Source organism: Nonomuraea sp. NPDC005650 (assembly GCF_040605375.1).
Taxonomy (GTDB): domain Bacteria; phylum Actinomycetota; class Actinomycetes; order Streptosporangiales; family Streptosporangiaceae; genus Nonomuraea.
In genome coordinates this window covers 1-54,888 of sequence record NZ_JBEXCR010000032.1, presented here as the reverse complement: position 1 = coordinate 54,888, position 54,888 = coordinate 1, and the positions used below count along the sequence as shown (strand labels likewise).

Here is a 54,888-nt window from a genome sequence, read left to right as displayed (position 1 = left end):
GACCCGCGATCAGCCTCTGGCGAAAGGTGCCACACTCATGACGACCACCCGCCGTACGCTTCTTGCCGGATCGGCCGCGGTCACCGCCGGTTCCCTGCTCGGCGCGCCCGCGGCGCGGGCGCACGCCCGGCCGGAGGGCAGATCCAAGCCGACCGTCGTGCTGGTGCACGGCGCGTTCGCCGACGCCTCCGGCTGGAACGGTGTCGCCGGCCGGCTCCTCCGCGACGGCTATCCGGTCCTCGCTCCGGCGAATCCGCTGCGTGGCGTGGCCGCCGACTCCGCCTACCTGGCCGGCATTCTCGCCACGCTCAGCGGCCCGTTGGTGCTCGTCGCGCACTCGTACGGCGGGATGGTCATCACGAACGCCGCGACCGGCAACGCCAACGTGAAGGCGCTGGTCTACGTCGCCGCGTTCGCCCCCGGCGAGGGGGACACGTTGCTGGGCCTGCAGACGAAGTACCCCGGGAGCAAGCTGGGGGAGACGGCGCTGGACTTCCGTCCCTACGGTGAGGGCCTCGTCGACGGGTACGTCAAGCACGCGGTCTTCCGCGAGGTGTTCGCCGGCGACCTGCCCAGAGCGACCACCGAGCTGATGTGGGCCGGTCAGCGGCCGAGTGACGTGCGCGCGCTGCAGGAGCCGTCCGGCGCCCCGGCGTGGAAGGAGATCCCGTCCTGGTATCTGGTGGCCCGGGACGACAAGGTGCTTCCGGCCGCGGCGCAGCGGTTCATGGCGCAGCGGGCCGGCGCGCGTACCGCCGAGGTCAACGCCTCGCACGTCGCGATGATCTCGCAGCCTGCCGTGACGGCCGACCTCGTCAAGCGCGCGGCACGCTGAGGCCGGCCATGTTCGAGCGATGGGGACGGACGATGATCGGCCGCTGGTGGCCCGGCCGCGATGACGGATCCTCCGGCGTTCCAGCGGGCCGGAACCACATGAACGACGGCGCGGCGCAGCGCGAGCCGGTCCTGGACGACGAGCAGTTCCGCCGGCTCGCCGAGTACGGCCAGGTGGAGCACCTCGAGGCCGGCCGGGTTCTCTACGCCTCCGGCGACGACTCCTACGACTTCTTCCTGCTCCTGACCGCGACCGTGGACATCGTCCGGGACGCGACGGCGATCGAGCCGGAGCGGCTGATCTACCAAGGTGGCCCCGGTGACTACCTCGGCGAGCTGAACCTGCTGACCGGCCAGAATGTCTACCTGACCGCTCGCGTGGTGACCGCCGGGACGGCCGTGCGGATCGGCGCGGCGAGGTTGCGCCGGGTCCTCGCCGAGCAGACCGACATCGCCGACCTCCTGCTTGAGGCGTTCCGGGAGCGGCGCGAGTTCATCCGCTCGGTGGCCGGCAATGCCCTGGAGATCGTCGGCCGGCCGGACGCCGCGGAGACGCTCGAACTGCGTACCTATGTGACGCAACTCCTCCTGCCGCATTCCTGGCTCGACGCGACCTCGCCCCCCGGGCGCTCGCTGATGACCTCGGTCGGGCTCGCGGAGGACGAACTCCCGGCGGCGATCGTCGGCGGTGCGGTGCTGCGGCACGCGACGCCCGGCACGATCGCGAAGGCGCTCGGCCTCACCTACCGGCCCGGCGGACGTCCCGTCGACCTCGTCGTGGTCGGTGCCGGCCCGGCGGGGCTGGCCGCCGCCGTGTACGGGGCCTCCGAGGGCCTGGTCACCGTGTTGCTGGACCGCGGTGGGCTCGGCGGCCAGGCCGCCAAGAGCTCCCGGATCGAGAACTACCTGGGCTTCCCGGAGGGAGTCAGCGGCGCGAGCCTCACCCGGCTGGCGATGGTCCAGGCGCTCAAGTTCGGCGTGCGGATCCACTCGCCCTGTGCGGTGGCGGGCCTCGACATCTCCGATGACCGGCAGCCCGCCGTCCTGCTGGAGGACGGCTCACGCATCGAGTGCCGGGCGGTGATCGCCGCCACCGGGGCGCACTACCGGCGCCTCGACATCCCGCAATGGGCGACCTTCGAGAAGTCGGGCTGCATCCGGTACGCGGCGACCGAGCTGGACATCCGGGGGTATGAGAATCAGCCGGTGACGGTCGTCGGGGGCGCCAACTCCGCCGGGCAGGCGGCGCTCTCCCTTGCCGCCCACGGCGCGACGGTGAACCTGATCATCCGCGGCGCCGATCTCGGGGCTCGGATGTCGTCCTACCTGACCGACCGGATCCGGGCGCATTCCCGGATCGAGGTCCACACCGGCAGCATGGTCCGCGAACTGACCGGCGACGACACCCTCGGATCGATCGTCGTCGAGAGGCCGGGTGGCCGCCGAGACCGGCTGGCCTGCCGCGCGTTGTTCTGCTTCATCGGCGCCGACCCGGTGTCGAGCTGGCTGGCAGGCGTGGCCAAGGACGACGACGGCTTCGTCCTCACGGACAGCCGGCTACCCGCCGGAACGTCTGATCCGCCGTTGCCGTTCCAGACGAGCGCGCCCCGGGTCTTCGCGGTCGGCGACCTCCGCTCAGGCTCGACGAAACGAGTGGCCACCGCTGTCGGCGACGGTGCGAGCGCGGTGTCGTCCGTCCACGCGGCGCTCGCGATCGACTGACGCGTCCGGCCGATTCCGGGTGGCGCAAGCGCGCGTGCAGGGCTGTCACTGCCGGTAGAGCACGAGGTGTTCATGGAAGAGAACGCCGTCTCGGACGTCGCCGGTGGCGGTGAAGCCGATGTCGTCGACGTAGTCGATGTGGTCGCCGGTGACCGTGTAGCGGCCGGTGTAGGCCCGTTTGCGGCCGTCCCTCTCCTCCTCATAGCGGCCGTCGGGCAGGAGTTCCTGCCGGATGCGGCCGTCGGCGGTGACCCACATGCCGACGTGGGGATGGTCCGCGCCGTTGCCGGTCGACGCCTTGCCGGGCCCCATGTTCGAGCACGCGGCGGTCAGCACGGTGAACAGGCCGAGCCCGAGGAACAGGCTTGTCTTCATGGTCGTGACCTTCCTGGTCGGTGAACGGAGTGCCCTGGGTGGCCGTCAGCGGCGGGTGAACCGGTAGCCGGGCCGGGATGCCGCGCTCGGGCGCGGCCGGCACGACTCGGCGGAAAGGGGCGTTCAGCGGCCGGCGGCGCGCAGGACGCGATCGCGGGACTCGCGCACGTCCTGACGCAGCTCGGCCAGGTCGACGCCGAGGACGGTGCCGGCCCACTTGCGCACTCGGCCCGCGATGAAGACGGCCTGGATGTTGCGCGGGTCGGAGCCGAGAACGAGGGTGCCGATCGGGTCGTTCAGCGGCATGTTGTTGAGGTCCTCGGCTCCGACGATGAGGAAGTCGGCCTGCTTGCCGGGGGTGAGCGAGCCGGTGACGTCGCCGAGGCCGACGGTCTTGGCGCCCTGCAGGGTCGCGAAGTCCAGGACGTCGGCCACGCCGATCCGAGCAGGGGTGGCGGCGCTGCCGTAGGCGGCATTGACAGCGCGCATCCGCTGGATCGCGTGCAGCGCGCGCATCTGCGTGAACATGTCGCTGGCCAGCGCCACTTCAACATCGATGCTCAGACCGGGGCGGATGCCGGCCGCGAGCGCCTCGTCGATGGCCGGGACCGCGGTCTCCAGGCCGATCTGCGCCTCGGAGGTGGGGGCGAGCGCCACCGTGGTACCCGAGTCACCCATGGCCCGCCAGGCGTTGGGGGTCAGGCCGGTGCTGTGGATGAGCGTCACGTTCGGGCCGAGCAGCCCATCGGCCGACCAGCGCAAAATGGCCTGGGAGGAGGGGAGGCCGAAGACGGCGTCGACGCTGACGCCGATGCCGAGCTCGCGGGCGACGCGGGCGAGCTCGCTCCCGTAGGCGAGATCGGGGCCGGCGATCTCATCGGTGGCCAGGGTGGCCAGGCGCAGAGTGAGCAACTGGTCGCCGGAGGCGAAGTACCTGTCCTGCAGCCGGGTCAGGTCGGCCGGCCACTGGCCGTCCCAGTCGCCGAAGTGCGGCCGCATGGAGGCGTGCACGCCTCGGATGCCGGTGTCGATCAGGGCCTCGATGGCGCTGTCGGAGTGGGCGGTGGTGCGCGAGTTGTGGGAGAAGTCGAGCATCGTGGTGATGCCGCCGTCGATGGCGGTCAGGGCGGCGAGCTTCGTCCCGATGTACATGTCCTGCGGCTGGTACGCGGGAGCGATGCCGGCCAGGGTGGACATGACGTACTCGCCGAGGTCGTTCACGTCGGGCATGATCCGGCGCAGCTGCGCCTCCCAGGCATGTCGGTGGGTGTCGACGAAGCCGGGCGCCAGGATGGAGCCGGTGGCGTCGATGACGACCGCGCCCGCGGCGGCGCCGGCGGTGCGCAGGTCAGGGGCTACGGCGGCGATGGCGCTGCCCTGGATGAGCAGATCCCCCTTGGGCAGAACGCCGAGATCGGGATCCATGGTGACGATCGTGGCACCGGTCAGCAGAACGCGGCGGTCGCGATCGGTGTCCTGGCGGCGCAGCTGGTCGAGGGTCGGGTCGGCGTTCATGGGGCCTTCTCTCCGTCGGTCGCGGCGGGGTTCCACCGCTGACGGATCCGAGTCTGTCCACGTCGCCCAGGGCGAGGAAGGCCGCTGATTTCCTGGGAGTGCCGCACCCAGGATGGAAGACGTGCGTTCACGCTGTTGTGACGACGGGCGGTTACGAGGACGGGCCGTACTCGCCGAGATCCGGCGCGGCCAGGGACTCCAGGAGCGCCGGACTTCCGCTCCGCCCACAAGCGCCGGAACAGCGGGTTCTTGATCGACAGCTCGGTCAGGCCTCGCTCGTCGGGCGCCATGAGCGCGATCTCGCACAGCTCGGCCACGGCCAGATCGTCCAGCCGCAGAGCCTGCGCCAGGGCGGCTGCCGTCCGCCGCGAAGGGTGTCCGCCATGTTGTGACTCATCGGCATATGTCACCTAGCCTGGTCAAATGAGCCAAAGCACACCCTTGGGGGAGTTCCTGCGAGCTCGTCGCGAGGCTCTCAAACCGCAGGACGTCGGCCTGCCGGAGTATGGGCGGCGCCGGGTGAAGGGTCTGCGCCGCGAGGAAGTGGCGATGCTGGCGGGCATGAGCAGCGACTACTACGTACGACTCGAACAGGGCCGGGAGACGAGCCCCTCGCCGCAGGTGGCCGAGGCCGTGGCGCGCGCCCTGAGCCTGGATGAGGAGGCCACCGAGCACCTTCACCGCTTGATCCGGCCGCCTGCTCGGCGCCGAGCCGTCGCCAGCGACCACGTCAGCCCGCAACTGCTGCAGCTGATGGACAGTTGGTCCACCTCACCGGCGTTCGTGCTGGGCCCCGCCCTGGACATCCTGGCCGCCAACACGATGGCCACTGCCCTGTACGAAGGGTTCGCCGCCGCCGACAACCAGGCCCGCATGATGTTCACCGACCCCGCGGGGCGGGAGTTCTACCAGGACTGGGAGCGGGCCGCGCACTCCTGCGTGGCCGAGCTGCGGGCCGCCTACGGCCACGACCCGGAGTCCGCGCGCATCAACCAGATCGTCGACGAGCTCTGCTCGGCCAGCCCCGCGTTCGCCGAGCTGTGGGCCCGCCACGAGGTGAAGTCGAAGACGCAGGAGGGCAAGCACCTGCGGCACCCACGCGTCGGCGACCTGAACATCCAGTTCTCCACCTTCACCGTCAACGGCGCCCCGCACCAGCAACTCGTCGTCTACCAGGCCCAGCCCGCCTCGGCGAGCGCGGCCGCGTTCGAGCGACTGCGCTCCTCAACGGCAAGGATGCTGCACAAAACGACGTGACCTGAGACGACGTCGTGGCTACCTGGTTCGTCACCGGTGCTTCCCGCGGCCTCGGCGCCGAGATCGCCTGAATCCGCACTCAAAGGGACACGTGGTCGTCGCGGTCCGCAACCCCGGACAGGCTCCCCGGCGACCTACAGACCTCCGACCAGGTCCTCGCCGTCGCCCTGGACGTCACCGACCGCGGTGCGTGTGTTTCCGGAAGCTGCTCCGGCCGGTTCCGTGATCTCTGAGGGCTTGTTTCCGGACGTCACCCACTCGGCCTGATAGTGTCGAAAACACCGAGGTCATTTCGAGCGTTGGCATTCAGGTCTGCGTCGCCCCCGGCGAACCACTCACCGTGGCCCTCCCCTTGGGGCCTGGACAGGTCAGACGACCATGACGCCGACACTTGTCTCTCAACCCGCGCCGGTCAGCGCCGCCTCGTCCGCGATGCCTCGGGTCGATCCGGCGCTACGGCTCAGTCTCCACCCGGTGCTGGAACGGCGAGCCGTGGTGAACGGGGCCTGGTGGCCCCACTCCCGCGACGCGGCCGCCGAACTACCCGATCTCATCGCCGCCGTCGATCAGCGGCTGCGGCGGATCACGCTGCTGGTAGGCGTGCACCGGGACTCGTGGCGGCGCATCCCGCGCCGGATCCCGGCACGTGGACGGACGGTCCGCATCGGTGGGTTCGGGCATGGCGACCCTCCCGTGATCGTTCTGTTCTCCGCCTCCGACGAGCCGGTCGCCCTGCTGATCATTCCGCCGGACACCGCCGTCGGCCCCGCCGAGGCCGCGCTCAAGCTCACCGCCAAGAACACCGCCGACCTGACTGACGATGCCATCTTCGCCCTCGCGCACCTGCCGTCCGATCCCGCTCTGCGCGCCACAGCCGACAGCGTCGCCCGCTGGGAGAGCGAGGTCAGTGGACAGGAGGCGCGGCACTCCATCAGACGGCCATCAGCCTCGGCGTAACCCACGTACCGTCCGCCGACCTGATCGAGCCGGTTCAGCCACGGCGGCGGGCCGGCTTTCCAGCCGGAGGGCTCATTTCAGCTTCTCCAAAGGGAGACCCTCATGACCGCCATCGACACCGCGCCACTCGGCGGGGTCGCCCCGCCGACCACCGTCCACCTGTCGGGCGAGATCGACATCTTCACCAGTCCAGCGCTTCGCCGGCAACTGATGAGCACGCTGCACCACAGCACTAGCCTGCTCATCCTCGACCTGTCGCAGGTGTCGTTCTGCGACGCCGGCGGCTTGGCCGTCCTGGTCGGCATCCAGCGCCGCGCCCGGTCGATGGGCATCACCATGGCCCTGACCGCGCCCCGCCCGTTCGTGTCCCGGCTGCTGCGCATCACCGGCCTGGGCCGCGGCCTGCGGATGGTGGCGTCGCCATCCAGGCAAGACGAACGACGAGGACGATAGACCTTCAAGGGGCGACCGGTGGTGAGGCTCGACGGCAGGGACTTCACGGTCCCGGATCATGGTCGCAGCGATGGCGGTGCGGCGGCCGTGAGACGGGTGCCGAGCGTGCGGACGTGTTCGGCCAGTTCGGGTGGCTCATGCACCGTGAACGGCGCCCCTATCAGCGCCACCCACAGCGCCAGTTCGTCGAGCGAGTTGGAGCCGCAGAGCAGCGTGCAGGTCCCTTCGTCGACGGGCTCGACCGCGCCTGTCGTGGGGGAGACGCGCTCGGCCACAGTCGCCGCGGAGGCGTAGACGGTGAAGCGACCCTGGTAGCGATACGGGGCGCTGGAGATCGCGTGTGAGGCGTATTCCGCGAGGTCAGCGGCAGGCAGATCGCGGGGGGCGAAGCGCGGGCCGTTCGGCGAGCGCAGGCTGAGCCGGTCGAGGCGGAAGGTACGCCAGTCCGCACGTTCGGTGTCGTAGGCGACCAAGTACCAGCGGCGGCCGGTGGTCACCAGGCGGTACGGTTCCGCCGAGCGCCTGCTGTGGACGCCGTCATGGGCGCGGTAGTCGAAGCGCAGGATCTCATGATCGCGGCAGGCCGCTGCGATCCTGGTCAAGGAGTCCGGGTCGACCGCGGACCCGTCGGCAGTCATGGGGACCGTCATCGACTGCAGCGCGCGGACGCGGTGCCGCAGCCGGGACGGCAGCATCCGCTCCAGCTTGGCCAGCGCCCGCATCGAACTCTCCTCGATTCCGGCCACGGTGCCGCCCGCGGCGGTGCGCAACCCGACGGCGACCGCCACCGCCTCCTCATCGTCCAGCAGCAGCGGCGGCACGTCGGACCCGGCACCCAGCCGGTATCCGGACACCCCGGCGACGGCGTGCACGCTGTAGCCGAGTTCGCGCAGCCGCCCGACGTCGCGGCGGACGGTCCGCGCCGTCACGCCGAGTCGCTCCGCCAGTTCCACGCCCGACCACTCCCGGTGGGTCTGCAGGAGCGAGAGCAACCTGAGCAACCGGGCCGATGTCTCCAACATGTTCCCCAGAGTGCCTCATCCCTAGGACCGATCCTGTCCTAACCTGTCCCTAGCGTTCTCTCCATGACGCCCACCACGCAGATCAGCCCGTTCCATATCGACATCCCGCAGCCCGCGCTCGACGACCTGCACGAGCGGCTGGCGCGCACCCTCTGGCCCGACGAACTGCCCGGCGTCGGCTGGTCGTACGGCATCCCGGTCTCGTACGTGCGGCGGCTGGCCGAGTACTGGCGCACTGGATACGACTGGCGAAAGCACGAGGCGGCGCTCAACGAGTACCCGCAGTTCACCACCGAGATCGACGGCCAGAACATCCATCTCCTGCACGTGCGCTCCCCCGAGCCGGGCGCGCTGCCGCTGGTCCTCACCCACGGCTGGCCCGGCTCGATCGCCGAGTTCATGAAGGTCATCGGCCCGCTCACCGACCCCCGCGCCCACGGCGGCGACCCCGCCGACGCCTTCCACGTCGTCGCCCCGTCCATCCCCGGCTTCGGTTTCTCCGGCCCCACCCGCCAGACCGGCTGGGACCTGAGCCGGGTCGCCCGCGCGTGGGCCGAGCTGATGAGCCGCCTCGGCTACGAGCGTTACGGCGCCCAGGGCGGCGACAGCGGCTCGGTCATCTCGCCCGAGCTCGGCCGCGTCGCCCCCGACCGGGTGGCCGGCGTGCACGTCAACGGCGCGCTCGGCTTCCCGACCTTCGACCCGGCCGAGATGGAGGGCCTCACCGAGACCGAGCAGGCCCGCCTGCGGCAGTACGCCGACCAGGACGCCTCCGGCTACGCGATCATCCAGGCCACCCGGCCGCAGACCGTCGCCTTCGGCCTGCACGACTCTCCCGCCGCCCAGCTGGCCTGGATCGCGGAGAAGTTCAAGGAGTGGACCGACCCAGCGCACGACCTGCCCGAGGACGCGGTCGACCTCGACCAGTTGCTCACCAACGTGGCGATCTACTGGCTGACCCGCACCGCCGCCTCCTCCGCCCGGCTCTACAAGGAGGGCTCGGCACAGTGGGGGAGGCCGGTCGAGCGCTCGGAGGTCCCGCACGGGGTCGCGGTCTTCCCCGGCGACGGCGGGGTCCGGCGCATCGCCGAGCGCGAGCACAACGTGATCCACTGGTCGGAGTTCGACCGGGGCGGACACTTCGCCGCCATGGAGGCCCCCGACCTGCTGGTCAGCGACGTCCGGGCGTTCTTCCGGAAGGTTCGCTGAGCTTCACAGGGCGTGCGCGAGCAGCTCATCGGGACACCGCGTCGGAACTCCCGAACCACGTGGTGAGTAGCGGATCAGGCCCACTTCCGCGATCAGTTGCCGTGCAGAACACGGATGCGAAGTCGCGCCGGGCCGGTGGACCGGCAGCCGGCCGGAAATCGGTTGGCTTGCGGGGGACCCGGCGCGCGACCATTCGTCCCATGGAACTGATTGCCGAAGCGGTCGAGCTCACCCGCAACGCTACGCACGGCGGCGACCACGACCAGGCGTGGCAACTGGTGCTGAAGGCGGTGGAGGAACCGGCTGCCGTCCGCGAGCCGGCCTTCCTGATGGTGAGATCCGCCGACCCCGCCGAACGTAAGATCGGTTTCGACCTGGCCGGTTGCCTCGCGGAGATCGACGAGTCGATACGGGAACGCGTACTACTCGCTTGCCTGCGGGCGCTCAGGACGGAGACCGATGACGACGTCCACGTGGGCATCGCGCGGGCACTGGCCTGCACCGCAGACGAGCGTGCGCTGCCCGAGCTGCTGCGCCTGGCCGACCACCCCCACGAGGACGTGCGCTTCTTCGTCGCGTGGGGGCTGCCGATGGGCCGCGAGGACGACGACGCGGTCATCGACACGCTGATCCGGCTGAGCGCCGATCCGGAGGAGGACGTACGCGACTGGGCGACGTTCGTCCTGGGAACCCAGTGCCAGGCGGACAACACGAGGATCCGCGAGGCGCTGTGGGCACGCATCGGCGACGAGGACACCGACGCGCGTGAAGAGGCGGCCGCCGGGCTGGCCCGCCGCCGGGACCACCGCGTCGTGCCACACGTCATCCGCATCCTGGAGAGCGGCGCCGTCAGCGGCTCGATGCTGGCGGCGGTCGCCTGCCTGGGAGATCCGGAGCTGCTGCCCTACGTGGAGCTCTATGACGACGATGACGAGGAGCTGGTGGAGGCGATGCGCCAGTACGATCCGCAGACGCGCGCCTCTTTCACGCCCAACCCCCACGAGCTGGCGCAGGCGCTGCGTGAGTGCGATCCCGAGGCGCGCGCCGCGCGTGACGCCTTCGCCGCCGGCCTGGCCGAGGCCCTGCATGCCCGCCTGCCCGAGCTCGACTTCGGCGTGTACGGCGAGATCTGCGAGCCGGGTCTCACCCTGTCGGCGCGCCGCCAGACCCTTCACTGGTCGATCGAGTCCCTGTGTGATCGCGCCGGGGCGGATCCGGCCCTGGCCGCCGAAACGGTGGCCGCCGACCTCTCCTGACGCGGCCCCAGAGTTCGCCGCGGCGAGGCTTAGCCAGGCACGTGAGGACACAAGGTAGATTTCTTGACTATTCTCCGTGGCGTTGCCGGTGATCGTAGGATCGTTCGCGTGGATCTGGACACCGCCGCCGCCCGGCTCGGGGTACCCGTCGAGGATGTCGACCGCGTGCACCGGCTCGCCGGTGACCGGCCGTCGGCTCCGCTGCCCGCCAAGGCCGACGCGCCCGCGATCCTCGACCGGCTCGCGGTGCGGCCGGACGACGCCGCCGAGATCATGGCGGGCTGGCCCGACCCCGACTCTCCACTGTGGACTCCGGAGCTGCGCTGGCTGCTCGACCGCTCGATCGCCCTGGTCCGCGCCGATCTCGGGGGCAACGGCTGGTTGCCGCCCGGTCCGGAGCTGCCGCGCGAACGGGGCCCCGCCTGGCGGCATCTCTACGTGTACGCGTACCTGGCCCTGGTCGACGTCGTCACGAGGTACCACCGCGACCACGGCATCGCCGATGCCGTGACGTGGGTGACCCTCGCGGATCTGGGCCGCAACCTCGCGATCGACCGGCGGATGCACCGCGAGGGCTGGCCGGTCATGCAGAGCTGGCTGACGCTGCACTCGCGCGGCGGCATCTACGAGCTGGGCCGGCTGCAGCACCATCGCGGCGGCACCACGATCCACCTGCACATCCCCGAGTCGGGGCCGATGACCCCGGAGGCGGTTGAGGCTTCGCTCGACGAGGCCCGCGCGTTCTTCCCACGCCACTTTCCCGACGAGCGCTACACGGCGTTCTCCTGCGGTTCGTGGCTGCTCGACCCGCAACTACTGGAGTACCTGCCCGAGGACTCCAACATCGTCCGGTTCCAGCGGAGGTTCGAGCTGGAGCCCTACGAGGAGCCGGAAGGGCAGGACGCCGACGTCGAGGTGCTGCGGTTCGTGTTCCGTACCCTGACCACGCCGCTCGACCAGCTGCCGCGCCGCACCGTGCTCCAGCGCGCGATCGTCGACCATCTGAAGGCCGGCCGCCACTGGCGCATCCGCAGCGGCCACTTCCCGATCTAGACCCGACGGCGTCGTACTCGCTGGGAAGTCAAATAACCTCGCGAAGCCTTGGCCCTCCCGGCGGCTGTGGCTGCGGCTCAGAGCGAGCGCCGCAGTCTCCAGTCGCCGAACGATCTCGGGATGGAGTTGAAATCGCCAGGCCGGCTAGTGCATCGCCACGTGGCTAATTCCAGGCGCCGGGCACCTGGTAGGGCACCTTGCCTTCGAGTTGCTCCTGGTCGAGCACCTCGCCCTTCAGCGGCAGCGCGACGGTGACCTGCCGTCCCCAAGCGGAGTAGCTAGTGTCCGCCTCGACGCGGAGCACGGAACCCTTCCAGTGGTGCAGGACTCCCTTGGCCGTGACTCGCTCCACCAGCCCAGCCGTGCTCAGACGGAGGGTGTAGGAGATGGTGCTGACGGGCTTGCTCCAGGAGTAGCCGCGGAAGCGCGAGGCAAAGGAACCAGACACCTTGACCAGCTTGTCGGCCTTGATCGTGCCCTTCACCACCCCGCCCCGCCAGGACGTACGGTGGGCCAGCAGCGCCTTGAGCGTGGCGGGCTCCAGCGCCTCCAGCAGCGGATTACTGGCAGGCAGATCGGTATACGAGTAGCGCACCCATTTCGTGCCCTGCGGAAGTACGTCGGCGAATCGCGGGCCCGAGACGTAATCGTCGTAGCCTGACGAGATCACCCTCAGAGGCGTCTCTTCCGGGGCGGCGTCCTCCGCCATGGCCGCCTTGCTGAACTGCAGGCGCTGGGACGTATCAGAGGCGACCTCGCCTTGCGGCCCGAACCCCACCATGCCGTCCAGGCTCAAGGTGTAATACATGCCGCGACCGTGATCCACCTTCGAGGTGGACACGATGTTCACGCCCTTGCCGCGGATCAACGCCGCCCGGAGCGCCGCCACCGGGTCGGTCCCGGGCGCCGCCTGCGCGGGGGCGGCGACGAGCTGCGCCAGGCCCGCGATCAGGATTACCCCCACGACGGTCCGCTTCATCACGATCCCCTGGAAATCGGTCGGAGGAACGCAACAATCTTGTGCATACGAGATCAACTGTCAAGCCCAACCGCGATCATGGACGAACGTCGCACCAGCGAGGTAAGGGCGCGGGCGAGTCACCGTGCGCAATCTCGGCAGGCGCCGAAAGCAGCGACAGTTCACCAAGACGATGCCGGCCTGGGTCAACCGTAATCATCGGTCAGGTGACGGATCGCGCCACCAGGGCCGTGGCCTGCCGCATGGCGTTCCGTACCTCGTCGGGTCCGTCGCCGCGCTGCAGCGCGGTCAGCGCGGACGCGCTGACCGCGCCCACCATCGCGCCGACCAGGGCGGAAGCGGTGACGGTGTCGAGCCTGGAGGGGAAGGCCCGCTGCAGCGCCTGGGCCAGTACGGCCTGCGCGGTGAGGTACCGCTGCAGCAGCCGGGCCTGCAGCGCCGGTTCCGAGGCCGCCAGCCGCGCCCGAAGCGCCGCGAGCCCGCTGGACAGGTCGCGATCCCAGGCGTTGACGATCATCTGGTCCATCGCCCGCACCAGCACCTCGGGCAGCCGCTCCCCGGGGCGGCGCTCGGTGATCGCCTGCAGTGCCAGATCGACGCGCACGTCGGTGTTGGCCAAGAGCACGTCCTCCTTGGTCTGAAAGTGGAGGAAGAAGGTGCGGGGGGACACCTCCGCGCCGTCGGCGATCTCGGCCACGGTCACCTGGTCGTAGCCCCTGTCCTGGAACAGGCGCACCGCCGCCTCGATCAACGCCTGCCGGGTGCGTTGCTTCTTGCGCTCCCGCAGTCCCAGTTTCTCCACCATGTGAACCATTTTACTTCACATTCTGCAGTCATGCATACAATGAATAACTACAGCGACTGCAGCCACTGAAGGGTGGTCATCATGGGAAACCTGGACGGACGCGTCGTCCTCATCACCGGAGCGGGGCGCGGCATCGGACGGCAGGAAGCGTTGCTCTTCGCCGCCCAGGGCGCCAAGGTCATCGTCAACGACCCCGGCGTCGCCATCGACGGCACAGGCGGCGACGCCGGCGTGGCAGCAGACGTCGTCGAGGAGATCACCGCGCGCGGCGGGCAGGCCGTGGCCAACACCGACAGCGTCGCCGACTGGAACGGCGCCCGCCGCATGGTGAACACAGCCCTGCACTCCTTCGGCGACCTGCACGTCGTGGTCAACAACGCGACCATCGAACGGAACATGGGCCTGACCGACCTACCGGAGCAGGACTTCGACGACGTCCTGGCCGTCAAGCTCAAGGGCACGTTCGCGGTGACACACTGGGCCGCCCGCCACTGGCGCGACCGCTTCCAAGCAGGGACCCGCGCCGACCGAGCCGTCATCAACACCTCCTCCGGCTCCGGACTGCTCAACCCGCTGCCCGCACAGGTCTCCTACGCGGCGGGCAACGCCGGAGTCGCGGCACTCACCGTCGTGGCCGCCCTCGAACTGGGCCGCTACGGCGTGCGGGTCAACTGCATCTCACCGTCAATGGCCCGTACCAGACTCACCCTCAGCGTCCCCGGCATGAGCCGGCAACCCCCGGAGGGCGACCGGTTCGACCCCCTGAACCCGGCCGCCAGCGCACCCGTCGCCGCCTACCTGGCCAGCGCGGCCTGCCCGCTCACCGGCCAGGTGCTGTCGGTACGAGGCGGCACGGTCGCGGTCAACCACGGCTGGTCCCTCGGCGGCCACATCCACAAGGACGGGCTGTGGAGCGTGGAGGAACTGGCCGACAAAGTGAAAGAACTGCCGATGGACGACCCCTTCGACAAGCTCGCCCAAGCCCTGACCGGCGCGCTCGGCATCACCGGACGCGAGGAACTCCAGGAGATGATCAACGCCCTGCTGGACCAGGGAGCCCAGTCCGGCACCGCCTCCGCATGACGCGACAACGCACAGCCGGACCGCATGCCCGCTTTCGCGGTCCGCGGGGCGGATGGAGCCCGCCCCCAAGAGCACCAAAGACATGTCGGCGTGGTCTGGTGCATGGCCAGGTCGGCGACCAGGGTGCTGAGCTCGATCTCCTCGGGCTCGTTGTCGGCGATCACTCCGTTGTTGCCAAACCCGATCCACTTGGCGAAGCCGTCGTTGGACCCGACCATGTTTGGTGGCCCGGGTGATGTTCTCCCGCAGAGTCCGTTGGACGCTCAAGCGGACGCGGGACATGACGAGCCCGTCACCACCAGGCCATCCAAGCATCCCGCCTGCACGGTCCGAAACCGCCCGCTACCTTGCTTCCGTGGCACTCAAGGAGATCAATGAGCGGTGGGCAGGAGACAACCTCGACGATCTGGTCGCCTACTTCGGCGCAGATCCGCACGAGTACCCGGCACACCAGGTGGTGGCGGCGCGCTGCGGCCACTGCACGGGCCAGGTTTTCCGTCTTGAAACAGATGAATCGTCCACATGCGTGCGGCGCACCTGCATCAGCTGCGATCAGACCGTCTACATGCTGGACGGCGAAGAATACTGGCCGACGACAGAAGAAGACGACGAAGCCACGTATGTTGTCGAGTGCACCTGCGGCTCGGACGAATTCGAGACCGCAGTCGGCTTCACCTTCTATGACAACGCCCCGACCGCGGACATCCGCTGGGTCAGCATCGCGGTCCGATGCACAGCCGACGGGCTCATCGGCTATTGCGCGAGCTGGAAGATCGGCTACGGGCCCTCACGCCACCTGGTCGACGCAGTCTGAACATCAAACCCGCCCGCGACACGCCAGGACTCCCTCTTGCCCACCGCGAACGCGCCGACGCGGAGGGGAAACGGAGGTCGAGCCACCCCGTGCGCCGGCTTGGACGCCTGCGAGTGGCCGGCGATTGTCCGTACGGCTCCGTACGCGGCCGGTTACCATGACGGCGGGCCGGGCCTTGGGGAGGCGCTCGTGCAGGAGCAGGAACGCATCACGACCCGCGAGGAGTTCGGCCAGGCGCTGACCCGGCTGCGCGAATCGGCCGGAGTGCCGGTGCGCCAGGTGGCGGCCAAGGTGGGGGCCGACATCGCCGCCAGCACGCTGGGCGACTGGTTCGCCGGGCGCGGCCTGCCCTCCCTCTCCTCACGCGACCTGCTGATCGAGGTCCTGCGGGTGTGCGGGGTGAACGACGACGCGGCCGTCGAGCAGTGGCTCAACGCCTGGCACCGGGTACGTCGCGCGCCCGGGCGGCGACCGGCGGGGCCGGAGCCGTACCGGGGGCTGGCGGCTTTCGAGACCGAGCACGCCGAGTGGTTCTTCGGTCGGGAGGCGCTGACCGAGCAACTCGTCGCCGACCTGGCCGAGCCCGGCCTCCGGCTCGTGGTGGGCGCCTCGGGCTCGGGCAAGTCCTCGCTGCTGCGGGCGGGGGTGGTGCCCGCGCTGGGCCGGCCCGCCGTCGTGTTCACGCCGGGGCCGCACCCGATGGCCGCGCTGGCCGGACAGCGGGGCGAGGTGCTGATCGTGGACCAGTTCGAGGAGGTCTTCACGGTTTGCGAGGATCCGGACGAGCGCACGAGGTTCGTCGCGGCGCTGGGCGCGGCGGCGGAGCGGTCGGTGGTCGTCATCGGCCTGCGCGCCGACTTCTACGGCCAGGCGATGCGCCACCCCGAGCTGGTCGCGGCGATGCGCTCCGGTCAGCTCGTGGTCGGCCCGATGTCCGAGGACGAGCTGCGCGCCGCCGTCGTGAAGCCCGCGCGCAAGGCCGGTACGGAGATCGAGAACGGCCTGGTCGAGCTGCTGCTGCGCGAGGTCGCCCCGGCCCGCGCCGACGGCGAGGCGCACGAGGCCGGCACGCTGCCGCTGGTCTCCCACGCCCTCTTCGCGATGTGGAGCGAGAGCCAGGGCAGGCGGCTGACCATCGCCGACTACCGCAAGGTCGGCGGCATCGGCAGGGCCGTGGCCGACAGCGCGGAGAAGGTCTACCTGGCCCTGGACGAACACCACCAGGAGCTGGCCAGGAGAATCTTCCTGACGCTGGTGCACGTGGCGTCGGACACCGCCGCCACCCGCAGGAGCAGGACGATCGCCGAGGTTCTCGCCGACCACGACACCGCGGTGGCGGCCGAGGCGGAGGACGTGCTCGACCGGTTCGTGGCCGCGCGCCTGGTCACCGTCGACCTCGACAAGGTGCAGATCAGCCACGAGGCCCTGGTCACCGCCTGGCCCCGGCTGGCCGGCTGGCTGGAGAGCGACCGGGCGGGGCTGGTCGTCGGCCGCGACCTGGCCGAGGCCGCGGCGCGATGGGCGAAGGAGGGGCACGACCCCGGCGCCCTCTACCGCGGATCGCGGCTGGCCGTGGCCCGCCTCTGGGCCGAGGGCGCCGGACCGCACGCCGCACCCGGGCCGCAGGCCAGGCGGTTCCTGGAGGCGTCCGTCGAACGGCAGGAGGCGGAGGCCGCGGCGCGGCGGCGGGGCACCCGGCGGCTGCGCCGGCTCGTGGCCGTGCTGGCGGCGCTGCTGTTGCTCACCGCGGTGGCGGTGGTGGTCGCGGTACGCGGGCAGGGCGCCGTCATCGACCAGCGCAACGCGGCGCTGTCCGGCAAGGCCGCCAACGAGTCGGTCGCGTTGCGCGCGGGCAACCCGGCCCTGGCCGCGCAGCTCGCCCTGGCCGCCCAGCGGCTCGCACCGACCACCGAGTCACGCGGTGCCGTGCTCAGCACGCTGGGCAACCCGTACGCCAACGTGCTGACCGCCCACGCCGGCGCGGTCTACGCGGTGGAATACAGCCCCGACGGCAGGCGGCTGGCCACGGTATCCCTCGACGGCACGCTGCGGATGTGGGACGCAAGTGATCCGCTGCGGCCGGTCGCGCTGTCGTCGGTGGTGGGCGATGCCAAGGGCATCGCCGCGGCGGCGTTCGCCCCGGGCGGACAGGTGGTGGCCACGGCCGGCAACGACAACACGGCCCGCCTGTGGGACGTGCGCGACCCCCGGCACCCCGTGGCGCTGTCCGCGCTGGGCGGGCACCTGATGGGGATCATCGGGCTGGCCTTCAGCCCGGACGGGACGATGCTGGCGACCGCCTCCTACGACGCCACGGCCCGGTTATGGAACGTTACGAATCCGCGCAAGCCGTACCTGCTGAGCACGCTCAAAGGCGCCCCCAAGGAACTGTCGGACGCCGTCTTCAGCCCGGACGGCAGGACGCTGGCCGTCACCGCCTTCTCCAACGACGTCATGCTCTGGGACATCGGCGACCCGCGCCGCCCCGAACGCCTGCCCGACCTGCGCGGGCACACCGCGGCGGTGCTGTCGGCCGCCTTCCACGGCGACACGCTGGCCACGGGCGGCTTCGACAACACGGTGCGGCTGTGGGACCTGCGCGATCCCCGGCACGCCAAGAACCTGGCCACGCTCTCCGGGCACGAGAACGGCGTGGTCGCCATCGACTTCAGCCGCGACGGCCGCTCCCTGGCCACCGGCAGCTACGACCGTACGGTCCGGCTGTGGGACCTGACCGACCTCCGCGCCGACCCGATCGTGCTGACCGGGCACTCGGGCACCGTCTACGCCGTGCGCCACAGCCCCGACGGCCGCACCCTCGCGACCGGCGGGCGCGACGACACCGTACGCCTGTGGGACCTGCGCCGGCCCCTGCTCGGCGGCCACCGCGGCACCGTCTACGCGCTCGCCTACAGCCCCGACGGCCGCCTGCTCGCCACCGCCAGCCACCCGGTCATCAAGATCTGGGACGTGTCGGGCGACCCCCGCCCGCTGGCCACGCTGACCGGGCACACCAACGGGGTCACCGCCGTCGCCTTCGCCCGGAACGGCACGCTCCTGGCCAGCGCCGACCTGGACAGCTCGGTACGCCTGTGGGACCTCACCGACCCGGCCCGCCCCCGGCTCCTGTCCTCGACGGTGGCCGGCATCGGCAACATCTTCACCGCGGCGATCAGCCCCGACGGCAGGAGTCTGGCGGTGGCGGGCGAGAAGTTCGACGTGTACGTCTGGGACATCACCGACCCCAGGCATCCCGTACGCCGGGCCGTCGTCAAAGGCCACGAGGCCGCCGTCAACGCCATGGCCTTCAGCCCCGACGGCCGGCTGCTGGCCACCGGCGGCGGGGACCGGACCATCAGGCTGTGGCGCACCGCCGACCTGGCCCCGCTCGGCGTCGCCCGCGGGCACGGCGGCACGGTCTACTTCCTCGCCTTCGACCGTACGGGCACGCTGCTGGCCAGCGGCAGCGGCGACCGTACGGCCCGGCTCTGGAACGTACGCTCCCTCGACCGGCCACTCGCCGTCCTGCGAGGCCACTCCGACAGCGTGCAGTCGGTGGCCTTCAGCCCCGACGGCCGTACCCTGGCCACCGCCGGCGACGACAGGACCGCGATGCTCTGGGACATCGCCGACCCGGCCGGACCGGCCCCGCTGGCCACGCTGACCGGGCACCTCGGGCAGGTCAACAAGGCGATGTTCAGTCCGGACGGCACCACCCTGGCCACGGCGTCCAGCGACTCGACCGCCCGCCTGTGGCCCGTCGACCCCGGCCGCGCCGCGCGGCGCATCTGCGCACTGGCCTACCCGCCGATCACCCCAGGGGAGTGGCGGCAGTACCTGCCCGACGTCCCCTACGACCCACCCTGCCGCCCAGGCACCGCCACCGGCTGAGCCCTTGGCGCGCCGGCACAAGCCTGCCGCGCACACAGGCTCCTTCACCCGGACCCGCACCCAGGGCCTCGGCGACCAGTCGTGGGCGACGGCCGGGACTAGGGGAAGGGTCGACGGGGATTGGTCGTCAGGCGGGGGTGATGGCTGCGGCGATTGCGCGGCCCAGCTCCTCCGGCCTGGTGAACTGCGGCCAGTGGCCCGTGGGCAGGTCGACGTAGTCGACGTGGCGGATCTTGGAGAGCTCCTGCGTGAACGCGAGCGACTGCCCCATCCACTTGTGGATCGTCTCGGTCGAGAACTCGCAGGCGATGACGGTGGCAGGCACGTCGTAGCGGCGGTCGTCGGACAGCTGCACCCGGTCGCTCGCGACGCGCGCCGGCGAGGGGATCGCCCGTGCGCGGAACGCCGCGCGCAGCTCGTCGTCGAGGTCGACGAGGTCCTCTTCCTCGAAGAGCGTCCAGTCGGGCAGGGGGATCTCGCCGTTCTCGACCGGGAGCTCGTCGTTGATGAGGCCGCCCTCGCCGGGAGGGACGCTGTCGACGTAGACGACCCGCGCCACCCGGTCGGGACGCGCGTCGGCGGCGACGTGTGCGATCGCGCCCCCGCCGGAGTGGCCGACCAGCACGACCTTGCCGGCGGCGGGGTCGAAGGAGTCGATCGCCGCGACGACCGCGTCGACGTGGTCGCGCAGGGTGATCTCGGAGCGGTCGGCGTCTTTCGACTCCATGCCGGGCAGCGTGAGCGGGTGCGGGCGGTGCCCCGCCTTCTCGAGCGCGGGGACGACCTCGTCCCATGACGAGCCGTCGAGCCAGAGACCGGGAATCAGGATGATGTCCATCGCCCCGAGGTTAGAGCAGGTCACCGACAAAAAACGAAACGAGACGCCTCCACGCCAGCCCGGCCTTCTGCGTAAACTCGGCCCTCTGCGCAAGCCGGGCCTTCTGCGTAAACTCGGCCCTCTGCGCAAGCCGGGCCTTCTGCGTAAACTCGGCCCTCTGCGCAAGCCGGGCCTTCTGCGCAAGCTCGGCCCTCTGCGCAAGCCGGGCCCTCCGCCTAAGCCGGGCCGACTCTGGCCGACCCCCGCTTGGACCAGGACCTCGCTCTGGCTGACCTCCGCTCGGGCCAGGACCCCGCGTAGGCTCGGGCCCCGGCCTCGCGGGGCGTTCGATTTTCCGGCTACTCGCCGGTCAGGCCGTCTACCGACTCCCGGATGAGGTCGGCGTGGCCGTTGTGTCGTGCGTACTCCTCGATCATGTGGCACAGGATCCACCGCAGGCTGGGCGTCTGCCCGTCGGGCCAGCTGCGCCTGGCCGGTTGGTCGAGGCCGCCCTCGGCCAGTGCCTCCGCCACCGCGGACCGCGAACGGGACATCGCCTCCTGCCAGAGCGCGAAGAGCTGTTCGGGGGAGTCGGTGGCGGCCGAGTTCCACTCCCAGTCGCCGTCGGCCCGCCAGTCCACCGTGTTCCACGGCGGCGGCCAGTCCCCGCCGCGCAGCGCGCGGGAGAACCAGTGGTCCTCCACGTAGGCCAAGTGCTTGATCATCCCGCCCAACGTCATCGACGACGCGCCGACGGTCGCCTTCAGCCCGGCCGGGTCGAGATCCGAGCACTTCCACGCGAAGGTCGCGCGCTGATAGTCGAGGAAGCCCAGGAGGGTCGCGGTCTCGTCGGCCGCGAGAGGAGGCTCGGGGCGGCCTTGCTCGTCCAGTTGAGTCACGAGCGACGAGTCTAGAGGCCGGAAGGGCGGGTACCCGTGGTTCCGGGTGGGTGAATCTTGCCGGGACCTTGCCGAATCGGTGGCGGGGAAAGCCGCGCTGTTCGCGGCGGACCACGGTGGAATGGGCGATGTCGTGCAGCGCGGGAAGACGGGATGTCGGAGTGCTCGATCGGGTCCGTGAGGCCGCGGGAACGGCGCTGGTGGAAGACGTCGGCGCGGTCGTCGCGGTGGCGGCCGCCATGTCGTCGCGGTTCCGGAGTGGCGGCAGGCTGCTGGCGTTCGGCCGGGGCGAGGCCGCCTCGGACGCGGCGCACGTGGCCGTGGAGTTCACCCATCCGGTGATCGTGGGCAAGCGTGCGCTTCCGGCGTTCAGCCTGGGTGCCGAGCCCGCCTTGCTGCCGGTGCTGGGACGTCCCCAGGACATCGCCGTGGGGATCCGGCCGGCCGACGGTGATCTGGCCGTCGCCCGCGAGCTCGGCATGCTGACCGTCGCGCTGACGGCGGGAGAGGAGTGCGCGCAGGCCGAGCACCTGCTGGCCGCGCGGAGCACGGATCCGCTGGTCGCGAGGGAGATCCACGTCACGATGTACCACCTGCTGTGGGAGCTGGCCCACGTGTTCCTGGAATCGGAGTGCTCCCCGTGAGCGGCGAGTCCGGTGTGGCGCGCGGAGACAGCGGTGAGGGTGTCCGCGATGCCTCCACGGTCTGCGAGGACGTCGGCGGCTCATGCGTGACGTGCGGGGATGTGGCGGTGGAGGTTCGGGTCGTGGGGTTGCTGCCCGGCGGGCTCGCGCGTGCCGACACCGGCGAAGGTACGGAGGAGATCAGCGTGGCGCTGGTGGAGGCGCGGGTCGGGGACACCGTGCTGGTGCACGCGGGCGAGGCCATCGTCGTACTCGGAAGGGACGGCCGGTGACCGGGACGCTCTACCCGTTCCTGCGGCGTGACCCGCTCGACGCGGTGGCGTCCACCGCCGAGAAGGCCCGCGAGAGCCTGGAGCTGCGGCGGCGCGTGCTCGACGAGCTGGAGGGGCCGCTGGTGGCGTGCGCGGCGGAGATGGCCGCCGCCTTCCGCGGCGGCGGGCGGCTGTTCACGTTCGGGAACGGCGGCAGCGCCACCGACGCGCAGTCGGTGGCGGCGCTGTTCACCGGCCGCGGGCTGCCCGCGGTGTCGCTGGCGGCCGATACGGCGCTCGTGACGGCGCTCGGCAACGACGTCGGCTTCGAGGTGGTGTTCGCCCGCCAGCTCGCGGCGCTCGGCGGCGCGGGTGACATCGCCTGCGCTTTGTCCACCAGCGGCGGTTCGGCCAATGTGCTGCGCGGTCTGGCGCAGGCCGCGAGCCTGCGGATGGTGACCGTCGGCTTCGCCGGCTCCGGAGGCGGCCGCATGGCCGAGGAACGGCTGGCCGAGCACCTGTTCGTGATCCCGTCGTCGTCGGTGCACCGCATCCAGGAGGCGCAGGCGACGCTCTACCACGTGCTGGCCGAGCTGGTGTCGGCCGAGATGCCGGGCGATGCCGGGTAAGTAGCCGCGCCGCCCGTCAGGGCTGGGCAGGGGCGGGATTGCGGGTCCCGCCGTCGAGGACGACGCGTCGCCCGCTGGGGCTCAGCAGGTACGGAGGCAGCGGTTCGCCCACGAGGACGATGCGTCGCCCGGCGGGGCTCAGCAGATGCGGGGTAGTGGGTCGCCCACGAGGACGTCGACCACCCGGGTGCCGCCGAAGGCGGTGCGGAGCAGGACCAGGCCGGCCGGCGCCGTGGCGACGGTGCCGATGATCGCGGACTCGGCCCCCAGCGGGTGGGAGCGCAGCACCTCGAGGGCCCGGTCGGCGTGCTCGCCGTCCACCACCGTGACGAACCGGCCCTCGCAGGCCACGTAGAGCGGGTCGAGGCCGAGCAGCTCGCAGACGCCGGTGACCTCCGGCCGCACCGGGATGTCCTCCTCCCGCAGGACGACGGCCACCTCCGACGCGTGGGCCACCTCGTTGACGATGGTGGCCACCCCTCCCCGGGTGGCGTCCCTCAGAGTACGGACGTGCTGCGGCAGCTCGGCCAGAAGTTCGGCGACGATCCCGTGCAGCGCGGCCGTGTCGGAGGTGATCGGCGCTTCGATGCCGAAGTCGTCCCTGGCCAGCATGATCGCGGCGCCGTGCTCCCCGATCGGGCCCGAGACGAGGACCGCGTCCCCCGGCCGCGCGTGCGAGGCCGACAGCGTCACCGGCTGCTCGACGAGCCCGACCCCGGCCGTGGTGATGTAGCAGCCGTCGGCCTTGCCGCGCTGGACGACCTTGGTGTCGCCGGTCACGATCGTGACGTCGGCGGCCGCCGCGGCGGCGGCCATCGAGTCGGTGATGCGCCGCAGGTCGGCGACGGGGAAGCCCTCCTCCAGAACGAAAGCGGCCGACAGATGGGCCGGTCGGGCCCCGCACATGGCCAGGTCGTTCACGGTGCCGTTGACGGCCAGGTCGCCGATGTCCCCGCCGGGGAAGAACAGCGGCGAGACCACGTACGAGTCGGTGGTGAAGGCCAGGCGCTCGCCGCCCACCCGCAGGAGCGCGCCGTCGTCCAGGGGCGCGAGCAGCGGGTTGCGGAACGCCTCCAGGAAGACGGCCTCGATCAGGGTGTGGGTGGCCTTGCCCCCGGCGCCGTGGGCGAGCGTGATGCGCTCCTCCCTGACGACGGGCTTGCGCCGCCGGATCCGCTCGATGCGGTCGAGCACCTGCTGTTCGAGGTTCATGCCCGGCTCGCCTCCTCCGTCAGCGACTCGCCGGTGGCCGCGCCACCGTCATCCGTCCGCAGCTCCGCCGGCTCGCCGCTGTCCGTCCGAGGCTCCGGCCCGCCGCCGTCCGGTCGCGGCGCCGCCGGGCCGCCGCTCGCGCGCATCTCCTCGCGGCTGAAGCGCCCGAAGTTGTAGTACGCGGCGCACGCGCCCTCGGAGGAGACCATGCACGTGCCGATCGGCGTCTCCGGGGTGCACGCGGTGCCGAACACCTTGCACTCCCACGGCTTGAGCACCCCCTTGAGCACCTCGCCGCACTGGCACGACCGCGGGTCGGCGACGCGGACCCCGGGCAGGTCGAAGACCCGTTCGGCGTCGAAGCGGGCGTACTCGTCCGCCATGGCGAGGGCGGAGTGGGCGATGAAGCCGAGCCCGCGCCACTCGAAGTGCGGCCGCAGCCGCATCACCCGGCCGATGGCCGACAGTGCGATGTGGTTGCCGTGCCACGGCACGACGCGGGCGTACTGGTTCTCCACCTCGCAGCGGCCCTCGGCGAGCTGCGTCAGGAGCCGGTACACCGAGTCGAGTATGTCCAGCGGCTCGAACCCGGCGACCACCATCGGCTTGCCGTAGTCGCGGGCGATGAACTCGTACGGCTGGCAGCCGATCACCGCCGAGACGTGGCCGGGCCCGATGAACCCGTCGAGCCGCAGGTCCGGCGAGTCGAGGATGGCCTTGATCGCCGGAATGATCATGACGTGGTTGCAGAAGACGGAGAAGTTCGTCAGCCCTTCGGCCTCCGCGCGCAGCACGGTCATGGCCGTGGACGGCGCCGTGGTCTCGAAGCCGATGGCCATGAAGACGACCCGGCGGTCCGGATTGGCCCGCGCGATCTTGAGCGCGTCCAGCGGCGAGTACACCATCCGGATGTCGGCCCCCGCCGCCTTGGCGTCCAGGAACGAGCCCGCCCCGCCCGGCACCCGCATCATGTCGCCGAACGACGCCATGATCACGTCCGGTTGGCGGGCGATGTGGATGGCGTCGTCCACCCGGCCCATCGGGATCACGCAGACCGGGCAGCCGGGGCCGTGCACGAGGTTCACCTCGGCCGGCAGGTGGTCTTCCAGGCCGTGCTTGTAGATGGTGTGCGTGTGACCGCCGCACACCTCCATGAAGGTGTATCGGCGCCCCGGCCGGCAGCGGGCGGCGATCTGCGTGGCGAGCGCCCGCGCCGTGCCCGCGTCGCGGTACTCATCGACGAACCGCATCAGAGGTCCTTCCTAGGCGATGTCCGAGGTGCGCAGCGCGTCGAGCTCGTCCTCGTACGCCTGCCCGAGCCCATTGAGGTAGTCGAGCACCGCCTGCGCCTCCAGCTCGGAGATCTTGGACAGCGCGAACCCGACGTGCACGAGCACCCAGTCGCCGGGCTCCAGCGCCTCGTCGGCGAGCAGGCCGACGTTGATGCGCCGGCGCACGCCGCTGACGTCCACCACGGCGAGATCTTCGTGTTCGGCCAGGCGCTCGACGAGCTCACCGGGAATGCCAAGGCACACCGGACACCTCCCCCGTGGCAGCGCCGGAAGAGCCCGCGGTGGCGAAGGTGAGCGACTCCAGGACCAGCTCGTCGCCGCCGCTGACGTCGACGCCTTCGTCGCCGCAGCCCGGGCAGACCGCCAGCGAGTCCACCGACTCGGAGCTCTCACCGCAGTTGTGGCAGCCGACCGTCATCGGCGTGATGACGAGCTCCAACACCGCGTCCTGCACGGTCGTGCCGGCCGCGGCCATCGTGAACGCCTGCCCGAAGGCCTCGTCGACGACGGCGTGCCGGGCGCCGACGCGTACCCGGGCGGCCGCGACCGGCCGACCTCCCGCCTGCCGCTCGATCAGCTCGACGAGCCCCTCGCACATCCCGATCTCATGCATGCTGCCTCTACATTCGCTCCATATTGATGTATCGCCGGATGTCCGGCCACAAGCGGATGACGACCAGCGCCACCCCGCAGAGCACGACCAGCTTCACCGTGCGCGACTTCCACATCTCACATCACCTCACCGTGGGTGCCGGATCGCGGGCGTCCGGAGTGGCACTTTCCGCAATCATTTCCATAACCAGGGACTTCACTAGGCCGGCCGCCTCGCCGACCATGGCGCGTACCGGCTCACTCAGCTCGAAAGGGTCCTCCTCGACCGAGGCCGGCTCGCAGCAGACGACCCGTACCAGCGCGGGCAGCCGGCCGAGCTGCCGGGCCAGCCGCAGCACCCGGACCGGGTCCATGCCGTGCGTCTCCACCGACGCGTCGTCCCCGTCCGGCAGCTCGGGCTCCAGGACGGTGAGCGTGCCGGGCGCCTGGCCGCGCGGGGCCGCGTCCACGAAGACCACGCCCATGTAGTCGCGCTGCAGCGCGTAGGCCAGGTCCATGCCGCGGATGCCGAAGTCGACGACCTCCATGCCCGGTACGCCCGCCTGCCCGCCCAGGTGGCGGGCCACCTCGACGCCGAACCCGTCGTCCCCCAGGAACACGTTGCCGATCCCGGCCACCAGGACGCGGCCGGGGGCGGGGCGGTCCTCCTGCTCCCCGAGGGGTTCGATCTCCTCGGGGGAGTAGAAGAAGCGGTGCCCGGGCATCCGGGCCTCGCCCAGGTCGCGCCCGGGATCGTCGTCGAGCGTGACCGCGAGGTGGAAGGCGCCCTCGTCGTCCTGCTCCACGCTCTCCACGACCGCCACGCGGCCGTCGAGCACGAGGTCGAAGACGTCGGCCTGCGCGCGGGGCCGCAGCCGCACCCGGCTGCCCGGCCCGACCGGCACGCCGGCGATGACGACCTCGTCGGGGCCGCGGCCCGCCATCCGGGTCCAGAATCCAGTCATTCGTGTGGCTCCGTCCTGCGCATGATGCCGTGCAACCGCATCAGGTCCTCGGGTGTGAGGGAGTCGCAGCGGTCGAGGATCGCGCGGGCGCGCGGGTCCCCGTGGCGGATCTCCTCCCGTTCGCGGTCGCTGAGGGCCAGCACGCTCAGCGTGAGGAGCTGGTCGATCTCGGTCGCGTCGAACAGGTCGCCGGGGCTCTCCGGCGCGATCCGCGGGTGGTCGTAGAGGATGATCGGCGCGGCCAGGACCGTGTGCCGGTCGCCGTCCGGCCCGGCGAGCACCGGCCAGGCGCCGGCGTTGTCGCAGGCCGCCGCGTCGGCCCGCAGGTCCTCCGGCGGGTCCATGAGCGAGACGAACCGGGCGTCCGGCGCGTGCAGCACGGTGTGCGCGGACACCAGCGTGCGCCGCATCGCCTCCTCGCGGGTGCCTCCGGGCCAGGGCGTGGTGTTGACCACCTCGACCGTGATCCGGAACAGGTCGGGGCGCAGCCGCCGCGCGCCCGCCTCGATCCGGCCGCACAACGCCCGCCGGGTGCGCAGCACGGTTCCCTCGGAGGACTCCTGCCCGGCGGGCACGTCGATCTTCTCGATGACCGGGCCGTGCAACAGGTCCTCCAGGACCAGGCCCGGCAGGCTCACCTCGCGCTCCTGCGCCTCCTCGCCGGCCCCGGCGGCTTCCTCGCGCAGCCGGGTGACGACGTGCAGGAAGCGTACGGACACGTCGACGACGTCACCGGGCCCGCCTTCGAGCAGGCACTCGGTCCGCATCAGCCACGGATGGCCCTCGTTGGCCCGCCCGTACGCCTCCGGGTGGACGCCGCCGATCGTCCAGCGGTGCCGGTTCTTCAGCGACGACTCCCGGTACGGCCACAGCAGGTAGCCCTCGTACAGCACAGCCTGCGCGATCTGCCTGACAGGATCCATGTGCGGTCAGCCTCCGCCCGTCTCCAACAGCGACCGCACCGCGTCGTCCCAGCCGAGCAGCGTGTGCCGCACCCGGTGCGCGTACAGGCGGTCGAACGTGCCGCGCTCCAGCCGGATCCACGCGGTGTCCGGGAAGTGGCGGTCCATGAGGTCCTTCCACGCCTGCACCGGCATGCGGAAGTCCGCCTCGGTGTCCCACGGCAGGCAGGCCGCCTGCAGTCGCCCGTCATCGAGGTAGAAGACGGTGCCGGTGAACAGGAAGCGCAGCGGCGCCTCGCCGTCCGGCAGGCCGTGCAGGTATTTGGCCGCGGCCACGTCGAAGTCGTACGTGCAGGCGACCGTGACCGGCACGGTCGTGTCGCCGGTGAAGGCAGGCACATGGGTGACCGTCTGCGTCCACAGCAGGCTGGACAGGTTGCGCCCGAACTCCTCCGGCGGGCCGAACAGCTCCTTGAGCCGCTGCCGCGCGTGCTCGTCGTAGCCGCGGGCGGCGGCGTCGACGCGGATCTGCGTGGCCAGCGTCAGCGCGCGGACCGGAGCGTCCGCGCGCAGGTGGACCTGGAAACGCAGAGCGGGCGCGACGGCGGGCGTGGCCGCCTCGACGTCGCGCACCTCGATCCGCAGGGCCGGTGGTTTCGACGGCATCACGCGGGTGACAGGTTGGGCATGTCGGGGTCGATCGGGTCGTGCATGCGGGGGTTCACGCCGGTCGAGCGCCGGGCCGTGGAGCGGCCGTCGGGCAGGTGGCCCTTCTGCCGCTCGTAGCCGCCCGGCGCGTTGCCCTCGGCCACGCCCTTGACGTGGGAGGGAGCGTCGGGGCGCACGTCGCGCCGCCCGGTCCTGATCGTCGACTTCTTGTTGTTCACGCTGGGCTCCTGTCGCTGCTGGTGGCCGGCACGGTGACGGACCGGCCGCTGAGGTCGGTGAAGAATCGGGTGATGTGCTGGCGTACGTCCTTGCCGCCCGTCAGGCCCCGCCAGTGGGCGCGGATGGCCCCGACGAGCGCGTAGCAGTCGTCCACCGGCACGATCCACGCCTCGCTGTCGACGAGCAGCGCCTCCACGTCCGGCTCCAGTTGCCGCAGCACCGGATTGTCGCGCCGCAGCAGCTCCCAGGCGGTCCGGTCGGCGGGAGCCCGCACCGCTCCGGCCGGGCTCGGGTAGTACAGGACCGGCAGGCCGGTGTCGGAGTCGTGGATCAGGAAGACCGTGCGCACCGGGGCCCGCAGGCGGGTCCAGGCGCCCTCGTCCAGGCGGAAGCCGCTCAGCCTCCAGCGGCGCTCGGGCACCAGCCGGTAGTGCCCGCCACCGGCCGCCGCGTGGTCGAACAGCACCTGGCAGGCGCGGCACGCGCAGCGCAGCTCGCGCCCCGCCAGCTCCAGCAGGTGGCGGTGGACGGCGGGCAGCGGCTCGGCGCACAGCTCGCAGCGCTGGGTGCGCGGCTCGCGCCGCGCGGGCTCGGCTGCCTGCGTGGCGAGCCGGCGCAGCAGGCCCGTCATGGCACCGGCGCCCGCGAGGCGGGGCGGACGGCGAGGCTCTCGATCGGGATCAGGGCCGCGTCCGCGACCTCGATCTCGATCTCGACCCGCTCGATCTCCGGGGCCACCTCCAGCACCGCCTCCCGGAGGGCCGAGGCCGCCCCGGCCGCCGAGGAGCGGCAGCCGGTCGGGCGTACGCGCAGCCGCACCAGGTCGCCCTCGACGGCGACCAGGTCGGCGGATCCGGCCAGCGCCTGCTCCACCCGGGCCCGCGTGTCCAGCGGGTGCAGATCGTGCAGCAGGAGCAGGGGCGAGACGAGCTCGTCGGCGCCCAGCCGCGCCGCAGCCTCCTCGCCCACGACCGTCATGACCCGGGCCAGGCCCTCGCCGTACAGGCCGAGCACCTCGGCGACGAGTTCATTGGCGGCCGGGTCGGCCTTTTCGAGCAGGACTTCGATCCTGCGGACGCGCTCGTTCATCAGCCGGAGACGCTCGCGCCGAACGTGGGCGAGTGCACCTGCTTGAGCACCTTGCCGTCGCCCAGGTACATGTGCACTCCGCAGGGCAGGCACGGGTCGAAGCTGCGCACGGTACGCATGATGTCGATGCCCTTGAACGAGTCGGCGCCGTTCTCCTCGAAGATCGGCAGCCCCTGCACCGCGTCCTCGTACGGTCCCGGCGTGCCGTACATGTCGCGCGGGCTGGCGTTCCACGGCGTCGGCGGGTACGGGTGGTAGTTGGCGATCTTCCCGTCGCGGATCACCATGTGGTGCGACAGCACGCCGCGTACCGCCTCGTGGAAGCCGCAGCCGATCGCGTCGTCCGGCACCTCGAAGTCGGTGAACACCTGCGTGCGCCCGGCCCGCACCTCGCCCATCGCCTGTTCGAGGAAGTAGACGGCCATCGCCGCCGCGTACGCCACGAAGTAGACGCGGGCGCGGTTGCGCTCGATGGTGTTGGCCCAGCGCGGGATCCTCCACTCCATCCGCGTCTCCGGGAAGGCCGCGCTCTTGGGCAGGTGGATCTCCACGCTCTGGCCCGTGGCCTTCACCGTGCCGGTGTCGACGAGGCCGGCCAGCGCGGTGGTCCACAGCCGGGCCAGCGGACCGCCGCCGGTGTCGAGCGCCAGGTGGTCGCCGGTGCGCTGGTCGTACCAGCGAGGGCTCATCACCCAGCTGTAGTTGCCGTCCTCCAGGTCGCGCTTCTGCGGCTTGGGCAGGGTCGTCTGGTTCCACGGGTGGCGCTGGTCCACCGGGTTGCCCAGCGGGTCGTGGGTGACGAACGTCTCCTCGGCCTGCCAGTCGTCGTAGTAGGAGCTGCCCAGCAGGATCCTGATGCCGAGGTTGATGTCGACCAGGTTCGTCGTCACCAGCTCGCCGTCCACCACGATGCCCGGCGTGACGAACATCCGCCGGCCCCACTCGTTCATGGTCCGGTAGTCGTAGTCGGCCACCGCCGGGTCCTGGAACGAGCCCCAGCAGCCGAGCATCACGCGCCGCCGGCCGACCTCCTCGTAGCCGGGCAGCGCCTCGTAGAAGAAGTCGAAGAGGTCGTCGTTCATCGGGACGGACCGCTTGACGAAGTCGAGAACCCTCAGCAGCCGCACCATGTAGTCGGTGAACACCTGCGGCGTCGCCACGGTGCCGACGCCGCCGGGGTAGAGCGTGGACGGGTGCACGTGCCGGCCCTCCATCAGGCAGCACATCTCCCTGGTGATCCGGCTCACCTGCAGCGCCTCGCGGTAGAGGTCGCCGCTGAACGGGTTGCAGGCCCGCATGATGTCGGCGATCGTCCGGTAGCCGTGGATCGCGGAGTTGGGCGCCTGGGTCGTCTCGGCCCGGCGCAGCAGGCTCGGGTTGGTCTCCTTGACCATCTGCTCGCAGTAGTCGACGAAGACCAGGTTGTCCTGGAAGAGCGTGTGGTCGAACATGTACTCGGCGGCTTCGCCCAGGTTGATGATCCACTCGCCCAGCGGCGGGGGTTTGATGCCGTACGCCATGTTCTGCGCGTAGATCGAGCAGACCGCGTGGTTGTCGCCGCAGATGCCGCAGATGCGGCTGGTGATGAAGTGCGCGTCACGCGGGTCCTTGCCCCTCATGAACACGCTGTAGCCGCGGAACAGCGACGAGGTGCTCTTGCACTCGACGACCTGGCGGTTCTTGAAGTCGATCTTCGTGTAGATGCCCAGGTTGCCGATGATCCTGGTGATCGGGTCCCAGGACATCTCGACCAGCTCGCGGGCCTCGCCCTTGAGCTTTCTTTCCCCTGCCGTACGGGTTGCCACCTCGCCGCTCTCCCTCTTAGCCGTTTCCCCAGCGCGGGTCGAACCCGCTCGTCAGCCTGCGGCGGTTGTGGCGCCACTTGGGCTCCTTGTTCGCCGCCTTGTTGGTGATCGCGCGAAGCCTGCGGATCATCGCGCCGTACGCGCCGCTCATCGCGACCGAGACCGCCGCTCCTGGGGGTTCGTCCATGAAAGGCATGAACTTGTCGGGGAAGCCGGGCATGGTGCAGGCGATGCAGATGCCGCCCACGTTCGGGCAGCCGCCGACGCCGTCCATCCAGCCGCGCTTGGTGACGTTGCAGTTGACCACCGGCCCCCAGCAGCCGACGCGCACGAGGCACTTGGGGGAGTTGTAGTCGTGGGCGAAGTCGCCCTGCTCGTAGTAGCCGGCCCGGTCGCAGCCCTCGTGCACGGTCTTGCCGAACAGCCAGGTGGGGCGCAGCATGTCGTCGAGCGGGATCGTCGGCGCCATGCCCGCCGCCTGGTAGAGCAGCCAGGTCAGCGTCTCGGTGAAGTTGTCCGGCTGCACGGGACAGCCGGGCACGTTGACGATGGGCAGCCCGCCCGCGGAGCGGAAGTCGCGGCCCAGGTAGTCGGCCAGGCCCATGCACCCGGTCGGGTTGCCGGCCATGGCGTGGATGCCGCCGTACGCCGCGCAGGTGCCGATCGCGACCACGGCCCACGCCTTGGGCGCGAGCCGGTCGATCCACTGGTTGACCGTGATGGGCTGGCCGGTGGCCGGGTCGTTGCCCATGGACGTCCAGTAGCCCTCGCCGTTGATCTTCTCGTTCGGGATCGAGCCCTCGACCACGAAGATGAACGGGCCGAGCTCGCCCTCGTGGGCCCGGTGGAACGGCGCCATGAAGGCGTCGCCCGTCTCCGCGGCCAGCACCTTGTTGTGCAGGTGCACCTTCGGCAGTCCCGGTACGAGCCCGAGCAGGATGTCTTCCAGGCTCGGCAGCGTGGCGGCGGTGACCGAGACCGTGTCACCGTCGCAGCTCATGCCCTCCGAGGTCCACAGGATGTGCACCTCGTCCAGGGCTTTCGGTGTCTCTATGGCTGTCATGGCCCAAGCCCCCTTCTCGGCCCGCGTAGAGGTTTAGGCCCTCATTTCATTTGGTATCGGACCTGCGACTCTACGTAGCGGACATACCGTGATGACGGGGGTTGTAAACCACGGCGCGGACCCTGCCACCCGTGGTGAGCTGCGCGAACGCCGGTCCACGCGGCCTCACGGGGAGGTGCAGGCAAGCCGGTCACGGGCCGCGGCGACGGCCACCTGGCCGAGGCTGATGCCGCCGTCGTTGGCCGGCACGCCGCAATGGGTGAGCACCCGGAACCCGGCCCCGCTCAGCCCCTCCAGCGTGCGGCGCAGCAGCAGCAGGTTCTGGAAGACGCCGCCGGACAGCGCGACCGTCGTCAGCCCCGTGTCGTCGCGCAGCATCAGGCAGCAGCGCACGATGAGCTCGCTCACGCCGTTGTGGAAGCGGGCCGAGACGACCGGCGCGCCGACGCCCGCGGCCAGATCCGCCGCGGCGGCCCGTACCAGGTCCGAGCCGGCTGCCACCAGCACGCCGCCGTCGCGGGAGACGGCCGCGGGGTAGCCGCCGCGCTCGCCGGGGTCGGCGAGCTGTTCGAGCTCGATCGCGGCCTGCCCCTCGTACGTGATGGCGTCGCGCACGCCGACCAGCGCCGCCACCGCGTCGAACAGGCGGCCCGCGCTCGACGTGAGCGGCGCGGCCGGCCCGCCGCGCCGGGCCAGCGCGGTCACCTGCTCCCAGCGCGGCTGGTTGCGCCGGGCCACGGCCGGTGTCCCGCCGTCGCCGTCCAGGTACGCGGCGGCCATCCGCCACGGCTGCCTGATCGCCGCGGCGCCGCCGGGCATCGGCACGGGGGCCAGATGCCCGGCCCGCTCGAACGAGGCCAGGTCGGCCAGGAGGAACTCGCCGCCCCACAGGGTCCCGTCGAGGCCGTAGCCGAGCCCGTCGAACGCGACGCCGATGACCCGGCCGTGCTCGCCGTTGTCGGCCAGGCAGGAGGCGATGTGCGCGTGGTGGTGCTGGACGGCGACCAGCTCGACGTCCGGCAGGCTGAGGGCGTGCTTGGTGGACAGGTACTCCGGGTGCAGGTCGTGGGCCACCACCTCGGGACGCACGTCGAACAGCGCGGCGAAATGCGAGATCCCCTCCACGTACGACCGGAAGGTCTCGTAGTTCTCCAGGTCGCCGATGTGCGGGGAGACGAACGCGTGCCGGCCCTTCGCCAGGCAGAAGGTGTTCTTCAGCTCGGCGCCGCAGCCGAGGATCGGCCGGGGCGCCTCCCCGGCCAGCGTGAACGGGCTCGGGGCGTGGCCGCGCGAGCGCCGCACGGCCATCGCCTTCCCCCGGAAGGGCCGCACCACCGAGTCGTCGGCGCGCAGGTGGATCGGGCGGTCGTGGGTGAGGAACGCGTCCGCGATGCCGCCCAGCCGCTCCAGGGCGTCGCGGTCGTCGTACGCGATCGGCTCGTCCGAGCGGTTGCCGCTGGTCAGCACGATAGGGGCGCCCGCGTCGGCGAGCAGCAGGTGGTGCAGCGGCGTGTAGGGCAGCATCAGGCCGAGCCGGCGGGTCCCCGGCGCGACCGCCCCCGCCACCGGCGCGGCGACCGACGCGTCAGGGAGGCGCGGCAGCAGGACGACGGGCCGCGCGCGATCGGTCAGCAGCGCGGCGGCGACGTCGTCCACCTCGCACAGCCGCCGCGCCGCGGCCAGGTCGGCGACCATGACCGCGAACGGCTTGTCCTCGCGCTGCTTGCGCCGCCGCAGCTCGGCGGCGGCGCCCTCGTCGGAGGCCAGCACCGACAGGTGGTAGCCGCCCAGGCCCTTCACCGCCAGCACCCCGCCCTGGCGCAGCACCCGCACGGCGCCCGCCAGCGGGTCGCCGGCCGGCGCGCCGGTCAGTTCGAGCTTGGGGCCGCAGGCCGGGCAGCAGGTGGGCTGGGCGTGGAAGCGCCGGTCGGCAGGGTCGTGGTACTCGGCCAGGCAGCCGTCGCACATCGCGAACCCGGCCATCGTGGTCAGCGGCCGGTCGTACGGCATCGCCCGCACGATCGTCAGCCGCGGCCCGCAGTTGACGCAGTTGACGAACGGGTAGCGGTAGCGCCGATCGGCGGGGTCGGCCAGCTCGGCCAGGCAGTCGCCGCAGGTCGCGATGTCGGGCGACACCAGCGTGCGCGACGTCCCCGACGGGTCGCTCGCGACGATCCGGAACCGGCCGTCCGCGTGCACCATGCCGGAGGTGACGGTCACCCGCTCGATCGCGGCCAGCGGGGGCGCGTCGCACTCCAGCCGCACCAGGAACTCCGCGATCTCGCCGCGCCCGCCCTCCAGCTCGACGAACACGCCGTGGGCGTCGTTGCCCACCCGGCCCGCCAGGCCGAGCCGCGTGGCCAGCCCGTGCACGAACGGCCGGAACCCCACCCCCTGGACAACGCCCTCGACGCGGACCCGCACCCCCATCGGGCCAGTCTGCAACGGAACCGGCCCGGACTGAACCACCCCGGCGGCGAGGCGCGGATTTTGCCTCCGACCAGCGGGAACGCTCACGCCGGAAGGACGTCGTCGAACTCCACGTAGAGGTGGCGGGGCCCGCGCAGCCCCGGGTTCGGCCGGTACGGCGGCGGGTCGGCGACCAGGCGCGGTCCGACGAGCCGGCGAGCGAGCTCGCCCAGCGCGAGCTGCGTCTCCAGCCGGGCGAGCGCGGCCCCGAAACAGTAGTGGATGCCGCTGCCGAAGCCGAGGTGCTGGTTGTCCCGCCGGTCGGGGTCGAAGCGGTCGGGGTCGGGGAAGCGGGCCGGGTCACGGCTGCCGGCGGCGAGCGCGAGGCTGATGACGGAGCCCTTGGGGATGGTCGTGCCGGCGATCTCGATGTCGGCGAGCGCGGAGCGGCGCAGGCTGAGCAGCTGCACCGGCGGCTCGTAGCGGAGCAGCTCTTCGACCGTGCCCACGACCAGGTCCGGCTCGTGCCGCAGCCGGTCCAGCACGCGGGGGTGGCGCAGCAGGGTGAGCATGCCGTTGGTGATGAGGTTGACGGTGGTCTCGTGGCCGGCGACGAGCAGCGTCGAGGCGGCGCTGAGCAGGTCACCCAGCGCCAGGTCGATGGCCGGGTCGGTGACGATGGCGGAGATCAGGTCGTCGCCCGGCCGCCGGCGGTGGGCGTCCACCAGCTCCTTCATGTACGCGCCCAGCTCCGCCCTGACCTCGGTGCTCCGCCGCTCCCGCTCGGCGACGGTCCCGGTGGTCGGGTCGATGGTCTCGATGACGGCCTGCGACCACCGGTGGAAGCGGGGCTCGTCCTCGCGGGGCACGCCCAGCAGCTCGCAGATCACCGTGACCGGCAGCGGATAGGCGAAGTCCTCGACGATGTCGACCCGGGTCTTCCCGGCGAACCCGTCGATCAGGTTTGTGACGATCTCCATGATCCCGGACGTCATGCCGTCGATTCGGCCGGGGCAGTGGGGCGGCCCGAAGTGCCGCATCATCATGCGGCGGATCCGGTCGTGGTCCGGCGGATCGAGCCTGATGAACGAGGACGGCAGCGACGGCTGCGCCTCCCGCTCGGCGGCGATCTCGGGAATGTTGCGGACGTCGGAGCTGACCCGGGGGTCGTGCAGCAGCGCGAGGATCTCCCGGTAGCCGCTGACCACGTAGCTGCCGTCCGCCTGCCGGGCCACCGGGTCCTTGCGGAGCTCGGCGTAGAGCGGGTAAGGATCGGCGCGGTTGGCGTAGTCGAGGATCTGCTCGTAGAGGCTGGCCTCTGCCACGATGACGGCTCCCTGAGGTGGTCGCTTGCTGTGAGTCAGTCCCGCCGCTGCAGCGTCACGCGGCGCTCGTCCGGGTTGTGTCCGGTCAGCACCACGGTCGCGCCGTAGAGGGGGGAGAACCGCTGCGGTACGTCGGCCGGCATGACCGGCATCTCGGCGGGCCGTCCGACCATGCCAGGAGCGGGCGGGAACGGCGCGGCCCGCTCGATCTGCGACTGGTAGAAGTCGAGCCACATCGCCTGGTCGAAGGCGACCGCGGCGGTGATGCGGCCCCGGTTGCCGTAGACGGCGACGAAGCGCCGCTCGGCCACCGAGCCCTGCGCGATGACGACCTCGTCGGCGAAGGTCGGCACCCCGACCGACTTGATGTTGACGCCGAACTGGGCGGACCAGAAGATCGGCAGGGACACGTGCGGCCAGCGGTCGCTCTCGGCGCTGATCATGTTGTGCGCCGCGACCTGGGCCTGGGTGACCGCGTTGCCCCAGTGTTCGAGGGACAGGAACTGGTACTCGTACACCGGGTGGGGGGCGCGCGCCACGTCGCCGGCGACGAAGACGTTGTCGGTGACCAGGGCGTTGACGTCGAACGCGCGGCAGCCCGCGTCGCAGGCGACGCCCCACACCCCGGCGGCCAGCCCGGAGCCCTCCAGCCATTCGACGTTGCGCTCCGCGCCCAGCGCGGCCACCGCCACGTCCACGTCGAGCGTGGTGCCGTCGGACAGCCGCGCCCGGTGCAGCCGCCCGTCCCCGTCTCCTTCGAGCGCCTCGACGCCGACCCCGCAGCGCAGGTCCACGCCGTGATCGCGCTGCAGGTCCGCCGCGATCGCCCCGATCGTCCCGCCCAGCGCGCCCACCAGCGGCGCCTTCCCGCGCTCGGTGACGGTGACGTCCAGGCCCAGCTCGCGGCAGACGGAGGCGATCTCCGACCCGGTGAAGCCGGCGCCGATGATCAGCACGCGCCTCGGGCCCGCGACCAGCCGCTCCCGCAGCCGGGCCGCGTCCTCGTTGGTACGCAGCACGAACACCCCGTCGAGGGCGGCCTCCCGCGCGTTCGGCCAGGGCCGGGCCCGCGCCCCCGTGGCGATCAGCAGGCGGTCGAAGTCCACCTTGCGGCCGTCGGCGAGGTGGACCTGCCTGGCCGCCAGGTCCAGCCCGGTCGCCGCCTGCCCGAGCAGCCATTCGGCCTCGAACTCGGCGCGCCGGGGCAGCGCGGTGTCCTCCGCGGCCACCTGCCCGGTCAGGACCTGCTTGGACAGCGGCGGCCGGTCGTACGGCTCGTACGGCTCCGCGCTGACCATGGTCAGCGTCCCGGCGTAGCCCTCCCTGCGCAGCGTCACCGCCGCCCGCAGGCCCGCCAGCGAGGCGCCCACGATGACGATGCGGCCCACCTCCACCGGCCGCCTCCTGGGGCCCGGCCTGGGCGGGGCGGCCTTCTCCGGTCTTCCGAGCGTGTTGACCTGGTCGACCACCAGGGCCTGGACCGGGCAGGCCGCGGCGGCGCGCAGGACGCGGGAGCGCTGCGAGTCGTCCGGGTGGAGCTCGTACATGAGGGCTTCGGAGCGGTGCATCGCGAAGACGTCCGGCGCGAGGAAGGCGCACTGCCCGTACCCCTCGCAGCGGGTGAGATCAACGACGACTCTCATCTGGATCGTCCTCTTCGATACGTGGCGTGACGGTTACTGTGGGTAATTATCGGCAGGCATACCCATTGCGGTCATAGCCATACCAACCGCCCCGAAGGTCAGCGCCGGGCCGTCAGCGCCAGCACGTCCGCGAGCTGGCGCGGGGTCGGCAGGGTGCGCAGGGCCTCGTCGATCTCGCGCTCCGCCCACTCGCGGTGGCGCGGCTCGGCCCCCGGGTCCAGCGTGACGCTGATCTGGCCCAGCAGGAAGTTCAGCCGGCCCGACAGCAGCATCGAGAAGTCCGCCGCCTCCGTGACGCGCCCCGGCCCGCCCTCGCGCACGTACGCCTCGTACATGGCCCGCATGGCGTCGAGGTCCGCCTCCGGGCCGTCGCAGAACCAGTCGAACAGCGCCCTGGCCAGCTCCCGCCCCGGCGCGGCCGGCCCGAGGTTGTCCCAGTCGACGACCACCAGGGCGCCCTCGGGGTCGGCCAGGACGTTCTCCGGGTGCAGATCGCGATGGCAGGCGATCAGCTCGGCGGGATCGGCCGGCGCGACCGCCGCGCACAGCTCGGGGAGCGTGGCCAGCCGGTCGGCCAGGCGTCCGGCCCAGGCCGCGTCCGCCGTGGCCGCCCGCGCCCACTCGTGCCCGGCCGGGACCCGGTGGTACCAGGCGGCGGGCGGCCCGCCGCCTGGCTCCGCCGAAGTGGCGGGAGCGCACCGGTGCAGGCGCGCCAGCAGCGAGCCGAGCTCGCGCGGCGTGGCCCGCGCCGCCAGATCGACCGGCCGCAGGTCCACCCAGTCGTACAGGCGCAGCCACGTCCCGCCGCCGGGTGCGGCGATCACGTGGCGCCCGTCGCGGTCGGCGTGGCCGGCCGGGAGGCGTACGCCCGCCGCGGCCGCTCGCCGCGCGAGCGCCAGCTCCGCCTCGATCAACGCCTCCGACGGCGGCTCGGCGAAGATCTCCTTCAGCGCGTAGCGGGCCGGGCCCACCTCCAGCCGCCAGATCTGCCCCAGCGCGCCCCGCGGCCCGGGCGACACCACGACCTCCGCGTCCCACCCGAACACCTCGCGCACGTGCGCGACCAGCTCCGCGACCACGCTCAGCCCTCCGAACCGACCCGGTACGGCCAGTATGGCCCCCTTGACAGCGGGGTGCGCCTGGTTGAAAGCTGATTCCAGAACCGAGTTCTAAAACTGTCGGCCGGCAGAAAGGCGGGGTGGCCGTGGGCGTACTCGACGGCAGGGTCGCGCTCGTGACCGGGGCCAGCAGGGGCATCGGCGCCGTCATCGCGGCGGAGTTCGCCGCCGCGGGCGCCCGCGTGGCGGCCAGCGCGCGCACGCTGGAGGCGGGCGCGAACCGGCTGCCCGGCACGCTGCGGGACACGATCGACGGCATCCGGGCCGCGGGCGGGACGGCGGCGGCCTTCGCCGCCGACCTGTCCGTCCCCGGCGACCGCGAACGGCTCGTCGAGCAGGTGCGCGAGCGCTACGGCGAGGTGGACATCCTGGTCAACAACGCCGCGGTCACCTACTTCACCCCGGTGGCCGACTTCACCGCGCGCCGCTTCGCGCTCATGTTCGAGGTGCAGGTGACCGCGCCGGCGCACCTGGCGCAGCTCGTCATCCCCGGCATGCGGGCGCGCGGGCGCGGCTGGATCCTGAACATCTCCTCCGTCGCCGCCCGGCACCCGCCGATCCCGCCGGGCCCGTACGCGGGGCTGGGAGGGACCGTCTACGGCATGTGCAAGGCGGCGCTCGAACGCTTCAGCACCGGCCTGGCCGCCGAGCTGTACGCCGACGGGATCGCGGTCAACGCCCTCGCCCCGACCGACGTCGTGCCCACCCCGGGCACGCTGTTCCACGGCCTGGTCACCGAGGACGGCCCGGACACGGAGCCGCCGGAGGTGATGGCCGCCGCCGCGCTGGCCCTGTGCCAGGCCCCGGCGAGCGAGCTGACCGGCCGCGTCGCCTACTCCCAGGAGCTGCTGGCCGAGCTCGCCCGTTGAGAGGAGCCCCATGCCCGCCAAAGCGGCGCCGGTGCCGACACCGGAGACGCGACCGTACTTCGACGCCGCCGCCCGGGGCGAGCTGCGGATCCAGCGCTGCCTCGACTGCGGCAGGCCGTTCTTCTACCCGCGCCCGTGCTGCCCGTTCTGCGCCTCGGACGCGCTCGAATGGTTCACGACCAGCGGGCGCGGCACGCTGTACTCCTACACGATCAGCCACCGGCCCGCGCCCGGCTTCGAGCACGACGTGCCGTACGCGATCGCCGTCGTGCAGCTGGCCGAGGGCCCGCGGCTGATGGCCAACATCGTCGGCATCGACAACACCCCCGACCATCTGGTGCTGGACATGGAGCTGCGGGTGACGTTCGAGCGGCGCGGGGACGTGACCATCCCCCAGTTCACGCCGGCGGAGGCGGGCCGATGACGCCGGGCGACGTGGTGATCGCCGGCGCGGCCGAGACCGACGAGGTCGGCGTGCTGCCCGAGCACTCCACACTGCGGCTGCACGTGGAGGGCGCCCGCAACTCAGTGGCCGACGCGGGCCTGCGCATGTCGGAGGTCGACGGCATCGCCAGCGTGTCCGCGCCCGGCCCGATCCAGGTCGCCCACGCGCTGGGCGTGCGGCCCCGGTGGATCGACGGCACCGGCGTGGGCGGCACGTCGTTCCTTCTTCACGTACGCCACGCGGTGGCGGCGATCCGGGCCGGCCACGCGTCCACGGTGCTGGTCACCCACGGCGAGTCCGGCAGGTCCCGGGTCGGCTCGGCGCGCGGGATCCTGCCGGCGTCCAGCCCCAATGCCCAGTTCGAGGCGCCGTACGGGGTGTCCGGGCCGCCGACGATGTTCACGATCCCGCTGCTGCGGTACATGAAGGAGCTCGGGCTGACGGCCGAGCAGCTCGCCTACGTGGCGGTCGCGCAGCGCAAGTGGGCGGCGCTCAACCCGCGGGCCCGCCACCGCGACCCGATCACCGTCGAGGACGTGCTCGGCTCGCGCATGATCTCCTACCCGCTGCACCTGCTGGAGTGCTGCCTGGTCACCGACGGCGGCGGCGCGCTGGTGATCACCTCGGCCGAGCGGGCCAGGGATCTGCCGCAGCCCCCGGTGCACATCCTGGGCACGGGGGAGACCTTTGAGTCGCCGCTGATCTCCCAGATGGAGGACTTCACCACGTCGGCGGCGTTCCGCCGCTCCAGCGCCGAGGCGTTCGCGGAGGCGGGCATCACGCACGGCGACGTGGACCATGTGATGATCTACGACGCGTTCGCGCACGTGCCGATCTACGGGCTGGAGGACATGGGCTTCGTCGGGCGGGGCGAGGCCGGGGCGTTCATCGCCGAGGGCAACACCGAGCCCGGCGGGCGGCTCCCGCTGAACACCAACGGCGGCGGGCTGTCCTACACCCACACCGGGATGTACGGCATGTTCCTCCTCCAGGAGTCGGTACGGCAGCTGCGCGGGCAGGCCGCCGCGCAGGTGCCGGGCGTCGAGGTCAGCGTGGCGCTGGGCAACGGCGGCATGTTCACGGCCGCGGGCACGCTGGTGCTGAGCAACCGCACGCCGTGACGCCGCCGCCACATCGGCGTTCACTCGGCTGTCATCCGTATATGTCATGATCCACGGGTTCTCATGGATCTTGTGACAGGAGAAGGATGACTGCATTAGCGCGCCGCGCGCTCCGGGCCGCTCTCGCGGGCGGCCTGGCCGCGGCCGTGGCGATCTGGCCGGTGGCGGCACCCGCCGAGGCGGCCGTCGCCGCCGCCGTCTCGGTGGACTTCACCAAGCCGGTTCGCACGCTGTCCGCCGGTGACTACGGCGTCGGCATCACCGGGTACGGCGAGGGCTCGTACATCACGAACGACGCCCGGCACCGCGAGCACCTGCGCAACCTCAAAGCGGGCCGGATGCGCATAGAGCTGCACTACCAGGAGCCGGGCAACCCCTCCAGCCCCATCGTGTGCGGCGGGTACAAGTGCGACACGACCATCACGGGCGACGCCTGGATCGCGGCCATCCGCGACCTGGGCGCCGAGCCGGTCGTCATCCTCCAGGTGGACGGCCGCCAGACCGCCGAGGTGAACCGGGACGACGCGGTCGCCCTGTACCGGCACTTCGCCGCCTCGGGCATGCCGGTGCGGCGCTTCATCCTGGGCAACGAACTCAACTGCACCTGCACCCCAGAAAAGCCTGAAATGTCGGCATCTGAGTACAGCCGGCGCTTCAACCTGATCACCGACGCCCTCGACGCCGCGGACTCCGCGGTCCGCGTCGGCGGCCCCGCCACGGCCTGGAACGACCTGTCCTACATCAGGACGTTCCTGGAGGGCTCGCGGGACCGGGTCGACTTCCTGGACTACCACGACTACGGCAACGGCACGGACCCGATCAGCGACGAGGACCTCCTGGGCGCCGCGATCCGAAGCTACGAGACGGACCTGAAGGAGGTCGGCGCGCTGGCCGAGTCCGTGCTCGGCCGCAAGATCGACCTCCAGATCGGCGAGTTCAACTCCGACTTCGACGACCCCGACGGCCACCGTACGCTGACCCACTTCAACACGCTGTGGGGCGCCGCGGCGCTGGGCCAGATCCTGCACGCCGGGGCCGCCGCCTACCAGTACGGCGACAAGAACGGCCAGCTCGGCCTGACCAGCACGAAGGGCGAGGGCGGCATCCAGCGCAGCGAGCCGCTGCCCATCTACCACGGCATCGGCATGTTCACCGGCGAGGGCCTGTTCCGCCCGTTCGGCACCACGATGGTGCAGGCGACGGCCGACACCGACCAGCTGTACGCGTTCGCCTCCGACTCGGCCAAGAACGTCGTCCTGGTCAACGTCGGCGCCCAGCCGCTGGAGACCAGGCTCGCGTTCACCGGCCTGACGGCGGGCACGGCCGCGATCTGGCAGAGCACGTCCGACGCGTGGGCCCCGCACCGCACCGGGACGGCCGCCATCGCGGGCGGCGCCGCGACGCTCACGCTCCCGGCCGGCTCGGCCACGACCCTGGTCATCGACCAGCAGGGCCTGTCGGCGACCTACTTCGACAACGCCGACCTGACCGCGCCCAAGCTGACCCGGATCGACCCGGCGGTGGACTTCGACTGGGGCGCGAACGCCCCCGACCCTGCCGTGTCCGCCGACACGTTCAGCGTGCGGTGGACCGGCAAGGTGATCGCCGCGCGCGCCGAGACGTACACGTTCATCACCACGAGCGACGACGGCGTGCGGCTCTGGGTGGACGGCACGCTCCTCGTGGACAACTGGACGGACCACTCCAAGCGCGACGACAGCGGCGACATCGCGCTGAGCGCCGGTGCGCATGACATCAAGATGGAGTTCTACGACAGCGGCTACGACGCCATCGCCCAGCTCCACTGGTCCAGCCCGACCGTGCAGCGGCAGATCATCCCCACGGCGAACCTGCTCGCCGGCTGAGTCGTGAGCCCCGGCCCCTGCCTCGGGCTGGGGCTCACCTGGCCAGCACCCTGGTGAGCGCCTCCTGGGCGGCGGCGCGCACCGTGGCGGGATCGTCGAGGTCGAAGCCGACCACGAGCCCGTCCCTGAGCAGCAGGACGATGCCGGCGGTCACCTCCGGGTCGGGGTGGCCGTCGGCGGCCAGGAGGTCGCGGTAGAGGCCGCGGACCCAGCGGCGGTATTCGTTGATGGCCTGCCGCACGGGGTGGGCGGGGTCGGGATACTCGGCCGCGGTGTTGACGAAGGGGCAGCCGCGGTAGTCGGGCCCCGCCCCGAACTCGCACATGAAGGCGAAGAGCTCCATCAGCTTCCCGCGCGGAGAGGCGGCCTTCAGGGCCGCGACCATGGCGCGCTGCAGCGCGGTCTGCTGGGTCACGTAGGCGCGGACGAGGTCGTCCTTGCCCGGGAAGTGGTGGTAGAAGGTCGCCTTGGCGACGCCCGCCTCGGCGATGATCCGGTCGATCCCGACCGAGTGGACGCCCTCCGTGTAGAACAGGCGCGTCGCGGTCTCGAGGACGCGCTCGCGCGCCGGGCTGGGGCGACGGCCCTCCAACGTTTCTGCGCTCACGAGTTGACGATAGCAGACAGATCTGTCTACTCTTTTGCCCAGCGAGCCAGACAGACAGGTCTGTCTTAAAGAATCGCCGTAACGAAGGGCAACGACCATGAGCATCTACACCGCCATCGCCACCTCCGCCGGCCGCGACGCCCGCGCGGTCTCCTCGGACGGAAGGCTGGACGTCAAGCTGGCCCTGCAGAAGGAGCTGGGCGGCGACGGCGAGGGCACCAACCCCGAGCAGCTCTTCGCCGCCGGCTACGCCGCCTGCTTCGCCTCGGCGATGCGGCTGGTGGGCGCGCAGCAGAAGCTCGACGTCTCGGACGCGTCGGTCACCGCCGAGATCGGCCTGTCGCCCAACGGCAAGGGCGGCTTCCAGCTCGAGGCCACGCTCCGGGTCGAGCTGCCCGACTCCATCGCGCCGGAGGCGGCCAGGGAGCTCGTCGAGGCCACCCACCAGGTGTGCCCGTACTCCAACGCCACCCGTGGCAACATCCCCGTCAACCTGGTCATCGAGTAGGCGGATCGTCGGGGCTGCGGGTGACGGCCTCGATCTCCTCGGCGATCTTCCACAGCGGTGTGCGGCGGGTGGTGAGGACGACCATGACCTCGTCGGCGGCGGCCCCGGCGTCGAGGCCGTCCACCCAGGGACCGAGGGCCTGGGCCACCTCCGAGATCGCCGCCGCGAGCCGCGCCCGTACGTCGCCCTGGCCGCCGGACCGCAGCCAGCCGCGCAGCACGTGGTTGTGCGCGGCCACCACGGCGGCGGAGGCGACCTCGTGGCGCAGCCGGAACTCCGGCCCGCCGCTCTCCGCGCGGCGCCCGTCGAGGTAGCCGACGAATGCGCGCTGGTAGCGGCTGGTGGCGGCGATCTCCCACTCGCGCAGCGCCGGCACCCGCCGCGTCAGCTCGTACCGCTTGACGGCCGTCTCCGGGTCCTCGGCGTACATGTCCAGGACGATCCCGGCCGCGTCCGCGATCACGAGGAGCGGCGAGCGCAGCGGCGAGGCCGACTCGAGGAACTCCGTCACCCGCGACAGGCACGCGTCATGGTCGGGGAGGATCGCGTCCTCCTTCGTGCGGAAGTGCCGGAAGAACGTCCGCCTGGCCACTCCGGCGGCCCTGGCGATCTCGTCCACCGTGGTCGCGTCGAACCCGGCGTCGAGGGACAGGCCGATGGCCGCCGACATCAACTCCCGGCGCGCGTCTCGCCTCGCGGACATCTGCTCCCTTCCGTCCGCCCATGAGGTGATTCACCGTACACCCGCTCTGGCGCACTGTCACTCAGTGCCTTATCTTAAGTCACTGAGTGCCTGTTCTTGAGTTGGGAGAAGCGTATGAGCCTGGCCGGCCACCTGCACGACGTGGCGGAGGAGCACCCCATGCTCCGCGAGGCGATCAGGGCCCTCGCCGAGGAGAAGATCGCGCCGCGCGCCGCCGCCGCGGACGAGAACGAGGAGTTCCCGTGGGAGGTCTACAAGGACCTCGTCGCGGCCGACTTCCACGCCGTTCACATCCCTGAGCAGTACGGGGGCGCCGGGGCGGACGCGCTGGCCACGGTGATCGTGATCGAGGAGGTGGCCCGCGCCTGCGCGTCGTCCTCGCTGATCCCGGCGGTCAACAAGCTGGGCACGGTCCCGCTCCTGCTGTCGGCCTCGGAGGAGCTGAAGTCCCGCTACCTGCCCGCGGTGGCCAGCGGCGAGGCCATGTTCTCCTACGCCCTGTCGGAGCCGGAGGCGGGCTCGGACGCGGCCTCGATGCGGACGCGGGCGGTCCAGGACGGCGACCACTACGTCCTCAACGGCACCAAGATGTGGATCACCAACGCCGGCATCTCGGAGTACTACACGGTGATGGCGGTGACGGACCCGTCGGCGGGCGCCCGCGGCATCTCCGCCTTCGTCGTGGAGAAGTCCGATGAGGGCGTCTCCTTCGGCCCGAAGGAGAAGAAGCTCGGCATCAAGGGCTCGCCCACCCGCCAGGTGATCCTGGAGGACGTCCGCATCCCGGCCGCCCGCATGGTCGGAGCCGCGGGCACCGGCTTCAAAACCGCCCTCGCCACCCTCGACCACACCCGCGTCACCATCGCCGCCCAGGCCCTGGGCATCGCCCAGGGCGCCCTCGACTACGCCATCGGCTACGTCAAGGAGCGACGCCAGTTCGGCCGCCCGATCGCCGACTTCCAGGGTCTGCAGTTCATGATCGCCGACATGGCCATGAAACTGGAGGCGGCCCGCCAGCTCACGTACGCGGCCGCGGCCATGTCCGAGACGGCCATGCGCGGGACTGCGGTCAAGGACCTGACCTTCTTCTCCAGCGCCGCCAAGTGCGCGGCCTCGGACGCCGCCATGGAGATCACGACCGACGCGGTGCAGTTGCTGGGCGGCTACGGCTACACGCGCGACTACCCGGTGGAGCGCATGATGCGCGACGCCAAGATCACCCAAATCTACGAGGGCACGAACCAGATCCAGCGCCTGGTGATGGCCAGGCAGCTGTTGAAGTAGGCGTTGACGCGCGGAAACCGCAGGCTCGCGCCGGTCCTGGTTTGCCCTTCATCGCCGATCTGGTCATCCTCTTCGGACTCCCCTCAGCCGAGGAGCTGCTGGTCGGCCTGATTCCCCAGGTCGGACAGGGCCGCGTACCGCCCGCCGGATCGCATCAGCTCGTCGTGGGTTCCTCGCTCGGCCACCTGACCCGCCTCTATGACGAGGATCTGGCCGGCGTCGCGCACGGTGCTCAGCCGGTGGGCGATCACGACGCGGGTCAGCGGCAGGGCCGCGAGGTTGTGCTCGATGGCCGCCTCGGCCACGGTGTCCAGGTGGCTGGTGGCCTCGTCGAGCAGCAGGATCCGCGGCTCGGGCAGCAGGGCCCGCGCGAGGGCGATCCGCTGCCGCTGGCCGCCTGACAGGCCGCCGCCCTCGGTGAGCATCGTCTCGTACCCCATGGGCATGGCCATGATGTCCTCGTGGACGTGCGCAAGCCTGGCGGCGGCCACGATCCTGTCCAGCGCGGCACCGGGGACGGCCAGGGCGATGTTCTCCCTGATGGTTCCGGTGAACAGGTGCGGGTCCTGGGTGACCACGCCGAATCGGCCGCGCAGCCAGCCCGGGTCCATGTCGCGCGCGGGCGTCCCGTCGTAGCGGATCTCGCCCTCGACCGGCTCGTAAAGGCCGAGCAGGATCCTGCCCAGCGTGCTCTTGCCCGAGCCCGAGCTGCCCACCAGCGCGACCTTCTGTCCAGGATCGATCCTGAGCGTGACGTTCCTGAGCGTCCAGGGGGAACGTGGGTCGAAGCGGAACCCGATGCCGCTCAGCGCCACCTCCCCGCGCAGCCGTGGCCGCGCGCCGCCGGTGCGTTCCGGCTCGGCCTCGACGATGTCGGCGAGCCGCTCGACGTGAGCTCCGGCCTCCTGGAGCTCCTGGAGGCTGGTCAGCAGCGAGGTCAGCGGGGTGAGCGCGGAGACGGCGAGCGCGTTGAGCGCGAGCATCGTTCCCAGGCTCGGCCCGCCGTCGAGCACTCGGACCGCGCCCACGAGCAGCAGCAGCGCGGGAGCGAGGATCCTGATGCAGGACAGGACCGAGTCCAGGAGCCCGCGGGTCAGGCCCAGGCGCAGGTCGGCGTTCATCTGGGAGGTGAACATCGCGGACCACCGCTCGACGGCACGCCGTTCCGAGCTGGACGCCTTGATCGACTCGATGCCCCGGATGGACTCGATGAGCCGACCCTGGGTCGTGGCGGCGGCGGTCAGCCCGCGCCCGGTGAGATCGGCGATCCGTCTTCGGGTGAGGAGCAGCAGGACGACCTGGACGGCCGCCATCGCGGCCAGGCACCCGCCGAGCACGGGATCGCCTGCCAGCACGAGGATCATGAGCACCACGGCCAGCGGACCGTCGAGGAGGGCCGACAGCACCTGGCCGGACAGCATGGCTCTCAGGCTGGCCGCGCTCTGCGTGCTCATGACCAGGTCGCTCGTCCCGCGCAGGGTGAAGTACCCGTAAGGCAGCGCGAACAGCCGCCCGACCACCCCGCCCGTGAACTCCGTGTCGGCCCGTGCCCGCAACATGAGGAGCACGGCCGTACGCAGGTAGTTGAGGATTGCCTGGATCAGCACCACGATCGGCAGGCCGACGATGAGGACGCGCAGCAGATACCGGTCGCGGCCGGGCAGCACCTCGTCGACGACGAGCCCGGAGAGCAGGGGCAGCACGAGCGCGGCCACCTGCAGGAGCACTGAGGCGAGCAGCGCCTGGATCAGCAGGCCGCGGTGGCGCATGAGCAGAACGCGCAGCAGGTTCGCGCGCCACGGGCGCCGCTCGGGCCCCTGGACGCTGAAGTCCGGGCCCGGCTCGAAGGCCAGCACGACCCCGGTGAACCCGAGGTCGAACTCCTCCGGCGTGAGCCGGCGCCGCCCGGAGGCCGGATCGACGACCTCGACGACGTCCGGGCGCCAGCGCTCGACGACCAGGAAGTGGTTGAACTCCCAGTGCACGACGAACGGCCCTGGCACCGGGCCGAGCCGCTCGGGCGCGATCGAGAGCGCCTTGGCGCGCAGGCCGTACGACTTGGCGGCCTCGACGATCGCGAAGGCAGTCAGCCCATCCCTGGACACCTGGAGATCCGCGGCGACCTCACGCACGCTCGCGCGGCGCCCGTGGTGCCCGAGCACCATCGCCAGGCACGCCGCGCCGCAGTCGGCCATCGTGTTCTGCCTCATCACGGGTACCCGGGCCCGCCTCATCGCGCGTCACCGACCACGGGAAGGACGCCGAGCAGCACCACGATCGCCAGGGCCAGCGCGAGCAGGCCCACGTAGATCCACAGCCAGGTCAGGAGTGTCCTGGAGACGCGGTAGGGGCGCTCGGCGTGCCGCCGGACGCCCTGATGGTGGTGAACCGCCTTTTCCCGGTACGGAAGCGGGTTCACCTGCCCGCCGTCCGTTCCGCGACTCCCCAGAACCATTCGATCTTGGCCGCGTTCCTGCGCTCCTCGATCCATTCGCTGAAGATCCGGCGTTCGACGAGGTCGCGTACGGTCTCGTCGAGGACGGCCGGCTCCACCGCCAAGACCTTCACCAGCAGGTGCCCGCCCTTCGCGGGCAACGGCCCGATGATCGTCCCCGGAGAGGCCGCGAAGATCCGCTCCGCCACCTCCTCATCGACGTCGCCCCGGCGGAGGGTGGCGAACGCCTCGCCCGGATGGGCGCTGCCGTCGGCGAAGGCCCGCTCGACCACGTGCAGGAACCCGGCCGCGTCGGGCACGGCCGGTTCGGTGACGAACACCGCCCGCGCGACGCGGGCGACGTCGAGCTCCCCGCCGTGTTCGGCGAACCAGTCCTCCACCCGTCCCGCGGCCACCCGCGAGCGGAGCGCGGCGACGGCGGCCTCAAGGGCGACCAGCTCCTCCAGCTCCTGGTGGGAGATGCGGTTGCGCTCCATCCAGGCCCGGGTCGCCTCCCCGGTCAGCAGACCGCGGGCGCGGCGGAAGGCGTCCATCGCCTCCTGCAGCGCGGCGTCGCTCAGCGGTTCCCGCGTCTCCTCCAGTTCCTCACGTACGAGGCTGTCGGCGACGAGCCGGTCGGCCAGCGCGGACTCGTCCCAGATGAAGTCCAGGCAGGCGATCGCCCTGGCCACCGGTGTCTCGATGCCATTGACCCGAAGCAGCAGGTGCTCGCCCGCACGGTGCACGCCGCGCAACGGCCATGGCAGGGCCCGGTCGGCACACCAGGACAGCGAGATCGTGGCACCGTCGCCGTCCTTGATGAGCAGGGCATGGTGCAGCGAGCCGTCGAACTCCTCGCGCTGGGCGACCAGTCGAGTCCGGGCCTGCGGGTACGCCGCACGGAACCCCTCCAGGCCACGCTCGGGCCCGCCCGAGCTGAGCAGGCCGACCGCGTCGGCGAGCATCGGCCCGTACGTCATCGCTTCACTCCCCTCTTGAGCAGTTCGCCGATCGCTGCGCTGATCGGCAGCCCGGTCGCGTCCTCGATCCACAGGAACTGGCCGTTCGGGTTGATCTCCAGGAAGACGTGGCGGCCGTCCGGCGTGCGGATCAGGTCGATGGCGCCGTAGGACAACCCGAGCCGCTCGACCAGCTCCAGGCAGCGCCGGGAGACCTCGCCGGGCAGGTCGTGCGCCAGCACGGGGGTGGCGCCCGGGTCGTAGTGCCGCCAGTCGTATCGTGTGTGGTTGCTGACCTGCGAGTGGATCTCCGCCGCGAAGAGCTCGCCGCCCACCACCGTCACTCGCACCTCGACCTGCTTGGGAACGTACGCCTGGACGATGATCGGGCATAGGCGCAGGGCGTCGGCATGACCGAGGTCCGCCGGAGTCACGGGCGCCGCGAACCGCCCGAACCGCTCACCGCCCGCCGCCGGCTGATTGCCGTGCACGGGCTTGGTGATCACTCGGCCTTCGTGCCGGTCGTAGAAGTCGAGAAAGCGTTCGGGATCGTTCGTGATCAGCGTCGCGGGCAGTTCGAAGCCCAGCTGCCTGGCCACTTCGAGCTGGTACGGCTTGCGCCCCGCGCGGTCGATGACCGGCCTGGAGGCGGGGACCTTGAGGCATCCCAGGCCGTCCCACAGGCTCTCGGCCATGACGCGGCACTCCTCCTCGACGTGGTCGCGGGCGACGGTCAGAGGGTGGGCCACCGGATTCCCCGGGCGGCGATACCAGATCGCGGTCAGCTCGTCGAGGACGAGACGGCGTCCGCCACGGCTGAGGGTCCGGACGGTCGAGCCGTCTCCCGGATGGCCGATCTCCAAGGTGGCGGCGGCGGGGAACTGCGCGGGGTCGAAGACGGTGACGTCCGCCCCGGCGAGCGCCCCCACGACACGTTCGGCGTGCTCGTCTCCGTCGCAGGTCAGTACGAGGATCATCAGCGTGGTTCCGGTCGGGGGCGCGACCTGGGTCGCGCCCCCGCGGCTCACTAGTTGCTGTCGCCGGAGGTGTGCGTGTGGCCGTTGTGGATCTCGATGACCTGGCTCTTGGCGCCGCCGCTCACCTGGAGCAGCTGGCCCTCGTCGAGCTCGGCGCCCAGGGCCGCGATGTTGTCGAGGCTGGTACGCGTCTTACCCATGTTCATTCCCACCCTTTGTCCACGCGGGGAGCCGAATGCACCCCGTCGCGTGGAACACGTTAGAGAGGCGGTACACATGGCGTCGTCCGTCGCATGGATGATCAGCTGTCACCCTGGGGGCGGAGCAGCGTCAGTCGGCGGTCAGGCGGATCGCGGCTTCAGGACACTCCAAGGCCGCGGCTCAACACTGCCGTCCCGGCCCTGAACGGCGTCTGCGTTCCGCACGCGAGCTTGTTTATGCACGACCGGCGCACAGCTCGTTCAGCTCGGCAACAGCTGGCGATCCTTGAGGCAATCTCGCGGAATCGATCTTCCGAGAAGACGTCCAGATCGAACCAGTAGCGCTGACCTGGTCCGTGATGAGGTCCTGGTCGCGAGCCTCGACAGGCGTCATGCGGCCCCGGCAGTCGAGGAACGTCGTGCAGCGTGGCAACAGGGTTTCCGGAGCTCCCTTTGTGTGGGCGACGAGTCTGTCGTCGCGCTGGTCATGGTCGACATCAGCTTGAGCTCGGGATTGAAATGGAACTGCCGGCGGCGCGCGGCCTCTCTGTCTGGCCGCATCCAGGTCGGCACCCAGCGCCTGTGCCGCGAGCAGCACGGCTACTTCGGTCCGCCTCCTCGCCCACATGGGATTTCGGCGTGAAGGGGACTGCGCCAGGCGTGCCGCCTGACGAGGTCTGCCTGTGGAATGACTCGTAGACATCGATCAGCACCCGTCGTTGCCGCCTGGTGATGGTGGCATCGGCCAGGATGGCGGCCGGAACGCTGCGGCACCTGCCGCCTGCGAGGACTTCCAGCTGTACGGAGAGCAACTGGGCCGCTATGGACAGGCTCCTGGCGAGTGGGCGCAGGATCAAGGCGCATGGGGTCGATCGAGCACACCTTGCCCAGCTCCGGTTAGAGGCGCACATCTTGGCTGATCGTCTCGTACATGACGCCCCACCGACCTCGATTACACATCGTGACCATATGCCACATCCTGCGATATTGCCGGTACGGCCTTCCTGAATCCCGCGGCCATTCCCTGGATTCACCAAAATCGCAACCAGGACCGGCGTCGCGTCTTCGTCTCCGTCCTGACATCGGTGGCCGATATCGGTTCCGTCATATGCCGGAGGGCCTGCCGAGTCGGGATGGCGGGCGAGGATGAGGGAGTTTCTGAGCAGGACATCCGCGGGGCGTGGATGACTGAGGAGCTCAAGCGGCACGGTTATGTGATCAGTCCTGGCACGTTGTATCCGACGTTGCACCGGCTGGAGGCCGGCGGGTATATCGGGCCACCGAGGCGGGTGTGTCAGCGCTGGCAGAGGACCGCAGGGCATTGCTGGAGCCGGCGCGTGAGGTGCTGCCCGCCGCCGACCGGCCACTGGGGACCGCTTGGCCCTGAGCGTGGTTGGCCCCCTCAGTGCGGCCATGCCCCGAGTGTCTTGGGCTCGCCTCCGGCGCCCGGCGGAGTTATACGCGGGGTGTGAACTGCTTCAGGTCGTAGATGCCGAGCGTCTTTTCGATGTCGGCCACTTGCCCGACCACTCCGGTGAAGCCGGCTGCGCCGAAACGGCGGTGCTCCTCGTCTTCGAAGGTCTCGGCCATCTCGGCGAATTCCTTGGGCGGGATGACGTCTCGCATGGCGGGGAAGACCACGGTGTCCTCGCGGGCTTCGTGTGGCTCGTACATGCGGATGAAGGCGGCCAGGTTGACGGCCAGGTCGCGACGGGCCCGCTGGGGGGTGGGTTTGGCGGTGGCGTCCAGGATGCGGCCGGTCAGGACGCGGCCGCGCCGGTGCTGCTGGACGAGCACTGAGACGGTGTCGGTCAGCTTGCCGGCTTTGACCAGGCGCGGGAAGACATAGCGCTCTTCGAGCTGCTCGTGGTACTCCTCGATGAAGGTACGGATGATGCCCGCCCCTGCGTGCAGCGGCTGCGCGGGGACCTGCTCGCCGGCGTCGATCCGCCGGATGCCCTCGCGATAGATCAACAGTACGCGTTTGAGAATCCCGTGCTCGCGCATGAGGTCCTCCGGTGGCGTGACCGGTACCTCTTGGCCCTGTTCCGGGGCGGGGGCAGGCGCGGGCGTTGCGGCGCCGTCGGCCTGTTGCGCGGCGCCGCAACCGGTCAGCACCGCCGAGCCGCAGGCCAAGGCGGCAGGCAACGCGAGCACCTCGCGGCGGCGAACGATCGGTATTTCGCGGTCGCTCCTTGCTTGTTTCCTCATCTTCAGGCCCCAGCCCCTAAATCAGTCTTGACCGCATCACGCCAGGTGCCTGCCCGCCCGCCGATGAGCTGATGCGGTAATACGGGTAATGCTTGCCTCAGCTCGGCCAAGCCACTGCGGTCCAGGCAGCCTGCCAGCACGCCGAAGGAGGAGAAGCCGATCGCGCCGCGCAGGTCCGCCGTACCGGCCAGGATCGCGCCGATGACCAGCTCGGCGCGGTGGGGGACCTTGAAACGGGGGGGGGGGGGCGGCCAGCACGTGTGGCAGGTGCCGGTCGCGGGCCATGGCCAGCGTGGTGCGGGAAACGCCCAGGATCAGCGCCGGCAGCGGCAGCTCGGTGGGCATGGCCGCGGCAGTGTGGTGAGCCGGTGGCCAGGTCGGCTCACCACAGGGCACCTGCCGGCGGGGTGCGAGGTCGGCGCGGAGAGGCGTTGCTCAGGGCACGGGCCGGGGGGCGGGCTGAAACAGCTCGACGAGGTTTCCGGCGGGGTCGGCGAGCAGGATCTGGCGGCCGCCGGGGCCGGTGACCACGTCGCTGCGGAACGACAGGCCCGCGTCGCGCAGCCGGGTGATCTCGGTGTCGAGGTCGTCGACGATCAGGTGGATACGGTTGCGCCCCGCGCCGGCGGTCTGGTCGGGGGTGGCGCGGGCGCCGGAGCTGGTCGGTCCGGACAGCAACAGCCGCAGCGGCCCGCGTACCACGTCGGCGAAAGCGGGAGCGGCGCTGAAGTTCAGGGTGAAACCGAGGTGAGTGGTGTAGAAGTCGATGGCCGCTTGGACGTCGTCGACGATGTAGCGGACGCCGGCGACCTGGTCGGCTGGCATCATGGCTGGACCTCCCGGTGCGGGGTGGGGAAAAGGACAGGTTGCAGGTACCGGATGCGAACGTCGATCTCCGCGGCTGTACGGTCGAACGCGGAGTAGCTGTCCCGGACAGTGTCGTTGCCGCTGGTGCCGGACGGGTCGGGGATGCTCCAGTGCAAGCATTGCGGGTGGTTGTCGAAGTCGGGGCCGACCTCGCGGACCTTGTCACACAGGCTGATCACGTAGTCGAAGCGGTGGCTGGTCATCGTGTCCAGGTGCCGCGGGCGCTGCGCGGTGATGTCGATCCCATACCGCCGGCGTAGCACTCGTACGGTGTTGGGATGCAGGGACGCTTTAGGGTGGCTGCCGGCGCTGGTCACCTTGGCGCGGCTGCCGACGCGGTGACGCAGCAGGGCCTCGGCGATGGGTGAACGGGCGCTGTTACCAGTGCACATGAACAGCACAGAGGGTGCCGCCACAGCGGTAGCCGGGGCCGTGTCGGCCACGATGTCCGGCTCGGCGGGGAGCAGACGCAGCGAGGGATGCAGGGCGGCACCGACGGCGGCCAGCCCGTACGCGCATTGCTCCAGGTCCAGGTGGTAATAGCTGTCGCGGCCGTCGAAGCTGCTGCGGTGTGCCCTGACCAGCCCGGCCGAGCGCAGCAACCGCAGGTGATAGGAGACCAGGTTCTGCGGCTCGCCGACCAGGGCGACGAGCTCCCGCACGCGAAGATCGCTGCGCGCCAGCTCGTTCAGCAGCCGCCAACGGACCTCATGGGCGGCCAACCGAACGAACAGCGGCGGGACGGCCTGACCGGACTGCACCATATCCGCCACGATACATCAAACTGGTTTGATGTATTCGCTCGCCTCTGCCACGACGCCTGTACGGGGTGGCCAAACGGCCGGCCATCGTCTACGGCCTCGGCGTGACCGAGCACCTGCACGGCACCGACGGCGTGCGCACCCTGGCGAACCTGGCCATCCTGCGCGGCGCGGTCGGCACCGGCCGCGGGTTCGGCGTGAACCCCCTCAGAGGTCAGAACAACGTCCAAGGCGCCTCCGACATGGGCGCCCTGCCCGACCTGCTGCCCGGCTACGGCAGGGTCACCGACCGCGTCGCACGCGGCCGGGC

Annotated in this window: 55 protein-coding genes and 1 pseudogene; 22 read left to right on the top strand and 34 right to left on the bottom strand. The window is 71.2% G+C overall.

Annotation, left to right across the window (positions count from 1 at the left end):
• The first annotated feature begins 37 nt into the window (after positions 1-37).
• On the top strand, positions 38-835 hold the full coding sequence (locus tag ABZS69_RS43535) for an alpha/beta hydrolase (RefSeq protein ID WP_355383145.1): 798 nt from the start codon (positions 38-40) through the stop codon (positions 833-835).
• 98 nt (positions 836-933) lie between these two features.
• Entirely contained in the window at positions 934-2,556 is a 1,623-nt protein-coding gene (locus tag ABZS69_RS43530) for an FAD-dependent oxidoreductase (RefSeq protein WP_355383142.1), read from the top strand.
• 45 nt (positions 2,557-2,601) lie between these two features.
• Here the strand turns inward: ABZS69_RS43530 and ABZS69_RS43525 are convergent, their stop codons facing one another.
• Positions 2,602-2,931 carry an Atu4866 domain-containing protein gene (locus tag ABZS69_RS43525; RefSeq protein WP_355383139.1) on the bottom strand — a complete coding sequence of 110 codons (330 nt, stop codon included), beginning with the start codon at positions 2,929-2,931 and terminating at the stop codon, positions 2,602-2,604.
• A gap of 123 nt (positions 2,932-3,054) precedes the next feature.
• Positions 3,055-4,446, bottom strand: coding sequence for an amidohydrolase family protein (locus tag ABZS69_RS43520; RefSeq protein ID WP_355383136.1), 1,392 nt, complete (start codon positions 4,444-4,446; stop codon positions 3,055-3,057).
• 423 nt (positions 4,447-4,869) lie between these two features.
• Between ABZS69_RS43520 and ABZS69_RS43515 the strand changes: the two genes are divergently transcribed.
• The 3 genes from ABZS69_RS43515 to ABZS69_RS43505 all read left to right on the top strand — a co-directional run bounded on the left by ABZS69_RS43515 (position 4,870) and on the right by ABZS69_RS43505 (position 7,113).
• Positions 4,870-5,703, top strand: coding sequence for a helix-turn-helix transcriptional regulator (locus ABZS69_RS43515; protein ID WP_355383133.1), 834 nt, complete (start codon positions 4,870-4,872; stop codon positions 5,701-5,703).
• A gap of 378 nt (positions 5,704-6,081) precedes the next feature.
• Positions 6,082-6,660: a DUF5994 family protein gene (locus ABZS69_RS43510; protein ID WP_355383130.1), complete on the top strand. Its 579-nt coding sequence runs from the start codon at positions 6,082-6,084 to the stop codon at positions 6,658-6,660.
• Positions 6,661-6,762: 102 nt separating this feature from the next.
• Positions 6,763-7,113 carry an STAS domain-containing protein gene (locus ABZS69_RS43505; RefSeq protein ID WP_355383126.1) on the top strand — a complete coding sequence of 117 codons (351 nt, stop codon included), beginning with the start codon at positions 6,763-6,765 and terminating at the stop codon, positions 7,111-7,113.
• A gap of 56 nt (positions 7,114-7,169) precedes the next feature.
• Here the strand turns inward: ABZS69_RS43505 and ABZS69_RS43500 are convergent, their stop codons facing one another.
• Positions 7,170-8,135: a WYL domain-containing protein gene (locus tag ABZS69_RS43500; protein ID WP_355383123.1), complete on the bottom strand. Its 966-nt coding sequence runs from the start codon at positions 8,133-8,135 to the stop codon at positions 7,170-7,172.
• A gap of 63 nt (positions 8,136-8,198) precedes the next feature.
• Here ABZS69_RS43500 and ABZS69_RS43495 point away from each other — a divergent pair, with 63 nt between their 5' ends.
• The 3 genes from ABZS69_RS43495 (at position 8,199) to ABZS69_RS43485 (ending at position 11,653) form a co-directional block, all read left to right on the top strand.
• Positions 8,199-9,344 (top strand): epoxide hydrolase family protein, encoded by a 1,146-nt coding sequence (locus ABZS69_RS43495; protein WP_355383120.1) that lies wholly within the window; start codon positions 8,199-8,201, stop codon positions 9,342-9,344.
• 200 nt (positions 9,345-9,544) lie between these two features.
• Entirely contained in the window at positions 9,545-10,600 is a 1,056-nt protein-coding gene (locus tag ABZS69_RS43490; protein WP_355383117.1) for a HEAT repeat domain-containing protein, read from the top strand.
• Positions 10,601-10,708: 108 nt separating this feature from the next.
• The gene (locus ABZS69_RS43485) at positions 10,709-11,653 is read left to right on the top strand and encodes an acyltransferase domain-containing protein (protein WP_355383114.1); all 945 of its coding nucleotides are present in this window, start codon (positions 10,709-10,711) and stop codon (positions 11,651-11,653) included.
• Positions 11,654-11,816: 163 nt separating this feature from the next.
• Here ABZS69_RS43485 and ABZS69_RS43480 read toward each other — a convergent pair whose 3' ends face one another.
• Complete coding sequence (locus ABZS69_RS43480) at positions 11,817-12,632, bottom strand: hypothetical protein (RefSeq protein WP_355383111.1); 816 nt, start codon at positions 12,630-12,632, stop codon at positions 11,817-11,819.
• A gap of 202 nt (positions 12,633-12,834) precedes the next feature.
• Positions 12,835-13,437 carry a helix-turn-helix domain-containing protein gene (locus ABZS69_RS43475; protein WP_355383108.1) on the bottom strand — a complete coding sequence of 201 codons (603 nt, stop codon included), beginning with the start codon at positions 13,435-13,437 and terminating at the stop codon, positions 12,835-12,837.
• Positions 13,438-13,518: 81 nt separating this feature from the next.
• On the opposite strand from ABZS69_RS43475, the gene ABZS69_RS43470 reads away from it, so the two are divergent.
• From ABZS69_RS43470 to ABZS69_RS43460, 3 genes are all read left to right on the top strand, one after another.
• Positions 13,519-14,520, top strand: coding sequence for an SDR family NAD(P)-dependent oxidoreductase (locus ABZS69_RS43470; protein WP_355383105.1), 1,002 nt, complete (start codon positions 13,519-13,521; stop codon positions 14,518-14,520).
• 355 nt (positions 14,521-14,875) lie between these two features.
• Positions 14,876-15,334, top strand: a complete 459-nt coding sequence (locus ABZS69_RS43465) for a hypothetical protein (RefSeq protein ID WP_355383103.1) — start codon at positions 14,876-14,878, stop codon at positions 15,332-15,334.
• A 189-nt stretch (positions 15,335-15,523) separates the two neighbouring features.
• Positions 15,524-19,225: a helix-turn-helix domain-containing protein gene (locus ABZS69_RS43460; RefSeq protein ID WP_355383100.1), complete on the top strand. Its 3,702-nt coding sequence runs from the start codon at positions 15,524-15,526 to the stop codon at positions 19,223-19,225.
• Between the two features lie 127 nt (positions 19,226-19,352).
• Here the strand turns inward: ABZS69_RS43460 and ABZS69_RS43455 are convergent, their stop codons facing one another.
• Together ABZS69_RS43455 and ABZS69_RS43450 are read right to left on the bottom strand one after the other, a co-directional pair.
• Positions 19,353-20,063: an alpha/beta hydrolase gene (locus ABZS69_RS43455; RefSeq protein WP_355383097.1), complete on the bottom strand. Its 711-nt coding sequence runs from the start codon at positions 20,061-20,063 to the stop codon at positions 19,353-19,355.
• 338 nt (positions 20,064-20,401) lie between these two features.
• Entirely contained in the window at positions 20,402-20,941 is a 540-nt protein-coding gene (locus ABZS69_RS43450) for a DinB family protein (RefSeq protein ID WP_355383094.1), read from the bottom strand.
• Positions 20,942-21,102: 161 nt separating this feature from the next.
• Here ABZS69_RS43450 and ABZS69_RS43445 point away from each other — a divergent pair, with 161 nt between their 5' ends.
• From ABZS69_RS43445 to ABZS69_RS43435, 3 genes are read left to right on the top strand one after another with little or no spacing between them, the layout of a single operon-like run.
• A complete protein-coding gene (locus ABZS69_RS43445; protein WP_355383091.1) occupies positions 21,103-21,585 on the top strand; it encodes a phosphoheptose isomerase in 483 nt (160 codons plus the stop codon).
• Positions 21,582-21,857 carry a HypC/HybG/HupF family hydrogenase formation chaperone gene (locus ABZS69_RS43440; RefSeq protein ID WP_355383088.1) on the top strand — a complete coding sequence of 92 codons (276 nt, stop codon included), beginning with the start codon at positions 21,582-21,584 and terminating at the stop codon, positions 21,855-21,857. Before ABZS69_RS43445 ends, ABZS69_RS43440 begins: the two co-directional genes overlap by 4 nt.
• A complete protein-coding gene (locus tag ABZS69_RS43435; protein ID WP_355383085.1) occupies positions 21,854-22,465 on the top strand; it encodes an SIS domain-containing protein in 612 nt (203 codons plus the stop codon). The genes ABZS69_RS43440 and ABZS69_RS43435 overlap by 4 nt, the downstream gene beginning before the upstream one ends.
• A 138-nt stretch (positions 22,466-22,603) precedes the next feature.
• Here the strand turns inward: ABZS69_RS43435 and hypE are convergent, their stop codons facing one another.
• From hypE to ABZS69_RS43355, 16 genes are all read right to left on the bottom strand, one after another.
• The gene (gene hypE / locus ABZS69_RS43430) at positions 22,604-23,677 is read right to left on the bottom strand and encodes a hydrogenase expression/formation protein HypE (protein WP_355383082.1); all 1,074 of its coding nucleotides are present in this window, start codon (positions 23,675-23,677) and stop codon (positions 22,604-22,606) included.
• Positions 23,674-24,927 (bottom strand): hydrogenase formation protein HypD, encoded by a 1,254-nt coding sequence (gene hypD / locus ABZS69_RS43425; protein WP_355383079.1) that lies wholly within the window; start codon positions 24,925-24,927, stop codon positions 23,674-23,676. The genes hypE and hypD overlap by 4 nt, the downstream gene beginning before the upstream one ends.
• A gap of 12 nt (positions 24,928-24,939) precedes the next feature.
• Positions 24,940-25,212, bottom strand: a complete 273-nt coding sequence (locus ABZS69_RS43420) for a HypC/HybG/HupF family hydrogenase formation chaperone (RefSeq protein WP_355383076.1) — start codon at positions 25,210-25,212, stop codon at positions 24,940-24,942.
• Entirely contained in the window at positions 25,190-25,582 is a 393-nt protein-coding gene (locus tag ABZS69_RS43415; RefSeq protein WP_355383073.1) for a hydrogenase maturation nickel metallochaperone HypA, read from the bottom strand. The genes ABZS69_RS43420 and ABZS69_RS43415 overlap by 23 nt, the downstream gene beginning before the upstream one ends.
• A gap of 121 nt (positions 25,583-25,703) precedes the next feature.
• Positions 25,704-26,525 carry a hydrogenase maturation protease gene (locus ABZS69_RS43410; RefSeq protein ID WP_355383070.1) on the bottom strand — a complete coding sequence of 274 codons (822 nt, stop codon included), beginning with the start codon at positions 26,523-26,525 and terminating at the stop codon, positions 25,704-25,706.
• Positions 26,522-27,448, bottom strand: coding sequence for a hypothetical protein (locus ABZS69_RS43405; RefSeq protein ID WP_355383067.1), 927 nt, complete (start codon positions 27,446-27,448; stop codon positions 26,522-26,524). Before ABZS69_RS43405 ends, ABZS69_RS43410 begins: the two co-directional genes overlap by 4 nt.
• Positions 27,449-27,454: 6 nt before the next feature.
• A complete protein-coding gene (locus ABZS69_RS43400; RefSeq protein ID WP_355383064.1) occupies positions 27,455-28,093 on the bottom strand; it encodes a DUF6084 family protein in 639 nt (212 codons plus the stop codon).
• A complete protein-coding gene (locus ABZS69_RS43395; RefSeq protein ID WP_355383061.1) occupies positions 28,093-28,314 on the bottom strand; it encodes a hypothetical protein in 222 nt (73 codons plus the stop codon). The genes ABZS69_RS43400 and ABZS69_RS43395 overlap by 1 nt, the downstream gene beginning before the upstream one ends.
• On the bottom strand, positions 28,311-28,946 hold the full coding sequence (locus tag ABZS69_RS43390) for a DUF5947 family protein (RefSeq protein ID WP_355383058.1): 636 nt from the start codon (positions 28,944-28,946) through the stop codon (positions 28,311-28,313). Before ABZS69_RS43390 ends, ABZS69_RS43395 begins: the two co-directional genes overlap by 4 nt.
• Positions 28,943-29,404 carry a hypothetical protein gene (locus ABZS69_RS43385; RefSeq protein ID WP_355383055.1) on the bottom strand — a complete coding sequence of 154 codons (462 nt, stop codon included), beginning with the start codon at positions 29,402-29,404 and terminating at the stop codon, positions 28,943-28,945. Before ABZS69_RS43385 ends, ABZS69_RS43390 begins: the two co-directional genes overlap by 4 nt.
• Positions 29,404-31,209, bottom strand: a complete 1,806-nt coding sequence (locus ABZS69_RS43380; protein ID WP_355383052.1) for a nickel-dependent hydrogenase large subunit — start codon at positions 31,207-31,209, stop codon at positions 29,404-29,406. Before ABZS69_RS43380 ends, ABZS69_RS43385 begins: the two co-directional genes overlap by 1 nt.
• 16 nt (positions 31,210-31,225) lie before the next feature.
• Positions 31,226-32,272 (bottom strand): hydrogenase expression protein HypE, encoded by a 1,047-nt coding sequence (locus ABZS69_RS43375; protein ID WP_355383049.1) that lies wholly within the window; start codon positions 32,270-32,272, stop codon positions 31,226-31,228.
• 165 nt (positions 32,273-32,437) lie between these two features.
• Entirely contained in the window at positions 32,438-34,702 is a 2,265-nt protein-coding gene (hypF, locus tag ABZS69_RS43370) for a carbamoyltransferase HypF (protein ID WP_355383046.1), read from the bottom strand.
• 83 nt (positions 34,703-34,785) lie between these two features.
• Positions 34,786-36,006, bottom strand: a complete 1,221-nt coding sequence (locus tag ABZS69_RS43365) for a cytochrome P450 (protein WP_355383043.1) — start codon at positions 36,004-36,006, stop codon at positions 34,786-34,788.
• A gap of 35 nt (positions 36,007-36,041) precedes the next feature.
• Positions 36,042-37,649 (bottom strand): FAD-dependent oxidoreductase, encoded by a 1,608-nt coding sequence (locus ABZS69_RS43360; protein WP_355383040.1) that lies wholly within the window; start codon positions 37,647-37,649, stop codon positions 36,042-36,044.
• A 98-nt stretch (positions 37,650-37,747) separates the two neighbouring features.
• Entirely contained in the window at positions 37,748-38,728 is a 981-nt protein-coding gene (locus ABZS69_RS43355; protein ID WP_355383037.1) for an aminoglycoside phosphotransferase family protein, read from the bottom strand.
• Between the two features lie 125 nt (positions 38,729-38,853).
• Here ABZS69_RS43355 and ABZS69_RS43350 point away from each other — a divergent pair, with 125 nt between their 5' ends.
• From ABZS69_RS43350 to ABZS69_RS43335, 4 genes are all read left to right on the top strand, one after another.
• Positions 38,854-39,636 carry an SDR family NAD(P)-dependent oxidoreductase gene (locus tag ABZS69_RS43350; RefSeq protein WP_355383034.1) on the top strand — a complete coding sequence of 261 codons (783 nt, stop codon included), beginning with the start codon at positions 38,854-38,856 and terminating at the stop codon, positions 39,634-39,636.
• 10 nt (positions 39,637-39,646) lie between these two features.
• Positions 39,647-40,060 carry a Zn-ribbon domain-containing OB-fold protein gene (locus ABZS69_RS43345; RefSeq protein WP_355383031.1) on the top strand — a complete coding sequence of 138 codons (414 nt, stop codon included), beginning with the start codon at positions 39,647-39,649 and terminating at the stop codon, positions 40,058-40,060.
• A complete protein-coding gene (locus ABZS69_RS43340) occupies positions 40,057-41,202 on the top strand; it encodes a thiolase (RefSeq protein ID WP_355383028.1) in 1,146 nt (381 codons plus the stop codon). The genes ABZS69_RS43345 and ABZS69_RS43340 overlap by 4 nt, the downstream gene beginning before the upstream one ends.
• A gap of 86 nt (positions 41,203-41,288) precedes the next feature.
• Positions 41,289-43,067 carry a PA14 domain-containing protein gene (locus ABZS69_RS43335; protein ID WP_355383025.1) on the top strand — a complete coding sequence of 593 codons (1,779 nt, stop codon included), beginning with the start codon at positions 41,289-41,291 and terminating at the stop codon, positions 43,065-43,067.
• Positions 43,068-43,101: 34 nt separating this feature from the next.
• Here ABZS69_RS43335 and ABZS69_RS43330 read toward each other — a convergent pair whose 3' ends face one another.
• The gene (locus tag ABZS69_RS43330; protein ID WP_355383022.1) at positions 43,102-43,674 is read right to left on the bottom strand and encodes a TetR/AcrR family transcriptional regulator; all 573 of its coding nucleotides are present in this window, start codon (positions 43,672-43,674) and stop codon (positions 43,102-43,104) included.
• Positions 43,675-43,771: 97 nt separating this feature from the next.
• Between ABZS69_RS43330 and ABZS69_RS43325 the strand changes: the two genes are divergently transcribed.
• Positions 43,772-44,182 carry an organic hydroperoxide resistance protein gene (locus ABZS69_RS43325; RefSeq protein ID WP_355383019.1) on the top strand — a complete coding sequence of 137 codons (411 nt, stop codon included), beginning with the start codon at positions 43,772-43,774 and terminating at the stop codon, positions 44,180-44,182.
• Here the strand turns inward: ABZS69_RS43325 and ABZS69_RS43320 are convergent.
• Entirely contained in the window at positions 44,172-44,885 is a 714-nt protein-coding gene (locus ABZS69_RS43320) for a TetR family transcriptional regulator (RefSeq protein ID WP_355383016.1), read from the bottom strand. The genes ABZS69_RS43325 and ABZS69_RS43320 overlap by 11 nt on opposite strands.
• Positions 44,886-44,999: 114 nt before the next feature.
• On the opposite strand from ABZS69_RS43320, the gene ABZS69_RS43315 reads away from it, so the two are divergent.
• The gene (locus ABZS69_RS43315) at positions 45,000-46,169 is read left to right on the top strand and encodes an acyl-CoA dehydrogenase family protein (RefSeq protein WP_355383013.1); all 1,170 of its coding nucleotides are present in this window, start codon (positions 45,000-45,002) and stop codon (positions 46,167-46,169) included.
• An 83-nt stretch (positions 46,170-46,252) separates the two neighbouring features.
• On the opposite strand, the gene ABZS69_RS43310 is transcribed toward ABZS69_RS43315, so the two are convergent.
• The 6 genes from ABZS69_RS43310 to ABZS69_RS43285 all read right to left on the bottom strand — a co-directional run bounded on the left by ABZS69_RS43310 (position 46,253) and on the right by ABZS69_RS43285 (position 51,367).
• Positions 46,253-48,379 carry a peptidase domain-containing ABC transporter gene (locus tag ABZS69_RS43310; RefSeq protein ID WP_355383010.1) on the bottom strand — a complete coding sequence of 709 codons (2,127 nt, stop codon included), beginning with the start codon at positions 48,377-48,379 and terminating at the stop codon, positions 46,253-46,255.
• Positions 48,380-48,399: 20 nt separating this feature from the next.
• Positions 48,400-48,588 carry a hypothetical protein gene (locus ABZS69_RS43305; RefSeq protein WP_355383007.1) on the bottom strand — a complete coding sequence of 63 codons (189 nt, stop codon included), beginning with the start codon at positions 48,586-48,588 and terminating at the stop codon, positions 48,400-48,402.
• Positions 48,585-49,583, bottom strand: a complete 999-nt coding sequence (locus ABZS69_RS43300) for a TIGR04500 family putative peptide maturation system protein (protein ID WP_355383004.1) — start codon at positions 49,581-49,583, stop codon at positions 48,585-48,587. The genes ABZS69_RS43305 and ABZS69_RS43300 overlap by 4 nt, the downstream gene beginning before the upstream one ends.
• A complete protein-coding gene (locus ABZS69_RS43295; RefSeq protein WP_355383001.1) occupies positions 49,580-50,539 on the bottom strand; it encodes an MvdC/MvdD family ATP grasp protein in 960 nt (319 codons plus the stop codon). The genes ABZS69_RS43300 and ABZS69_RS43295 overlap by 4 nt, the downstream gene beginning before the upstream one ends.
• Before the next feature lie 50 nt (positions 50,540-50,589).
• Positions 50,590-50,739, bottom strand: a complete 150-nt coding sequence (locus tag ABZS69_RS43290) for a hypothetical protein (protein WP_355382998.1) — start codon at positions 50,737-50,739, stop codon at positions 50,590-50,592.
• Positions 50,740-50,974: 235 nt separating this feature from the next.
• Positions 50,975-51,367, bottom strand: coding sequence for a hypothetical protein (locus ABZS69_RS43285; protein WP_355382995.1), 393 nt, complete (start codon positions 51,365-51,367; stop codon positions 50,975-50,977).
• 505 nt (positions 51,368-51,872) lie between these two features.
• On the opposite strand from ABZS69_RS43285, the gene ABZS69_RS43280 reads away from it, so the two are divergent.
• A complete protein-coding gene (locus ABZS69_RS43280; protein WP_355382992.1) occupies positions 51,873-52,211 on the top strand; it encodes a helix-turn-helix transcriptional regulator in 339 nt (112 codons plus the stop codon).
• Here the strand turns inward: ABZS69_RS43280 and ABZS69_RS43275 are convergent.
• The 3 genes from ABZS69_RS43275 to ABZS69_RS43265 form a co-directional block, all read right to left on the bottom strand.
• Entirely contained in the window at positions 52,195-52,950 is a 756-nt protein-coding gene (locus tag ABZS69_RS43275; RefSeq protein WP_355382989.1) for a hemerythrin domain-containing protein, read from the bottom strand. The genes ABZS69_RS43280 and ABZS69_RS43275 overlap by 17 nt on opposite strands.
• Before the next feature lie 435 nt (positions 52,951-53,385).
• Positions 53,386-53,778 carry a VOC family protein gene (locus tag ABZS69_RS43270; RefSeq protein WP_355382986.1) on the bottom strand — a complete coding sequence of 131 codons (393 nt, stop codon included), beginning with the start codon at positions 53,776-53,778 and terminating at the stop codon, positions 53,386-53,388.
• On the bottom strand, positions 53,775-54,581 hold the full coding sequence (locus ABZS69_RS43265; RefSeq protein ID WP_355382983.1) for an ArsR family transcriptional regulator: 807 nt from the start codon (positions 54,579-54,581) through the stop codon (positions 53,775-53,777). Before ABZS69_RS43265 ends, ABZS69_RS43270 begins: the two co-directional genes overlap by 4 nt.
• Positions 54,582-54,634: 53 nt before the next feature.
• Between ABZS69_RS43265 and ABZS69_RS43260 the strand changes: the two are divergent.
• A pseudogene (locus tag ABZS69_RS43260) lies at positions 54,635-54,888 on the top strand (molybdopterin-dependent oxidoreductase); the annotation flags it as partial.

Coding starts and splice junctions, on each gene's coding strand:
- ABZS69_RS43295 (WP_355383001.1), bottom strand. CDS start 50,539: ATGATCCTCGTACTGACCTGCGACGGAGACGAGCACGCCGAACGTGTC.
- ABZS69_RS43300 (WP_355383004.1), bottom strand. CDS start 49,583: ATGACGTACGGGCCGATGCTCGCCGACGCGGTCGGCCTGCTCAGCTCG.
- ABZS69_RS43290 (WP_355382998.1), bottom strand. CDS start 50,739: ATGGGTAAGACGCGTACCAGCCTCGACAACATCGCGGCCCTGGGCGCC.
- ABZS69_RS43505 (WP_355383126.1), top strand. CDS start 6,763: ATGACCGCCATCGACACCGCGCCACTCGGCGGGGTCGCCCCGCCGACC.
- ABZS69_RS43520 (WP_355383136.1), bottom strand. CDS start 4,446: ATGAACGCCGACCCGACCCTCGACCAGCTGCGCCGCCAGGACACCGAT.
- ABZS69_RS43470 (WP_355383105.1), top strand. CDS start 13,519: ATGGGAAACCTGGACGGACGCGTCGTCCTCATCACCGGAGCGGGGCGC.
- hypD (WP_355383079.1), bottom strand. CDS start 24,927: ATGCGGTTCGTCGATGAGTACCGCGACGCGGGCACGGCGCGGGCGCTC.
- ABZS69_RS43455 (WP_355383097.1), bottom strand. CDS start 20,063: ATGGACATCATCCTGATTCCCGGTCTCTGGCTCGACGGCTCGTCATGG.
- ABZS69_RS43360 (WP_355383040.1), bottom strand. CDS start 37,649: ATGAGAGTCGTCGTTGATCTCACCCGCTGCGAGGGGTACGGGCAGTGC.
- ABZS69_RS43270 (WP_355382986.1), bottom strand. CDS start 53,778: ATGATGCCAGCCGACCAGGTCGCCGGCGTCCGCTACATCGTCGACGAC.
- ABZS69_RS43325 (WP_355383019.1), top strand. CDS start 43,772: ATGAGCATCTACACCGCCATCGCCACCTCCGCCGGCCGCGACGCCCGC.
- ABZS69_RS43265 (WP_355382983.1), bottom strand. CDS start 54,581: ATGGTGCAGTCCGGTCAGGCCGTCCCGCCGCTGTTCGTTCGGTTGGCC.
- ABZS69_RS43535 (WP_355383145.1), top strand. CDS start 38: ATGACGACCACCCGCCGTACGCTTCTTGCCGGATCGGCCGCGGTCACC.
- ABZS69_RS43375 (WP_355383049.1), bottom strand. CDS start 32,272: ATGACAGCCATAGAGACACCGAAAGCCCTGGACGAGGTGCACATCCTG.
- ABZS69_RS43315 (WP_355383013.1), top strand. CDS start 45,000: ATGAGCCTGGCCGGCCACCTGCACGACGTGGCGGAGGAGCACCCCATG.
- ABZS69_RS43275 (WP_355382989.1), bottom strand. CDS start 52,950: ATGAGGAAACAAGCAAGGAGCGACCGCGAAATACCGATCGTTCGCCGC.
- ABZS69_RS43490 (WP_355383117.1), top strand. CDS start 9,545: ATGGAACTGATTGCCGAAGCGGTCGAGCTCACCCGCAACGCTACGCAC.
- ABZS69_RS43515 (WP_355383133.1), top strand. CDS start 4,870: ATGAGCCAAAGCACACCCTTGGGGGAGTTCCTGCGAGCTCGTCGCGAG.
- ABZS69_RS43385 (WP_355383055.1), bottom strand. CDS start 29,404: ATGAACGAGCGCGTCCGCAGGATCGAAGTCCTGCTCGAAAAGGCCGAC.
- ABZS69_RS43280 (WP_355382992.1), top strand. CDS start 51,873: ATGGCGGGCGAGGATGAGGGAGTTTCTGAGCAGGACATCCGCGGGGCG.
- ABZS69_RS43510 (WP_355383130.1), top strand. CDS start 6,082: ATGACGCCGACACTTGTCTCTCAACCCGCGCCGGTCAGCGCCGCCTCG.
- ABZS69_RS43320 (WP_355383016.1), bottom strand. CDS start 44,885: ATGTCCGCGAGGCGAGACGCGCGCCGGGAGTTGATGTCGGCGGCCATC.
- ABZS69_RS43415 (WP_355383073.1), bottom strand. CDS start 25,582: ATGCATGAGATCGGGATGTGCGAGGGGCTCGTCGAGCTGATCGAGCGG.
- ABZS69_RS43345 (WP_355383031.1), top strand. CDS start 39,647: ATGCCCGCCAAAGCGGCGCCGGTGCCGACACCGGAGACGCGACCGTAC.
- ABZS69_RS43475 (WP_355383108.1), bottom strand. CDS start 13,437: ATGGTGGAGAAACTGGGACTGCGGGAGCGCAAGAAGCAACGCACCCGG.
- ABZS69_RS43405 (WP_355383067.1), bottom strand. CDS start 27,448: ATGGATCCTGTCAGGCAGATCGCGCAGGCTGTGCTGTACGAGGGCTAC.
- ABZS69_RS43530 (WP_355383142.1), top strand. CDS start 934: ATGAACGACGGCGCGGCGCAGCGCGAGCCGGTCCTGGACGACGAGCAG.
- ABZS69_RS43335 (WP_355383025.1), top strand. CDS start 41,289: ATGACTGCATTAGCGCGCCGCGCGCTCCGGGCCGCTCTCGCGGGCGGC.
- ABZS69_RS43285 (WP_355382995.1), bottom strand. CDS start 51,367: ATGTGGGCGAGGAGGCGGACCGAAGTAGCCGTGCTGCTCGCGGCACAG.
- ABZS69_RS43525 (WP_355383139.1), bottom strand. CDS start 2,931: ATGAAGACAAGCCTGTTCCTCGGGCTCGGCCTGTTCACCGTGCTGACC.
- hypE (WP_355383082.1), bottom strand. CDS start 23,677: ATGAACCTCGAACAGCAGGTGCTCGACCGCATCGAGCGGATCCGGCGG.
- ABZS69_RS43400 (WP_355383064.1), bottom strand. CDS start 28,093: ATGCCGTCGAAACCACCGGCCCTGCGGATCGAGGTGCGCGACGTCGAG.
- ABZS69_RS43480 (WP_355383111.1), bottom strand. CDS start 12,632: ATGAAGCGGACCGTCGTGGGGGTAATCCTGATCGCGGGCCTGGCGCAG.
- hypF (WP_355383046.1), bottom strand. CDS start 34,702: ATGGGGGTGCGGGTCCGCGTCGAGGGCGTTGTCCAGGGGGTGGGGTTC.
- ABZS69_RS43340 (WP_355383028.1), top strand. CDS start 40,057: ATGACGCCGGGCGACGTGGTGATCGCCGGCGCGGCCGAGACCGACGAG.
- ABZS69_RS43495 (WP_355383120.1), top strand. CDS start 8,199: ATGACGCCCACCACGCAGATCAGCCCGTTCCATATCGACATCCCGCAG.
- ABZS69_RS43500 (WP_355383123.1), bottom strand. CDS start 8,135: ATGTTGGAGACATCGGCCCGGTTGCTCAGGTTGCTCTCGCTCCTGCAG.
- ABZS69_RS43310 (WP_355383010.1), bottom strand. CDS start 48,379: ATGAGGCAGAACACGATGGCCGACTGCGGCGCGGCGTGCCTGGCGATG.
- ABZS69_RS43390 (WP_355383058.1), bottom strand. CDS start 28,946: ATGACGGGCCTGCTGCGCCGGCTCGCCACGCAGGCAGCCGAGCCCGCG.
- ABZS69_RS43410 (WP_355383070.1), bottom strand. CDS start 26,525: ATGACTGGATTCTGGACCCGGATGGCGGGCCGCGGCCCCGACGAGGTC.